37 protein-coding genes, 3 tRNA genes and 1 rRNA gene are annotated in these 42,043 nt (G+C 46.9%); 31 read left to right on the forward strand and 10 right to left on the reverse strand.

Features of this window, described 5'->3' with window-relative positions; translation table 11 throughout:
• Nucleotides 1-30 precede the first annotated feature (30 nt).
• Together rrf and A3750_RS25010 are read left to right on the forward strand one after the other, a co-directional pair.
• A 5S ribosomal RNA gene (gene rrf / locus A3750_RS14345) occupies nt 31-145 on the forward strand.
• Between the two features lie 261 nt (nt 146-406).
• Nucleotides 407-598, forward strand: a complete 192-nt coding sequence (locus tag A3750_RS25010; protein ID WP_156492343.1) for a DUF3185 family protein — start codon at nt 407-409, stop codon at nt 596-598.
• Here the strand turns inward: A3750_RS25010 and A3750_RS14350 are convergent.
• Nucleotides 591-1,088: an RDD family protein gene (locus A3750_RS14350; RefSeq protein WP_068454481.1), complete on the reverse strand. Its 498-nt coding sequence runs from the start codon at nt 1,086-1,088 to the stop codon at nt 591-593. The two genes, A3750_RS25010 and A3750_RS14350, sit on opposite strands and share 8 nt — an antisense overlap.
• A 201-nt stretch (nt 1,089-1,289) precedes the next feature.
• Here A3750_RS14350 and alaS point away from each other — a divergent pair, with 201 nt between their 5' ends.
• The 14 genes from alaS to A3750_RS14420 all read left to right on the forward strand — a co-directional run bounded on the left by alaS (nt 1,290) and on the right by A3750_RS14420 (nt 14,787).
• A complete protein-coding gene (alaS, locus tag A3750_RS14355; protein ID WP_068548396.1) occupies nt 1,290-3,887 on the forward strand; it encodes an alanine--tRNA ligase in 2,598 nt (865 codons plus the stop codon).
• Nucleotides 3,888-3,940: 53 nt separating this feature from the next.
• Nucleotides 3,941-5,164 (forward strand): aspartate kinase, encoded by a 1,224-nt coding sequence (locus tag A3750_RS14360; RefSeq protein WP_068454487.1) that lies wholly within the window; start codon nt 3,941-3,943, stop codon nt 5,162-5,164.
• Nucleotides 5,165-5,345: 181 nt separating this feature from the next.
• Nucleotides 5,346-5,537 (forward strand): carbon storage regulator CsrA, encoded by a 192-nt coding sequence (gene csrA, locus A3750_RS14365; RefSeq protein ID WP_068548397.1) that lies wholly within the window; start codon nt 5,346-5,348, stop codon nt 5,535-5,537.
• A gap of 104 nt (nt 5,538-5,641) precedes the next feature.
• Nucleotides 5,642-5,731: transfer RNA gene (locus A3750_RS14370), tRNA-Ser, on the forward strand.
• Nucleotides 5,732-5,748: 17 nt separating this feature from the next.
• Nucleotides 5,749-5,825 (forward strand) — tRNA-Arg (locus A3750_RS14375).
• 45 nt (nt 5,826-5,870) lie between these two features.
• Nucleotides 5,871-5,947: transfer RNA gene (locus tag A3750_RS14380), tRNA-Arg, on the forward strand.
• Between the two features lie 280 nt (nt 5,948-6,227).
• Entirely contained in the window at nt 6,228-6,458 is a 231-nt protein-coding gene (locus tag A3750_RS14385; RefSeq protein ID WP_231871832.1) for an OadG family protein, read from the forward strand.
• A 40-nt stretch (nt 6,459-6,498) separates the two neighbouring features.
• Complete coding sequence (oadA, locus tag A3750_RS14390; protein ID WP_068454493.1) at nt 6,499-8,274, forward strand: sodium-extruding oxaloacetate decarboxylase subunit alpha; 1,776 nt, start codon at nt 6,499-6,501, stop codon at nt 8,272-8,274.
• 15 nt (nt 8,275-8,289) lie between these two features.
• Entirely contained in the window at nt 8,290-9,615 is a 1,326-nt protein-coding gene (locus A3750_RS14395) for a sodium ion-translocating decarboxylase subunit beta (protein ID WP_068454496.1), read from the forward strand.
• A gap of 66 nt (nt 9,616-9,681) precedes the next feature.
• Entirely contained in the window at nt 9,682-10,719 is a 1,038-nt protein-coding gene (locus A3750_RS14400; RefSeq protein ID WP_068454499.1) for an NADP(H)-dependent aldo-keto reductase, read from the forward strand.
• Nucleotides 10,720-10,737: 18 nt separating this feature from the next.
• Nucleotides 10,738-11,871 (forward strand): alpha/beta fold hydrolase, encoded by a 1,134-nt coding sequence (locus tag A3750_RS14405; protein ID WP_068454502.1) that lies wholly within the window; start codon nt 10,738-10,740, stop codon nt 11,869-11,871.
• Nucleotides 11,872-11,873: 2 nt separating this feature from the next.
• Nucleotides 11,874-12,290, forward strand: a complete 417-nt coding sequence (locus A3750_RS14410) for a peptidylprolyl isomerase (protein ID WP_068454505.1) — start codon at nt 11,874-11,876, stop codon at nt 12,288-12,290.
• Between the two features lie 154 nt (nt 12,291-12,444).
• Nucleotides 12,445-13,191: a response regulator gene (locus tag A3750_RS14415; protein ID WP_068454508.1), complete on the forward strand. Its 747-nt coding sequence runs from the start codon at nt 12,445-12,447 to the stop codon at nt 13,189-13,191.
• A gap of 39 nt (nt 13,192-13,230) precedes the next feature.
• The gene (locus A3750_RS14420) at nt 13,231-14,787 is read left to right on the forward strand and encodes an ATP-binding protein (RefSeq protein ID WP_068454511.1); all 1,557 of its coding nucleotides are present in this window, start codon (nt 13,231-13,233) and stop codon (nt 14,785-14,787) included.
• 23 nt (nt 14,788-14,810) lie between these two features.
• On the opposite strand, the gene glpD is transcribed toward A3750_RS14420, so the two are convergent.
• A complete protein-coding gene (glpD, locus tag A3750_RS14425) occupies nt 14,811-16,352 on the reverse strand; it encodes a glycerol-3-phosphate dehydrogenase (protein ID WP_068463725.1) in 1,542 nt (513 codons plus the stop codon).
• 181 nt (nt 16,353-16,533) lie between these two features.
• On the opposite strand from glpD, the gene glpK reads away from it, so the two are divergent.
• Complete coding sequence (gene glpK, locus A3750_RS14430) at nt 16,534-18,027, forward strand: glycerol kinase GlpK (protein ID WP_068451946.1); 1,494 nt, start codon at nt 16,534-16,536, stop codon at nt 18,025-18,027.
• A 38-nt stretch (nt 18,028-18,065) separates the two neighbouring features.
• Here the strand turns inward: glpK and A3750_RS14435 are convergent, their stop codons facing one another.
• From A3750_RS14435 to A3750_RS14445, 3 genes are all read right to left on the reverse strand, one after another.
• On the reverse strand, nt 18,066-19,106 hold the full coding sequence (locus A3750_RS14435; RefSeq protein ID WP_068520232.1) for an ABC transporter ATP-binding protein: 1,041 nt from the start codon (nt 19,104-19,106) through the stop codon (nt 18,066-18,068).
• Nucleotides 19,107-19,121: 15 nt separating this feature from the next.
• Nucleotides 19,122-20,030, reverse strand: a complete 909-nt coding sequence (argF, locus tag A3750_RS14440) for an ornithine carbamoyltransferase (RefSeq protein WP_068451960.1) — start codon at nt 20,028-20,030, stop codon at nt 19,122-19,124.
• 73 nt (nt 20,031-20,103) lie between these two features.
• Complete coding sequence (locus A3750_RS14445) at nt 20,104-21,306, reverse strand: aspartate aminotransferase family protein (protein WP_068451950.1); 1,203 nt, start codon at nt 21,304-21,306, stop codon at nt 20,104-20,106.
• A gap of 134 nt (nt 21,307-21,440) precedes the next feature.
• Here A3750_RS14445 and A3750_RS14450 point away from each other — a divergent pair, with 134 nt between their 5' ends.
• From A3750_RS14450 to sbcB, 4 genes are all read left to right on the forward strand, one after another.
• The gene (locus A3750_RS14450; RefSeq protein ID WP_068451952.1) at nt 21,441-23,006 is read left to right on the forward strand and encodes a hydantoinase B/oxoprolinase family protein; all 1,566 of its coding nucleotides are present in this window, start codon (nt 21,441-21,443) and stop codon (nt 23,004-23,006) included.
• Nucleotides 23,007-23,051: 45 nt separating this feature from the next.
• Nucleotides 23,052-23,366, forward strand: a complete 315-nt coding sequence (grxD, locus tag A3750_RS14455) for a Grx4 family monothiol glutaredoxin (protein ID WP_068451955.1) — start codon at nt 23,052-23,054, stop codon at nt 23,364-23,366.
• A 364-nt stretch (nt 23,367-23,730) separates the two neighbouring features.
• The gene (locus tag A3750_RS14460; protein ID WP_082863218.1) at nt 23,731-24,636 is read left to right on the forward strand and encodes a DUF6160 family protein; all 906 of its coding nucleotides are present in this window, start codon (nt 23,731-23,733) and stop codon (nt 24,634-24,636) included.
• Between the two features lie 55 nt (nt 24,637-24,691).
• Nucleotides 24,692-26,143: an exodeoxyribonuclease I gene (sbcB, locus tag A3750_RS14465; protein WP_068520233.1), complete on the forward strand. Its 1,452-nt coding sequence runs from the start codon at nt 24,692-24,694 to the stop codon at nt 26,141-26,143.
• Here the strand turns inward: sbcB and A3750_RS14470 are convergent, their stop codons facing one another.
• The 4 genes from A3750_RS14470 to A3750_RS14485 all read right to left on the reverse strand — a co-directional run bounded on the left by A3750_RS14470 (nt 26,144) and on the right by A3750_RS14485 (nt 31,211).
• The gene (locus tag A3750_RS14470; protein ID WP_068559519.1) at nt 26,144-26,764 is read right to left on the reverse strand and encodes a hypothetical protein; all 621 of its coding nucleotides are present in this window, start codon (nt 26,762-26,764) and stop codon (nt 26,144-26,146) included.
• 143 nt (nt 26,765-26,907) lie between these two features.
• Nucleotides 26,908-28,905, reverse strand: a complete 1,998-nt coding sequence (locus A3750_RS14475; protein ID WP_068520235.1) for a DUF1631 family protein — start codon at nt 28,903-28,905, stop codon at nt 26,908-26,910.
• 227 nt (nt 28,906-29,132) lie between these two features.
• Nucleotides 29,133-30,389, reverse strand: coding sequence for an HlyC/CorC family transporter (locus A3750_RS14480; RefSeq protein WP_068456271.1), 1,257 nt, complete (start codon nt 30,387-30,389; stop codon nt 29,133-29,135).
• A gap of 30 nt (nt 30,390-30,419) precedes the next feature.
• Nucleotides 30,420-31,211 (reverse strand): inner membrane protein YpjD, encoded by a 792-nt coding sequence (locus A3750_RS14485; protein WP_068456268.1) that lies wholly within the window; start codon nt 31,209-31,211, stop codon nt 30,420-30,422.
• 100 nt (nt 31,212-31,311) lie between these two features.
• Here A3750_RS14485 and ffh point away from each other — a divergent pair, with 100 nt between their 5' ends.
• The 10 genes from ffh (at nt 31,312) to recJ (ending at nt 41,299) form a co-directional block, all read left to right on the forward strand.
• Entirely contained in the window at nt 31,312-32,694 is a 1,383-nt protein-coding gene (gene ffh / locus A3750_RS14490; protein ID WP_068456265.1) for a signal recognition particle protein, read from the forward strand.
• 165 nt (nt 32,695-32,859) lie between these two features.
• Nucleotides 32,860-33,108: a 30S ribosomal protein S16 gene (gene rpsP / locus A3750_RS14495; protein ID WP_068456262.1), complete on the forward strand. Its 249-nt coding sequence runs from the start codon at nt 32,860-32,862 to the stop codon at nt 33,106-33,108.
• Between the two features lie 17 nt (nt 33,109-33,125).
• Nucleotides 33,126-33,650, forward strand: a complete 525-nt coding sequence (gene rimM / locus A3750_RS14500) for a ribosome maturation factor RimM (protein ID WP_231871833.1) — start codon at nt 33,126-33,128, stop codon at nt 33,648-33,650.
• A 4-nt stretch (nt 33,651-33,654) separates the two neighbouring features.
• Nucleotides 33,655-34,407: a tRNA (guanosine(37)-N1)-methyltransferase TrmD gene (trmD, locus tag A3750_RS14505; RefSeq protein WP_068456259.1), complete on the forward strand. Its 753-nt coding sequence runs from the start codon at nt 33,655-33,657 to the stop codon at nt 34,405-34,407.
• Nucleotides 34,408-34,451: 44 nt separating this feature from the next.
• A complete protein-coding gene (rplS, locus tag A3750_RS14510; RefSeq protein WP_068456256.1) occupies nt 34,452-34,808 on the forward strand; it encodes a 50S ribosomal protein L19 in 357 nt (118 codons plus the stop codon).
• A gap of 111 nt (nt 34,809-34,919) precedes the next feature.
• Nucleotides 34,920-35,822, forward strand: coding sequence for a site-specific tyrosine recombinase XerD (gene xerD / locus A3750_RS14515; protein ID WP_082863216.1), 903 nt, complete (start codon nt 34,920-34,922; stop codon nt 35,820-35,822).
• Between the two features lie 59 nt (nt 35,823-35,881).
• A complete protein-coding gene (locus A3750_RS14520; RefSeq protein ID WP_068456250.1) occupies nt 35,882-36,604 on the forward strand; it encodes a DsbC family protein in 723 nt (240 codons plus the stop codon).
• Nucleotides 36,605-36,782: 178 nt separating this feature from the next.
• Nucleotides 36,783-38,084, forward strand: a complete 1,302-nt coding sequence (locus A3750_RS14525) for a homoserine dehydrogenase (protein WP_068456288.1) — start codon at nt 36,783-36,785, stop codon at nt 38,082-38,084.
• Between the two features lie 23 nt (nt 38,085-38,107).
• A complete protein-coding gene (gene thrC / locus A3750_RS14530) occupies nt 38,108-39,502 on the forward strand; it encodes a threonine synthase (protein WP_068520236.1) in 1,395 nt (464 codons plus the stop codon).
• Between the two features lie 63 nt (nt 39,503-39,565).
• A complete protein-coding gene (recJ, locus tag A3750_RS14535; protein WP_068464328.1) occupies nt 39,566-41,299 on the forward strand; it encodes a single-stranded-DNA-specific exonuclease RecJ in 1,734 nt (577 codons plus the stop codon).
• An 18-nt stretch (nt 41,300-41,317) separates the two neighbouring features.
• Here recJ and A3750_RS14540 read toward each other — a convergent pair whose 3' ends face one another.
• Nucleotides 41,318-42,025, reverse strand: coding sequence for an endonuclease (locus tag A3750_RS14540; RefSeq protein ID WP_068451945.1), 708 nt, complete (start codon nt 42,023-42,025; stop codon nt 41,318-41,320).
• Between the last annotated feature and the right edge of the window lie 18 nt (nt 42,026-42,043).

Genomic DNA, 42,043 nt, shown 5'->3' on the forward strand with positions numbered 1-42,043 from the left:
GATCAGTGATGGTCTTCAACCAGAGTTTTGCCTGACGACCATAGAGAACTGGAACCACCTGATCCCATCCCGAACTCAGAAGTGAAACGGTTCATCGCCGATGGTAGTGTGGGAGGTCCCATGTGAGAGTAGGTCATCGTCAGGCTTTAATCAGAAACCCCAGCAGACATCCTGCTGGGGTTTTTTTATGTCTGGAGCGTGCTGTTCTCATAGCCAAGTGCTATCGCCCAGCCGCCTTGCTGTTACGAAACAGCCTTTAGCCGGACAAGACTTGATTCCAGCTTTTCTGCTATCCTGTCTTGAATTTATTGTGCTTTATGTCTGGTTGAGGTGAGCGTAGTACGCGTTTTTTATAGACAGATGTTGTTTCATTGTCTTAACTCAGAGTTTGCATAGGAGAACGGATTTGGCGACTCAAAGATTGGTTGGTATGGCCTTGCTTTTGGCGGGTACACTTTTGATTGCGTGGGGTTACAACACGAGTAACTCGGTTAGTGGTCAGCTAGGTCAGGCATTTGGTGCTATGGACTGGAAGGTGGTTGCCGCATACGTTTTTGGTGTTGTGCTTTCCGTTGCAGGTGTGCGGAAGCTTAAGTAGCGTCTGTTTTCGTTCTTTTTGGTATTCGCACAATTTCAGTGTTCGAGAGAATACACTGAAGTGATCGCCCATTCTTGTCGACCAGTACCCATAAGTAGCCCAGCCCAAAAACCGAGGCCGAGATAACTGCGCTGAGGACACGGGTAAAAGCTTGGCGCCAAGTGATTGGTTGGCCATCTTTGGTTTGAACTCTAATATGCCAGACTTGCATGCCAAGGGTTTGTCCGGTCCGAGTCCAAAAATAGCCATAGAATAAAACCAGAGTAGATAGCAGTACGACTGACAGCAATGGGTCGCCAATGGTTGATCCTGACTCGTTCATTTGTTTGTAGGCCTCGGTCCCGACAACCCTCTTCGAGATCATCATATAAATGCCGGTCATTACCATCAATAGTGCAATGTTGAGCAAGGAGTCATAAAACATCGCGGCCAGTCGCCGAGTTAAGCTCGCCTTGGAGAGCTCAAGGTTTTTTTCCTTAAATTCGCGCATGATTCACCCTACGATTTCTATCCGCGCATCTTATCGTAATTGAGACCTCAAGTTTAGAAAATATTACCTTTCAACTACGTTTTCTCGCTGATATTCAGTGGTTTAGGATTTCCGAAAAAGTAAATTATGATAGAGTTGTCAGCTCTTTGATTTCTGTAATCATTACATCCTAAAAAATACAAATAGTTGTGAGTCGATACGATGAAGACTGCTGTTATCCGTGAAAAATTTCTTGATTTTTTTGCTCAAAATGGGCATCAAAAAGTAGCAAGTAGTTCGCTTGTTCCGGCGGACGATCCCACCTTATTGTTTACCAATGCTGGTATGAATCAGTTCAAAGACACTTTTTTGGGGGCAGAGCAAAGGGCGTATAACAGAGCGACGACTTCTCAGAAGTGCGTACGAGCCGGTGGTAAGCATAATGATCTCGAGAATGTCGGTTATACGGCGAGACACCATACCTTTTTTGAGATGTTGGGCAACTTTAGTTTTGGTGACTACTTCAAGGCTGAGGCAATTGAGTTTGCATGGAAGTTTTTGACCGAAGAGCTTTCAATCCCTGCGGAAAAGCTTTGGGTGACGGTATATAAAGATGACAAAGAAGCCGAAGATATTTGGTTTAAGCATATCGGAATTGATCAGAGTCGGTTTTCACGCTTAGGAGAAAAAGATAATTTTTGGTCTATGGGTGATACAGGGCCGTGCGGTCCTTGTACTGAAATTTTCTATGATCACGGTGCTGATGTTGTTGGAGACCCTCCTGGTGGCCCGAATGATGATGGTGATCGATACATAGAAATCTGGAATCTTGTTTTTATGCAGTTCAATCGAACTGCTGATGGTGTCATGCACCCACTGCCTAAACCTTCCGTAGATACCGGAATGGGCTTGGAGCGCATTGCCGCGGTTATGCAGAATGTTCATAGTAACTACGAGATTGATTTGTTCGATGATCTCTTGGGTGATGTCTCTAAGTTGCTAGGAGGTGTCTCGAAGGAGGAAAAATCCCTCCGGGTTATTGCTGACCATATCCGTTCAAGTGCTTTCCTAATAGCGGATGGTGTCATGCCTTCGAACGAGAGTAGAGGCTATACGCTTCGCCGGATCATTCGCCGGGCGATCCGTCATGGAAACAAGCTGGGTGCGCAGGGTTCTTTTTTTCATAAGTTAGTGGCTAGCTTGGTTCGGATTATGGGCGATGCTTACCCTGAGCTGAAGAGCGGCCAAGTTCAAATAGAGAAGATACTGCTTCAGGAAGAGCAGCAGTTTGCTAAAACGTTAGATAAAGGTATGCGTTTGTTGGAGCAAGATATGGCGGAACTTGTTGGATCGGTGATTTCTGGCAACACGGTGTTTACCCTTTATGACACGTTTGGTTTTCCCGTAGATTTGACCAATGATATTGCCCGGGAACGCGGTTTGACGCTCGATTATGATGGTTTTGAGAAGTCTATGGAGGCTCAGCGAGCACGAGCACGATCTGCTAGTAAGTTTGGAGTAGACTACAACGATAGCGCTGTGATTGAGGGTGAGACTGAGTTTGTTGGCTATGAGCAGTTGCAGGGTGAAAGCAAAGTCATCGTGACCTTAATTGAAGGGCAGTCTGAGTCACTTAGCGTGGGTCAGCAAGGTGCGTTAGTGCTTGATGTTACGCCATTTTATGCTGAGTCAGGTGGGCAGGCTGGCGACACAGGCCTAATTACATGTGGTGATTCTCAGTTTCGCGTAGAAGATACGCAAAAGCAGGGTAAGCAGTTTCTGCACATTGGTCGCGTTGTCGCAGGTTCTTTCGATCAAGGAGATTCGGTGTCGTGCATTGTAGACAAAGCTGTTCGCGATGCGACAGCCCTCAATCATTCGGCAACGCACCTCTTACATGCGGCTTTACGGAAGGTCTTGGGAGAGCATGTTGTTCAAAAGGGATCTTTGGTAAACGATGAACGATTGCGCTTTGATTTTGCCCATTATGAAGCAGTTTCCAAGGATCAAATTACTGAATTAGAACGGATTGTGAACCATGAGATCCGAATGAATACGCCTGTCCTTACGACGTTGACAGACATGGAAAGTGCGAGAGACATGGGGGCTATGGCGTTGTTCGGTGAGAAATACGGAGATGAGGTTCGTGTGCTATCGATGGGTCAAAAGTCGTTTTCTGTTGAATTGTGCGGAGGAACCCATGTTCAAAGGACAGGAGATATCGGTCAATTTATTATCCTCTCGGAGGGAGGAATCTCGTCGGGCGTTCGCAGAATAGAGGCGGTTACAGGGCTTGGTGCTGAAGAGTATGTGAGGTCAAATCTTGAGAGTGTTTCTGCAATCGCTTCTCAGCTGAAATGTTCCAAAGAGGATGTTTTGGATAAGGCGCAACAGCAGCTCGATAAAGTTAAGCTGCTAGAGAAAGAATTGGAAAAATTAAAGTCCAAGCTCGCAGCTGATGCTGGAAGTGAGATCGCCGGATCAGCTATCGAGATAAGCGGTGTCAAGGTATTAGCCAAGAAAGTCGACGGTATGGACCGAAAAGGATTAATGGATGCTGTTGATAAGTTAAAGAATGAGCTTGGTGAGGCGGTCGTGATGTTGGCCTCGGTTGAGGATGACAAGGTGACTCTGATAAGTGGTGTTTCCAAGTCAATATCGAAACGGTTTCCAGCGGGAGATTTGATGCGAGAGATTGCTGCAAAGGTTGATGGAAAAGGTGGTGGTCGTCCTGATATGGCGCAAGGCGGGGGCACGAATATCGACAAACTAGATGCCGCATTATCTGGGGTTCAAGAATGGGTCGCAAGTAAGGTATAATCGCGCGCTTTTTGATTTATAGCCTTGTTCGGGCAGTATAGGAATAGTTAGCAATGGCCTTGTTGGTTCAAAAGTTCGGTGGTACTTCTGTAGGCTCGGTTGAGCGTATCGAAGCGGTTGCTGATAAAGTTAAAGCGTTTCGTGAAAAAGGCGATGACATTGTTGTGGTCGTTTCGGCGATGAGTGGAGAGACGAACCGTTTGATCGGTTTAGCGGCAGATATAATGGAAGAGCCGACTCCTCGTGAAATGGATGTGCTCGTGTCTACGGGCGAACAGGTTACCATAGCCTTGCTTAGTATGGCCTTAAATAAAAGAGGCTGTGAAGCTAGGTCTTACACCGGTGCTCAGGTTCGAATCAAGACGGATAGTACGCATACGAAAGCGCGTATTATGGATATTGACGAACACAAGATGCGCAAAGATCTGGATGCTGGGCGAGTTATCGTTGTTGCAGGCTTTCAGGGTGTTGATGACAATGGCAACATTACGACATTGGGTCGTGGTGGTTCCGACACTACTGCCGTTGCATTGGCTGCAGCGTTAAAAGCGGATGAGTGTCAAATTTATACGGATGTAGATGGCGTCTACACTACGGATCCGCGAGTCGTAGAGGGTGCTCGTCGTATGGAAAAGATCACTTTTGAAGAAATGATCGAAATGGCGAGCCTTGGATCCAAGGTGCTGCAAATCCGTTCCGTCGAGTTTGCAGGTAAATACAATGTACCGTTGCGTGTTCTTTCGAGTTTCAAAGAGGGTACGGGCACTTTAATTACAACTGATGATGAGGGAAATATGGAACAGCCTCTCGTGTCTGGTATCGCGTTTAATCGTGACGAGGCAAAGCTAACACTGGTCGGAGTTCCCGATATTCCTGGAATAGCCAGCAAAATCCTTAAGCCTGTTAGTGATCAAAATATCGAAGTCGATATGATTGTGCAGAATATTGGCGTTGATAATTGTACTGACTTTACGTTTACAGTTCATAGAAATGATTTTAAAAAGGCCTTGTCTATTTTAGAGCAGGTCTGCGAAGCTCTTGGAGCAAAGCGCGTTGTCGGGGATGATGGTATTGCCAAGGTCTCTATTGTAGGTGTTGGGATGCGCTCTCATGCGGGTGTTGCCAGCACTATGTTCGACGCACTGTCTCAGGAGGGAATCAATATACAAATGATTTCAACGTCCGAAATAAAAATTTCAGTCGTCATTGATGAAAAATATATGGAGCTTGCCGTGCGTACGCTCCATAGTGCATTCGATTTAGGTGAGGAAGCGTAATAAGTTGGCGCCTTATGTCTAGGCGTCTTAAATAGCTTGAATGGGCAGTAACCTGACTCAACTTTTAAAAGTTTTTCGTTAAACCTTTATTTTTGGGAAATCTGGACGATACTCGGGTAGTAAAATTGGAGGGCCTGCAAGTCAACATTGGATTAGTGGTAGGAATAGAAGGAGCAAGCGAATGCTTATATTGACTCGGCGTGTCGGCGAAACGCTTATGGTGGGTGATGATGTAACAGTCACTGTTCTTGGCGTTAAAGGGAATCAGGTTCGAATCGGTGTGAATGCGCCTAAGGATGTATCGGTTCATCGCGAAGAAATTTATCAGCGAATTCAGAAAGAAAAGGCAGAATCTGGACAATCTGACGATTAGTTGACCAATCTTTTTTGGGTTTTTCTAAGTCGGCTTAAAAAAGTCGAAATAAACAGAATTGGCGCTTGGCATTTAATATTATTTTGGTATTATACGCCGCGTCTGGAGAGATGGCCGAGTGGCTGAAGGCGCACCCCTGCTAAGGGTGTATGGGTTTACGCCCATCGAGGGTTCGAATCCCTCTCTCTCCGCCACGAAAGTTTGAAGATACGCGGCTGTAGCTCAGCTGGATAGAGTACCTGGCTACGAACCAGGCGGTCGGAGGTTCGAATCCTCCCAGCCGCGCCACTTCAAACCCATCTCGAAGTTTTAGCAGTATCGACATCGTATTTTGCGGCTGTAGCTCAGCTGGATAGAGTATCTGGCTTCGAACCAGGTGGTCGCAGGTTCGAATCCTGCCAGCCGCGCCATTTCAATTTTTAATCCTTAAGAGTTTCCGAGCTCCAAGCATTGTGTCATTTGAATTGTTCTCAGATCATTTCGCTTGAGCTATCGTAACGCTTGTTATATTTGTTTTTCTTTTCCGCTTGATTTAAAGCATCAGTTTTACTTATAGGCTGAATAGCCGATTCAAATTTGCCACTCCAATTGAATGGGAGTAAATTAGCCAAGCTTTTAAAGAGGCGGGTTGGAATGTGTCTGCCCGCTGACTTTGCACATATAAAGGGTTATCACACTATGAGTGACTTAATGACCGAAGCTCTCAGCTTGATGGCTGTGGGCATGGGCTTCGTATTCGTATTTTTGACAATATTGGTTGGTGTCACCACTTTGATGTCGAAGATGGTGAATAAGTACGCCCCAGCTCCTGAGCCCGCTAAACCTGCTGCGCCTGCAATGGCCTCGGCACCGGTTGATGCAAAAATGCTCGCTGTTTTGCAAGAAGCTGTAAATACGTACCGCGCTGATAAAAAACGTTAATCTGATATAAAACGAACCTTGAATAGAAGGCCTTTACATAATGACTGATGCAACCAAAAAACTCGGAATTACCGATGTAGTTCTTCGAGATGCTCATCAATCTTTACTTGCGACACGCATGCGCATTGACGACATGCTTCCAATTGCTGAAAAACTAGATCAAGTTGGTTATTGGTCCCTGGAGTCATGGGGCGGCGCTACGTTTGATTCTTGTATTCGTTTCATTGGTGAGGATCCTTGGGATCGTATCCGAGAGTTGAAAAAAGTAATGCCAAAAACAAAGCAGCAAATGCTTTTGCGAGGGCAGAACTTGCTTGGATATCGTCACTATGCTGACGACGTGGTAGACAAGTTTGTTGAGCGCGCAGTTAAGAACGGTGTTGAAGTTTTCCGTGTATTTGACGCGATGAACGATCCACGAAATCTTGAGCGAGCTTTGAAGGCTGTTAAGGCAAACGGCGGTCACGCTCAAGGCACACTCTCTTATACGACAAGCCCTGTTCATACTCTGGAGAACTGGGTATCTCTTGCTAAGCAGATTGAGGATCTCGGTGCAGATTCGATTGCTATCAAGGATATGGCAGGCACATTGACTCCCTATGCTGCTACCGAGTTAGTTGGCCGTTTGAAAGCGCAAACTGATCTAGAAGTGCAGCTCCATGCCCATGCAACTTCAGGCCTTTCGGATATGACTATCCTCAAGGCGGTAGAGGCTGGCATCGATCGTGTTGATACTGCGATTTCGTCTATGTCGATGACCTATGGTCATACAGCGACTGAAAGTGTTGTCGCTGCTTTGGCGGGAACGGATCGTGATACAGGTCTTGATATCACATTGCTTGAAGAGATCGCTGCTTACTTCCGTCAGGTTCGTAAGAAGTACGCTAAGTTTGAAGGCTCTTTGCGTGGCACAGATTCTCGAATTCTGATTGCGCAGGTTCCTGGTGGCATGCTTACCAATATGGAAAACCAGTTGAAAGAGCAGGGCGCAGCCGACAAATTTGATGCGGTATTGGAAGAAATCCCTCGTGTCCGTGAAGACCTAGGCTTCATCCCTCTGGTAACGCCAACTTCTCAAATAGTGGGCACACAGGCTGTGCTTAACGTTTTGACTGGTGAGCGTTACAAGTCGATTTCAAAAGAGACGGCTGGAATATTGAAGGGGGAGTATGGGTCAGCGCCAGCGCCTTATAACAAAGAGCTTCAGGAGCGTGTTCTTGATGGTGCGGAAGCAATTACTTGTAGACCAGGGGATTTGCTTGAGCCAGAGATGGACAAGTTGACTGAAGAGGTAAAAGGTCTAGCTAAAGAGAATGGCTTCAAACTTTCTGATGACGTTGTTGATGATGTTCTTACCTATGCTTTGTTCCCTCAGATTGGCCTTAAGTTCCTAGAAAATCGCGACAATGCGGATGCATTTGAGCCAATCCCTAGTGAAGATGATGTGAAAGGTTCAGCTAAAGGTGGCAAAGGGGTTTATACCGTAAATGTTGACGGCCAGTCTTACACCGTTGAAGTGGAAGATGGTGGAGACATCACGGGTGTTGTTCCTGTTGCAGGAGGTTCATCTTCTGCAGCGGCTCCGGCAGCAGCTCCCGCGGGGGGTGGTGAGCCTGTTCCTGCGCCGCTAGCTGGAAATATCTTTAAGATTGTCGCTCAGCCTGGTCAAGCAATTCAGGAAGGTGACTTATTGCTAATACTTGAAGCGATGAAGATGGAGACGGAAGTGCGCGCGCCACGGGCGGGTACAGTCGGAACTATCAGCGTTAAAGTTGGCGATTCTGTCGCTGTCGGCGATACATTGTTAACACTGTAATAGGGTTCATTTGATATGGAGAATATCCTCAATCTTTGGACTGGTAGTGGTGTTTACAATATCACTGGCGGCCAAATTACGATGATCTTGGTTTGTCTCTTCTTGCTGTACTTAGCAATTAAGAAGGGCTTTGAGCCATTACTTTTAGTTCCGATCGGTTTTGGTGGGGTTCTTGCGAACATACCTGAAGCTGGGCTAGCGCTGACTGCAGCGGAAAATGCGATTCACTTCCACAAGCCTGAAGTGATGGTTGCATTAGCTGAGGTGTTAAAAATTCCTTTCGAGGTAGGGCAAGATATAACTGCTGAAACCTTAAAGGCGTTTAAGACAGCTTATGCTGAGGGTAACGCATCAACAGTATTTGCCGCTGATCAGGTCGCGAAAAATGCGGGTTACGCTAATGGTATGTTGGCGAATTTCTATAGCGTTATTATTGGAAGTACGGTTGGTCCCTTGTTGATCTTTATGGGTGTTGGAGCGATGACTGATTTCGGTCCATTGCTTGCAAATCCGCGTACGATTCTGCTTGGCGCTGCGGCCCAGTTCGGCATTTTTGGTACCGTCCTTGGTGCTGCTTTGCTCACCACTTCTGGCATTATGGAATTCTCCATCTATGAAGCGGCGGCAATCGGTATAATTGGTGGGGCGGATGGCCCGACGTCTATCTACGTGGCAAGCGTATTGTCTCCTCACTTACTTGGTGCTATCGCGGTTGCAGCGTATTCGTACATGGCGCTTGTTCCAGTGCTTCAGCCTCCAATCATGAACGCACTAACAACGGCAGAAGAGCGTAAGATCCAAATGGTACAGCTTCGTCCTGTTAACCAGTTGGAGAAGATTCTATTCCCTATTGCTGTGTTGATTCTTGTTGCACTGTTTCTACCTGATGCTGCACCGCTGTTGGGGATGTTCTGCTTGGGTAACTTGATGAAAGAGTGTGGCGTTGTTGACCGTTTATCCGATACCGCTCAGAACGCGCTGATCAACGTTGTGACGATTTTCCTTGGCTTGTCAGTGGGCTCAAAGTTGAGCGCTGATAAGTTTCTCGATCTTCAGACGCTAGGTATCTTGATTCTCGGCATGGTAGCTTTCGGTGTTGGTACTGGTACTGGCGTCCTAATGGCCAAGGCAATGAATGTATTTAGCACCAATAAAATTAACCCGTTGATCGGTTCCGCTGGCGTTTCGGCTGTGCCAATGGCAGCAAGGGTGTCGAACAAAGTTGGTTTGGATAATAATCCGCAGAACTTTTTGTTGATGCATGCAATGGGGCCGAACGTAGCTGGTGTAATCGGCTCTGCGGTTGCTGCAGGTGTTATGATCAAATTCTTAGGCGGCTAGTCAGAGCGCATTCAAAAAGCCCCGGTACGTTGCCGGGGCTTTTTTTTGTCTCAAAGGGGGGGGCGGATGAAGTATTCAGTTCTAGGTGGGTCAGACATTCGGGTTAGTAAGATTTGCCTTGGGTCAATGACTTGGGGCGAGCAAAATTCGGAGTCGGAAGCGCACGAGCAGTTAGACTATGCGCTTGCGCATGGCGTCAACTTTGTAGATGCGGCGGAAATGTATCCGGTGCCTCCCCGAAAAGAAACTCAAGGTTTAACGGAAGCGCACATCGGTTCTTGGCTAAAAAGGCGTGGTCGGCGGGATGATTTAATTCTCGCTACCAAGGTAGCTGGTCCCGGCGATTGGTTGAGACATATACGCGGAGGCTCTAGATTGTCCTCGAAGCACATTTCTCAAGCGTTGCATTCGAGTTTAAAGCGTCTCGGTACAGATTATATTGATCTTTATCAGCTTCATTGGCCTGAGCGTCAAACTAATTACTTTGGTCAGCTTAGTTATAGTCACGATGACGCCGCTGAAGCGATACCTTTAGTTGACACCTTGTCAGCACTGAAAGAGCATCTAGATGCCGGAAAAATAAGGCAATGGGGTTTGTCTAACGAGACCCCCTGGGGGCTAATGACTTCGCTAAGCGTTGCACAGGAGCTAGATATGCCTCCCCCAGTATCGATACAAAATCCCTACAACTTGCTTAACCGAAGTTTTGAAGTCGGCCTTGCCGAATGCTCGATTAGAGAGAATGTTGGACTGTTAGCATATTCGCCTTTGGCATTTGGCGTGCTCTCCGGAAAATACTTGGGCGGACGCAGCCCTGAAGGTGCGCGTTTAACCTTGTTTGATCGGTTCACGCGTTATACTCACGACAGAGCAGAAAAGGCAACACAGGCTTATCGAGAGCTCGCAGTTTCTCAGGGAATGTCTATTACCCAATTGGCTCTGGCGTTTGTTAATCAGCAAATGTTTGTGGTCAGTAATATCATTGGTGCGACAAACATTGATCAGTTAAGTGAAAACATAGCTTCCATTGATGTGGTGTTATCTAACGATGTGTTAGTGGAGCTTGACCGGCTGCATCAAATACATACAATCCCTTGCCCCTGATTGATTAAAGAACCTTATATGTCACAAGAACCCGGATTGATAAAAAAAGCACTGTGGTCTGTACGCCATGGAGTTGAGCAGACATTGTTTTCAGAGAATTTTGTGATTGCTGACCTCAGTCCTTACGATGTCATTCATGCTGATGGCATTATGTCGGTAAGGCATTACCAGGCATTACTCGATGCTGAGATTGAGATAGCAGGCCAGACGGTTACCGTTGAAGAGCCTTCGGACCGAATACCGGTTTTGCTTGTTCCTCCGCTTGCGGCCACATCCATGATCTTCGATTTAATGCCGCATCGAAGTATTGTGCGTTATTTTCTTGCTCGCGGATTTGATGTGTACTTGGTTGATTGGGGGGATGTGACGGCAGATCATTCAAATCTCTCGCTTGAGTCCTATGTAATGGAGTGGATGCCGGATGTCGTGGATTCCGTGCTAGGGCATGCAAGTGTAAAAGAGCTATCGATATTTTCCTATTGCATGGGGGGGCTGTTGTCTCTGATGTATCTCGCTACCTCTGGAGATCAGAGGGTTCGAAACCTAATTACAGTAGCTAGTCCTGTCGATATGCATCAAAGTGGTCTCACAGGAAAGTTTCTTTCGGTGGTATACAAGCCTGCGCAAAGTATTTCCAGTATGTTGAATGTCTCGCTTTTAGATATGCCGGCGAAAATGTTTCATGTGCCAGGATGGGTGTCCTCGGTCGCTTTCAAATTGACCAACCCGATTGGTAGTGTGATCAATTCGTATGAGAAGTTCTTAAATCTCTGGGATCGTGAGTATCTGGAGGAGAGTCTGACCATGAGTAAGTGGTTTGATGACATGGTCGATTACCCTGGCGAGACAATTAAGGACATGGCCGTCCATATGATGATTAATAACCGAATTGCTAGTGGTGCGATGCGCATCGGGCAGGCTAAAGCGCAGTTCAATAAGATTGCGTGTTCTATTTTGGCCTTTGCTGGAGAGAGCGATAATATCGTTAGCGTGAAAGCTGCACACAAGATTCTGGATATTGTGTCATCCACGGATAAAGAATTCTGTATTGCGCCCGGAGGACATGCCGGTGTATTTGCAGGTGCATCTGCTCCCGCGCATACATGGGCTCTCAGTGCAGACTGGTTAGTCGAGCGCTCGGACAAGAGGTAGTTATGAAAACATATACTGTGCATTATTGGCTCAAAGGAAGCGATGGGGAGGTAGTGGATACATCCCAGGGTGGAGAGCCAATGAAGATAAAAATCGGCGCCTCAGATGTCATCGAGGGTTTGCAGAAGGCCGTTGATGGCCGCAGCGCCGGAGATCGAATTGAAGCGACGATTCCCCCGGAGTTAGGTTATGGTCCGCATCGTCCAGAATTTGTTAACGTGGTATCTAGGGAGCTGTTTGATATCGCTGACCTTGAACCCGGGATGAAGTTTCAAACCAATACGGGTGAGCAGACGCAAATAATTCAAGTTGTGGAAGTAAACGAGGGCGGCGTAACCGTTGATGCTAACCATCCTTTGGCAGGTTTGACGCTCGTTTTTGAGCTAGAGATTGTCTCTGTTAGTGATAATAACGATTAAAACCCAATCTGTTATCTCCTGAGGTAACAAAGAATTTATTCTTTTCGGCGGGTAATTTTTGAAACAGCATATATACTAAATGTAACAACGCGTGTTTGGCTGTAATATAAGGGCTCAAGCATCCGATTCACACTTAGTTTAATAAGAAAAGCTGATGGACGTAGAAGATCAAAATGAAGCGTGGCGTATCCTTATTGTAGAGGATGACGAAAGGTTGGCCGATCTCACCAAAGAGTATTTGGAAAGTAATGGTTTAGTCGTTTCTGTTGAAGCAAACGGCTCTCATGCGGTTGACCGCATTATCAATGAGAAGCCTGACTTGGTCGTGTTGGATTTAATGCTGCCTGGCGAAGATGGCTTGTCGATCTGTCGGAAGGTTCGTCCAACGTATAACGGCCCGATTTTGATGCTAACAGCGCGAACGGATGACCTTGATCAGGTCTTGGGTCTTGAGATGGGCGCTGACGATTATATGTCAAAACCTGTTCGGCCTCGTGTACTACTGGCTCGGATCAGAGCTTTGTTGCGCCGTATTAAAGATATAGATAACGCTTCTGATAGCGCCAATCAAGCAGGTCAGGATGGTGAAGGCCCGACGCGCTTAGTATTCAACAATCTAACCATAGACTCATCTATGCGTGAGGCTTGGTTAGATGAGGAAAGTATTGATCTAACCAGCGCAGAGTTTGATTTGCTCTGGTTGCTTTCTAGTAATGCAGGAAATGTTCTGAGCCGAGAGGAGATTTTTACTGCGTTGCGAGGCATAGAGTATGACGGCCAAGATCGATCGATTGACGTTCGAGTGTCACGTATTCGTCCGAAAATCGGCGATGACCCAGTGCATCCGCGTCGTATAAAAACGGTTCGCAGTAAAGGTTATCTCTTCGTTAAAGAAGCTTAGTCGGTTGATCTCTTGAATAGCCCCGCGATTCGAATCTTTATGAGTCTGGCCGGCTTCCTAGCCGGCTTGGTTCTCCTCTCCTTCTTAGTTATCGCAACCTCAAATCATGTTCGACACCAAGCCTACTGGAGTCATCTTGTAGATCCGGTGCTTCGCTACGTGTCAGAGCACCAGTTCATCTTAGCCGATTTAAATATGAACGCTTTGTCTGTGGTTTCCAGTGATCAAGATAATATCGATAATCTGATTCATGCTCGCCTCGACCTTGGGCAGGTCGTATTCACAAGTACTGAGGGATTGTTTCTCAGCTACGTATCTCTTGAACCAACACTGTTATTAGAGCTTGAGTCTGATCAAAGCGGTCGTAGTATTTATGAGCTGTATTTGAAGGTTTTCAGGGGTCTGTTGGAGGCTACCGATAATCAGGAATCCGTAGTGGCAGAGTTGGCAAATGCTTGGGGTATGGCCTTGTATCCTCTAGAACAAGCGAACGCGCTACGCTCACAAAGTGCTTTAGATAGTTTGTCTGAGAAGGGGTTCTATCTGGTTGTCTCTGACAAAAGTGTGTCTGCATTGTTGCGAGCTCCAACAGGTGAAATCTACAGAGTCGTGTTTCCCGAGCCATTTAGTTTGATTTCTTGGCCTGTACTAGGTCTTTTGATATTCGGTCTATTGGCTAGTATCTATGGATTGGTTGCTGTCTTTGTTCAAGGTTATGAGCGCAAGTTGCTCAGTGTTGAAACCGTTGCGGCTCGCATATCTAGAGGCGAATTGGATGCGCGTGTAAAAATTTCTAATGACGGCAATGAGTCGGTGGAGCGTTTAGGGACGGCCTTCAATGCAATGGCTGATCACATTCAGCGCTTGATGCTGGTTCAGAAAGAAATGATTCATGCGGTCTCGCATGAGTTGCGAACTCCTGTGGCGCGTATTCGTTTTGGTGTTCAGATGATTGAAGATTGCTTCGATGACGCGTCTCGACAGAAACAAATCAAGGGGATTGATGGCGATATTCAAGAGCTAGATGAGCTTATAGACGAAATTCTTACCTATGCCCGTCTTGAGCAAGGTGGACCAATACTGAGTTTTCAGCATGCCAATCTTTTCGACATTGTTTATCAAGTGGTAGATGAGCAAAGCGTAGGTAAGCCAGATCTGGAAATTAGCTCTGTCATGGATGCTGAGTCAGATGAGTGGCATGAAACCGAAGTAGAACCACGTTACATTCATCGCTCTATTCAAAATCTTGTTGGTAACGCAACGCGGTATGCGAAGTCGAAGGTACGTGTTACTTGTCATTGTGATCAAGATACGTGTCGGGTCGATGTTGAAGATGATGGCCCTGGTATTCCGGAAGATCAATGGGAGTCAGTGTTCACTGCATTTGCTCGGCTTGATGATAGTCGCACCCGAAGTTCTGGCGGGTATGGATTAGGCTTATCAATAGTGCGGCGCATCCTGCACTGGCACGGTGGTAAAGCATTTCTTGGCAGAAGTGATGCTTTGGGAGGTGCGAAGTTTAGTCTCGTATGGCCAAGAAACCAAAGAAGTAGCGAGATGGCGGATGGTGAAGAGAGCAGGATCGGGCGCGGCTGACGCTTGCCGCACCTGATATGGAGCTATACGGCGCTTTCTAAAAGCGAACTGGGCCTAGCGTCTGGCCTGATTCGTTTTTCAATATACGATTCTAAATTTTCTATCTGTTTATTGTTGAAATGATAACCAACCTTTGTTCTTCTGAATAGCACGTCATCCGCAGTTCGAGCCCACTCGTGGTTAATGAGATAGTTAACTTCTTGCTCGGTCAGCCCGTACCCAAAATCTTGTCCCAGTTCTTCCATAGACTCTTTTTGTGCAAGAAAGCGCTCGCTCAAGTGACCGTAGCTAGACGCATAGCGGCTTATTAGATCTTTGCTCAGCCAAGGGAAACGCGCAGAAAGGCTTTTACTGATTTCGTTTCGTGTTTCCCCAAAAAATGCACAGCCAGGTAGTGGCGTTGATTTAGTCCATTCTCTGGGTAATGTTGGTTCAAATGTGCGAAGCTCCTCCAATACCGCGCTTGCGAGCTTCCTATATGTAGTGATCTTTCCGCCATATATCGATATAAATGCGTTGGCACCGAGTGACTGCGTATCAATGGTATAGTCTCTAGTAATCGCCGAGGGATCATTCGATTCGTCGTCACAAAGCGGTCTTACTCCTGAATAGGTGGCAACTATGTCTGACACCTTTAGTTCGTGTAGGAAGTGCTGATTATGTACCGATATTAAGTACTTTATCTCATCGTCATCAATTTTAATTTCATCTAAAGGGCCCGTGTATTCTTTATCTGTTGTTCCGATAACAGAATAATCATCAAGGTAGGGTAAAACGAACACAATACGCCGATCTTCGTTTTGAAGGATGTAGGCAGAATCACCGTTTGGAACGCGAGGGACGATGAGATGACTGCCTTTGATGAGGCGAATGCCTCTCGAAGCTTTAAGTTGGGGTACCCCTTTGTCGATAACGCGTCGCATCCATGGGCCTGCAGCATTGATAATGTGTTTTGCGTGCACTTTATAAGAATCGCCGTCAGCTAAATTTGTGCAAGAGATAACCCATTGTTGTTTTTCTTTAACGTAATTTGCCGCTTCACACCGAACGCCAGTTTTGATTGTTGCGCCCCGCTCGGCGGCGTCAATGGCGTTGTTTACTACTAGGCGGGCATCGTCCACCCAGCAATCATAGTATTCAAAACCTTTCTGGATGTCTGGCTTTAACCCTGCAGCCATGCCTAGTGGAACGCTCTTTGCGCTCGGGAGGCTATTACGCTTACTCAGGTGGTCATACATAAACAGGCCTGCTCGGATCATCCAGGACGGTCTCAGATGAGGGCGGTGAGGTAAAGTGAACTTCAGAGGGCTGACAAGGTGTGGTGCTTTTGAAAGCAGCACCTCTCTTTCTGCCAGAGCTTCTTTAACCAAGCGGAATTCGTAATGTTCAAGGTAACGCAGACCTCCATGAATGAGCTTGCTACTTGCAGAAGAAGTTCCTGAGGCAAGATCATTTTGCTCGGCTAAATATACGTTTAAGCCTCTGCCGGCTGCGTCGGCTGCAACTCCGCAACCATTGATACCACCACCTATAATAAAAAGGTCATACACCTTCTTTGAATCCATGTGCTTTGTTTGCTCTCTAGTTTTGTGCTGAATAAACCCGCGTAGGATAACGTATTAGACTCAGATAACTTGAACCGAATCAACAATTTCGAACATCGTGCTTAAAGGCGTTGAAAAAAGTTATCAGAACCGTATCTTTGACGCATCGAAACTGCCCACTATCGTAAGGCTAAAAATAACAATGAATCGATTTATTCTATCGCTTGATCAAGGAACCACTAGTTCAAGGGCATTACTTTTTAATGAGCGTGGTGCGCATATAGCGACAGCGCAAGAAGAATTCACTCAGTTTTTTCCTCATAACGGTTGGGTTGAGCATGACCCCGAAGAGATATGGAGCACAACGCTGGATGTGATGCGCAAGGTTGTAGCAGACGCAGGTGTTAATCCGGAGCAGATATCAGGAATAGGTATTACTAATCAACGAGAGACAACCGTTGTTTGGGATCGAAAGACTGGCAAGGCAGTGTATAACGCGATTGTTTGGCAAGATCGAAGAACCGCCAAACAATGCGAGAAGATCCGGTCTCAGTTTGACGAGAAGACGTTAACGAGTAAAACGGGACTTGTGCTGGATCCTTATTTTTCGGCAACGAAAATAGCTTGGATTTTGGATCATGTCGATGGCGCTAGAGTAGCGGCGGAGAACGGCGACTTAGCTTTTGGAACGGTGGATAGCTTCTTACTCTGGCGTTTGACCGGTGGTAAGCAGCATGCAACAGACGCCACCAATGCCTCTCGAACCAATCTGTTTAATATTCATGAGCAGCAGTGGGACGATGAGCTGCTCCAGCTTTTTGATGTGCCAGCCTCATTGCTTCCTGAGGTGAAAGACTGTGCTGCGGACTTCGGGGAGACTGCAAAGGAGTTACTTGGTGTAAATATACCAGTGTGCGCACTTATCGGGGATCAGCAATCTGCTTTAGTTGGCCAGGCATGTTTTAGCGAAGGCATGCTTAAAAGTACATATGGTACGGGTTGCTTCGTTATTCTGAATACAGGCGAGAAGGCTTTGTCATCGGAGAATAAGCTGCTGACAACCGTCGGATATCGAATGGGTGGTATGACCACGTATGCGTTAGAAGGCAGTATTTTCGTGGCTGGTGCGGCAGTTCAATGGTTACGAGATGGCCTGGGCGTGATTAACTCAGCAGGTGAATCGGAATCGATAGCGAGCGAAGTGGGTTACCAAAACAAGTTATATGTGGTTCCTGCTTTTACTGGGTTAGGAGCTCCATATTGGGATCCAGATGCGCGAGGCGCTGTATTGGGCCTGACGCGCGATACGGGCGCGAAAGAGGTCGTGACGGCAGGTTTAGAAGCAGTTGCGCATCAGACGAGAGATCTTTTGTCAGCAATGCAAAAAGATGGTGCAAGTATCGATACTTTGCGCGTGGACGGCGGTATGGTCGTCAACGATTGGTTTTCTCAATGCCTAGCAGATTTATGTGATGTGACTGTCGAGCGTCCACAAATAGTCGAAACAACTGCGTTGGGAGCGGCCTATGTTGCGGCGGTCCAAGCAGGGTTGTTTGCAAGCTTAGAAGAGGTGGCGAGCAAATGGCAGTTGGAGCGTCGATTTGACTCCAAGATATCAAACGATGATCGGTCTCGCTTGGCCTCGGGTTGGCAGATGGCCGTTGGGTGCGTTAGAGCATTCAAGCCAGAAGGCTGAGCGGCGCGCATTAACTTGGCTTAGGGGCTAATGACGAGCTATTTGAAGGCGATTAAATGCTCGGTGTCTAGTTCAAAGCCTATTACATCGCCAATTTTAAAGTCTTGATGGCTTGGGAAAGCGGCTTCAATTTTTGCGCCGCTTTCAAGCGAAAGCATGTAATGTGTCGCTGTTCCTGCAAAGGTTTTAGAGCAGATCGTTGCGGTCGTTTGGGAGTGCTCGGAATACATCACGTCGTCTGGACGTAATAGAATATCTACCGGTGTTCCTTCTGGCCATGCATAGCAGCGATTACCTTCGATGGGTCCTATTTCCGTCGTGAAGCGTTCATGCGTTTCAGAGATTCCCTTTAGAAAGCTACCTCGGCCGATGAACTGCGCGACAAAGCGTGAGCTTGGCTCATGGTATAGATCGTATGGCGTGCCCCATTGTGAAATGCTTCCTTGATTAATCAACCCAATATGGTCTGCCATGGCAAACGCTTCTTGCTGATCGTGTGTTACGAGAATTGCACTAATTTCCAGTGACTTTAAGATTTCCCGAACTTGAATTCCGAGTCGTGTTCGAAGATCAGCGTCGAGATTTGAAAAGGGTTCATCAAGCAGTATTAGTTCGGGTTCAGGAGCGAGTGCTCGTGCGAGAGCGACCCGTTGCTGCTGACCGCCAGATAGCTCGTGAGGGTAGCGTTGATTGAAGCCACTAAGGTCAACGAGTTTTAGCAAGCGGTCAATGCGATCATCACTGCCCATGCGTTGTTTCTTTGATAAGCCGTAAGCAATATTTTGCTGAATGGTGAAATGCGGGAAAAGGGCATAGTCCTGAAACACCATACCGATTCTTCGTTTTTCAGGAGCAATGTTGGTGGTTTTGTCGCTCAGTACTTTTCCGTTTATTGCGATTGAACCTTTCTGCGGAGTCTCAAAGCCCGCGATTGCTCTAAGAAGGGTGCTTTTTCCGCATCCGCTAGGACCAAGTAAGGAAGCAATTTCGCCTTTCCCGAGGTGGAAGCCTAAATCCTTTAATATGATGTTCTCGTCATACTGACACAGCAAGCTATCGACTTCTAAAAAGGTGCTCATTACGGCTCTTAGTTGTTAAACGTTGCAAAGAAGAAACTCAAGCAGGGCTTTTTGTGCATGCAGTCTATTCTCAGCTTGATCCCATGCTACGGAGTAATGGGAGTCCAGAAGGGTTTCGCTTACTTCTTGACCTCTATGAGCGGGAAGGCAATGCATAAAAAGTGTGTCTTTTTTTGCTGCTTGCAGCAGGTGTTCGTTAACCTGATAGCCTTGAAAATCGATAGCGCGTTGCGCTGCTTCATCTTCCTGTCCCATTGAGCACCATGCATCGGTTACTACGAGATCCGCTTCAGAAATAGCCTGCTCGGGCGTTTCTATAAGTCGGCAATGATCCGCATGTTTTGGGTTGGTTGCAAGTGCTGGGGCATATTTTGTCGGGGATGCGATGGTGAGTTTGAAGTCAAGAAGACGCGCGGCTTGCACGAAAGTATTACAGACGTTATTTCCATCACCTACCCATAAAACATTTTTGCCTTTAATCGAGCCGCGATGCTCTTGATAGGTCTGCATATCTGCTAGCAGCTGACAGGGGTGAAATTGATTACTCAGTGCGTTAATCACTGGTACGTTCGAGTGCTCACTGAAGGCTTCCAATTTCTTGTGTTCGTAGGTGCGCACAGCTATTGCATCGACAAGCCGAGAGAGTACTCGAGCGCTATCCCCGATTGTTTCGCCCCTACTTAGTTGACTGTCCTGAGGTGATAGAAATACAGTCGAACCGCCAAACTGGGCCATGGCAGATTCAAAAGAGACACGTGTTCTGGTGGATGAGTTCTCGAAGATAAGAGCAAGCACACGGTTTTTAAGAGGTTCAAAAATGGTGCCAGACTTGTGTTCGGCTTTTAGGTCGATCGAGCGACGAATAATTTGTTTGAGCTCTTTGCTTGATAAGTCATCAAGTGAAAGAAAATGTCTAAGTGCCATGAGCATCCTGATGTTTACTGATGAGAGACAGCCTGTCTATCTTTGAGTATAGGCTGAATGTACCTCTGTTGTGTTAGCTATGTCGAGGCTTAGCGCGATCATCTGCGGCATATAGGCGGATGATTTGGATAACGGCATCAATCAAAAACTCGCATTCTTCATTGCTCATCGTTAGAGGCGGTAGAAGCCGAATCACCTTATCCGCTGTTACGTTCAAAAGTATGCCTTTTTCTTTGGCGATCGGCACTAAAGCGAAGCAAGGGTCAGACATTTCGATGCCGATCATGAGGCCTCGCCCCCGAACATCTGCAACATAATCCGCGCCTAGCAGCGCGTCTCGCAGCTCGTTTAAAATATGCTCTCCGAGAAGCTGCGCGCGCTGGATCAAATCAAGGCTCTGAGTTTGCTCTAGAACCGTCAAGGCGGCTTTGCTCGCTAATGGATTGCCTCCAAAAGTACTTCCATGACTTCCAGGTTTTAATACTTGGCTCGCTGCACCGCGAGCAAGGCAGGCGCCTACGGGAAAGCCATTACCTAAGCCTTTTGCAATTGTTACGATGTCAGGTGTTGCATCGGTATGTTGGTAGCTTAAGAAAGCACCTGTTCGTCCACAGCCTGATTGAATTTCATCGCAAATCATCAGCAAACTGTGCTCATCGCAAAGAGAGCGAATACCCTTCAGATACTCGTCACTTGCTTGAAAAATACCGGCTTCTCCTTGAATGGGCTCGAGCATAATAGCGACAAGGTCATCCCGAGAGCGACAGAGGTCTCTAAGTTGGCTCAAATCATTCAGTTCAACTTGAACGAAGCCTGACAAAAGCGGTTCGTAACCTTTCTGTACCTTAGGGTTGGCAGACGCGGAGATCGTCGCCATTGTTCGACCATGAAAAGCGCGTTTCATGGTTACAATAGTCGGAGTATTGATGTTGCGTTCATTGCCATATTTACGTGCAATTTTGATAGCCGCTTCGTTTGCCTCGGCGCCTGAATTACATAAAAAGGCATTATCCATATTCGTTAGAGAGCAAAGCTTTTCGGCTAGCTCTTGTTGAAGGGGGTTGTGGAACACGTTGGAGCAGTGAATAAGCCGAGACGCCTGATCTTTAATTGCTTTTGCGATCGCCGGATTAGAGTGCCCAAGGCCGCTAACCGCAACGCCTGTAAATGTGTCGAAATATTTGTTGCCGTCGGTATCAAATAACCAGCACCCGTCGCCGCTCTCGAATGAAACCGAAAGCTTTCCGTATGTGTTCATAATGGTTTGTTCAGTCATGCAGTGGGTACCTAGCGTATCTTTGCCGAGCAAGGCGTGATATTCCAAATGATGATAGAGAGTTTAGCAAAAGAGTGAGATTATACGGGCGGTTTTTAAAGTAATTCACCTTGGCGGGTGGTTTAGGACGAATAATGATCGAATCAGAAGCGGTAAGTGGGGTCGAGCTTGCCATTTTTTTGGGTAAACTAAACGCGGTCTGTGATGAAATGGGGTACGTGCTACAAAGAAGCGCATTTTCTCCAAATATAAAGGATCGCCTTGATTTTTCATGCGCAGTATTTGATCGAGAGGGCGCAATTCTTGCCCAGGCGGCACACATTCCGGTTCACTTGGGGAGTATGGCCTATGCCATGAGAAGCCTCGTCGCGCAATTCGATTGGCAACAGGGTGATATGGTCGTGGTGAATGATCCATTTCAAGGCGGGACACACTTGCCTGATGTGACCATGATTGCACCCATGTTTATCCATGGTGAGCTGAGCGGGTTCGTTGTTAATCGAGCCCATCATGCAAATATCGGTGCGAGTGCCCCAGGTTCAATGCCTTTAAGTTCTGCGCTTGAAGAGGAGGGCGTGATACTGCCGCCAAAGAAGCTTCTGGAGTCGGGTCAGCTTAATGAGGAGCTTGCGAGCCAGATACGAGGCATTGATCCCGAGTGTTCCGGTGCACTGCCAGAGGACTTTGTTGCCCAGATAAGCGCGAACAAAACCGGATTGATGCGCTTGGAGGCAATACTCGTTATTCAAGATGAGCCGATCGACTTTTTCGATCGGATGAATGCTGCGCTTCATCAATATGGCGCGCAGTTGATGAAGCGTTTGATTAGCCAAATTCCGGAGGGCGTAGCACATTTTGAAGATGTGCTTGATGGTGATGGTTTTCACGATAATCCGATTCGACTTAAGTTGCAGCTCCAACGGAGTGGAGAAGAGCTTCTATTTGACTTCAAGGGCAGCAGTGCGCAGGTAACGGGAAATCTCAATTGTCCTTTAAGTGTTTCCGCTGCATCAGTCTATTACGTTATTGCTTGCATGCTACCTGAGTATGCCCCTAAGTGTGACGGTGTGTTTCGCCATATAAGAATGAATGCGGTTCAAGGGTCTATTTTAAATGCGAATCCTGGATCAGCTGTCGCTGCCGGCAATGTAGAAACCAGTATGCGTGTGGTCGATTTGGTTCAGGGGGCCTTCGCCAAATTGGGACTTGATATGCCAGCCGCGTCACAAGGCACAATGAATAACATTGCAATGGGAAGTTCCGGTGGTGTGCATCGTCGAAGATGGGATTACTACGAAACACTTGGTGGTGGCATGGGGGCTCACGCTCATGGTGATGGTTTGGATGCAGTGCAATGCCACATGACCAATACGCTTAATACACCTGTCGAAAGTCTCGAACTGCATTATCCGTTGCGCATTGATCAGTATGGATTACGATGTCAATCTGGTGGCGCAGGTGAGAGGCGTGGCGGAGATGGTTTGAAGCGTTCTTACACCTTTTTGGAGCCGACGTCCGTTACTCTTTTAACCGACCGTCGTGTCTCGCGGCCATGGGGGATCAATGCTGCGTCTGGTAAATCAGGCGAAAATTACCTCAATGGCGTTCGTATTTCGTCAAAAAGAGCGCTTGAAGTTTTTGCTGGAGACACCATAACCATAGAAACACCTGGCGGTGGAGGTTGGTCGCCTGTTGAATAACTGGTAACATCCGTTTTAACTTTTCTGTGTAAAAAGGTAGTTTTTATGTCCATTATGGATGCAATAAAAGAGCAAATTGAAGAGAACTCCATCTTGTTGTATATGAAGGGGACTCCGCAGCAGCCGCAGTGCGGTTTTTCTGCTCGAACGGTCCAGGCCCTTATGGCTTGTGGTGAGCGATTCGCTTATATCAACATTCTTGATAACCCAGAGATTCGCGAGAATCTGAAAACATATTCGAATTGGCCTACTTTTCCGCAGCTTTACGTAAAGGGTGAGCTTGTCGGTGGTTGCGATATTGTTAGTGAAATGTATGAGTCTGGTGAATTGAAAGAGCTGGTAAGTTCTGCCGCAGAGTAGACTTATCTCTTAATAAAAAAGCCCGCATTTATTGCGGGTTTTTTTATTGTTTACAGATGAGCGAGCTGAGGTGTGCGGTCGCTCTGTTATCCTGTTCTCTTCTAAATTGTTTTCCGTCTTGATCTATTTATCCCAAGCTTCTTTTTGGGCGTTGTTTTGTAAGTGTGATCAGGTTCTTGTTTGTGAATAAAGCACGGTGTTTTGGGAGGTGTTCACGATCTCTCTGTGTCCGTGATCACATAAGCCTGTCTGCCCTTCAGTTAAGGTTACGCTCTGAAACAAAAGAACAATTATTAAAACAATAAGACTTGAAGACTGATCATGGACTGCCGAACGCGAAGAGATTTAAAAGGTATTTATCATCGTGAAATTTTTGGAAATTCGCACGCTCAAGTTACTGTTTGCTGCAGCTGTTTGTCTGCCAGCGACAGTGTTGGCTGAATTACAGCCAATATCTGACGAAGAGCTTAGCGAATTCTCTGGTCAGGCGGCAGTCGCTTTTGATGTTGAACAGCTTGGTTCAACGAGTTACACGCGCGTGACCCTTGGCATGGAAGCAGATGTTCAGATGAACATCGACACGCTAGAAGCTGGTCGATACGATAAAGCGGGCGAGGCATTGGCGGCAGATATCGATATTACCAATCTTGGTCTTGGTTCGATTTCTACGGACGCGTCTAAAATACAGCTTGATGGCAACACCTATGCCGTCAACGACATTATTCCCTTTGAGTTAAATGACCCTTACTTTGAACTAGCGCGAGATGATCAGGATGAGCTGATTGGATTTCGGATCGGTTTCGGTGAAGCGCGTGGTCAGTTATCTGGCGATTTCAACAGCCTGTCTGGAAACGTCGAAATGGAAATCGTCGATTATTTCGGTACGCAGTACGAATCCTCTATGCTGAATGCCAATGGTGATCTCGATAATTCGCGATCGACTTACATTGGCGTCGATAAAGCTTATACGGGTGGTACGACGGATTGCAGTATTGCTTGGTACTGCTATGACTTAGGGTCGTTCAAGACTTTGGATATTGGTCAAAGAAACAAGACGACAGGAGCCGTTGATTATACAGAAGATTTCTTTATCGGTTTTCAGAAGCAAGCGACGGAATGGATGACGTCAGATGGCTCTCTAAATGCTGATTTAGGTGCCTTTATTAATCTTCCCACAGCAATGCAAATCGACATGAATTCTGGTTTGAATACGGCCGGTAATGAGCGTGTTCGTTTGGAATACATTGATCGCGGTAACGGCTTGTTCTAGCCTCTTAATCTAGAGCCGAGTATCATGCCGCTTTTGGATATTTTGGCTCGACTTTATGCAGACCATCTTCTGGCACGATTACGAGACTTTCGGTGCTGACCCTCAACGAGATCGCCCCTGCCAGTTCGCTGGAATTCGAACAGATCTAGAACTCAATGTTATTGATGACCCGGTTACTTTCTACGCTAAGCCTACCGAAGACTATCTGCCGGCTGTTCAAGCGTGTTTGGTGACCGGCATAACTCCGCAGGAGGCTGCGCAGAAGGGCTGTTCTGAGGCAGAGTTCGCGGCGAGAATTCAGGCTCAGTTTACCGAGCCGGGGACGTGCGTTGCCGGCTACAATAGTGTTCGGTTTGACGACGAGGTCAGCCGCAATCTTTTTTATAGAAACTTCTTTGATCCCTACGAGCGCGAGTGGAAGAACGGCAATTCGCGATGGGATATTATCGACGTTGTGCGTCTCACATATGCGTTGCGCCCAGAGGGTATTGAGTGGCCGGTTGGGGATGACGGTAAGGTCTCTTTTCGTTTGGAGAAACTGACGGAGATGAATGGCATTGCGCATGAGGCGGCTCATGACGCGATGTCGGACGTGTATGCCACTATCGCGTTGGCGAAATTGATTAAAGATAAGCAGCCTAAACTTTATAAACATACTTTTGATTTGCGAACCAAGGCTGCTGTGAAATCGTTTTTCGAGCAAAATGGCGAGCAACCTTTTATTCATGTTTCTTCAAAGATACCTGTTGCGAAAGGCTGCTGTGCCATGATGTACCCTCTTATGCCGCACCCAACGAATCAAAATGCCATTATTTGTTTTGATCTTCGGCAGCATCCGAGCGTGCTGATGAATCATTCGGCAGACCAGTTGCGAGAGATGATTTATGCCAAGACTCAATTTGATGAGCTCGGCAGAGTATTGGCTGAGCGTCCGGCGATTAAGCTTGTTCATCTCAACAAGTGCCCTATGGTTGCTCCTGCAGCTATGATTAAGGTTATTCCAGAAGATCGATTGAAGGATTGGGACTTGGATCTCGAGGTGATGCGAGAGCACCTTAAACTGCTTCGCTCGTCAAAAGAGTCGGTGATGCACGTAAAAGAGGTGTTCGAGAGTGATCATGATTTTGCGACAATCACAGATCCAGACCTGATGATTTATAGTGGAGGTTTTTTTTCGCCAAAAGATAAGACAGAGTTGTCGCGTGTTCAGCGCCTCGATGCAAATGGTTTGGCGGACTATGCTACGTCCTTTGAGGATGCGCGATTGGACGAGATGTTGTTTCGATATAAGGCCAGAAGCTTTCCCGATTCACTAAGCTCGGACGAGCGCGAGAAGTGGCTTGCATACTGCCAAGCTCGATTGCTTGGTGCAGACCATGACTGTCGAAATTTTTCAGAATTTTCGAAAGAGCTCAAAGCTGCCGCTGCGCAGACGGAGCCTGGATCAAGAGCGTCACAAATTCTGGAGGAGTTACAACTCTATGCGGAGTCGATCTATCCATACTGATTAATGCAATCCTGTTTCGTTGTAGCTCATTGAGATGTAGTAAGTGAAGTCCTTATGAAAATCTTCTTCGGGAGGTCTGGGGTAAGGGCTAGCGTTATAAGCGGCGGTGATAGCTAGGGGTTCAATCTCAAGAGGGGTGCTTTTTTGAATAATCTTTGCAGACTTAATTGCGCCATTCTCGAACAGTCTAACCCGCAGTCGAAAATCAATTTGGGTTTCACCCTTTCTTTCCATAAAGCTATGAAACTGATCGTAAAGAGCGCCACTGAGTAGGTGGTTAAGTAGTGCCACTTCGTAGTCGCTCATGATCTGGCTTTCTTGTGTTGTTACCGCCTGAATTTGTTGCTGTTCTTTTAGGTCGCTTGAAAAGAGCTGCCTAACGGAAGATGTCTGCGCACGACTCCTAGTTGACTGTGCGTTGACCCTCGATTGGGTACGCTCACTTGCTAATCGATTTTCTGAAGTCTTAGCCTGATTTTTATCGGCTTTATTCGAGTTTTTTGCGGCGAAATTGCTATCGCTAACTGTTGTTAGATTCTTTGTTTTATGCGATTGCTCATGGGTTCTGGATTCTTTGCTTGCATTGCTTGGTTGGCTATCTGGAGCTACTACGAGTGTCACCGGAATGCTCTTCTTGACGGGATCTGGTGTTGGGGCGGGCCACAAGTTTAGGAGAGCGTACAAGACAATATGGGAGCAAATGGCGATGGAAAGCGCTAGAACTAAAGCGTGGTGATTCATGTCGGGTGAGCAGGTACTCTCAGTTAATGGCGTTTGATGTTTGCCATGACATGGCTCAGAGCTCGATCAACGAGTGCTCCTTTTTCTAAAAGTGTAATGCGTTTTTGCGTAAACGCGCGAACAAGCTCGTTACGGGGGAGCTCTAACGCGTGGAGGCCTAGACGGTCGACGAATACATAGGTGTCTGCCTCAGAAATTTGGCTGACTAGCTTATACCGCTTTTTTCCTTCCCAGGAGCCTTCAAGCTCTACCCATGACCCCGGGACAAGGCTAGATATCTGGAGATCGGCCACTGTTGAAGATGAGTTGCTTCTTGTCGGAGCTTCGCGAACAGCGCCTTTTGGAGCGGTCTTGGTTCGCTTAAAGCTCGCGGATTTTGGTGTTTGGTTGCTCAGGGAACTTTCTCGGAACAGTGTTGCTAGAGCTTTCCTGATTTGTTCAAGCAAGGTGTTCGACTTGCTTTGATCATAGGAAATTGTTTCTAAGCCTGCTCCTATCTGCTTTAGGAGTTTGGGGACGATGGAAACCCATTTTTGGCGATCAGCATCGCTATGGTGATTCTCTGCGCACCAGATAAGCTCTTCCGCGATACGGCGAGTGTTTTCCCAGTTGTGCTCGCTTGCATCTCGGAGAAACGCGAGGAACATGACCCGTCGCCAAGGGCCATTAAGTAGCTCCAGTATGCTTGGGGGAATCGCCTTGGTAGATGTTATATCGCTCAAGGTAGAGTCTATGAACTCTTGAGCGACTCTGCTTTTTATTCGGCCTTCTTCGGTCAGTTTTGTGCGCTGCTCAAGAAGGTGTCGCTTCTTCTCTTCGCGGTCGCACAAAAAGCGTAATTCATCATCGGCTTTCGCGAATAGCGCGCTGTTTTGCTCGTCAGAGCTACTGACCGTCAATACGATTTTTTTAATCGCTGCATATAGCGGCTGTTTTGTTGATTCTCCAGAGGGCGTCCAACCGATCGCTGCTTTAGCGAGGCGATCGAGGAAGGTTCGGGTAGGGTGCTGATGGTCGTAAAAAAAGTTTGGATCCTGCAAAACCGCTTTCAGAACAGGGATTTGAAGACGTCCAATCAGCGCCTGCATTTCAGGGGCAAGGTTTCTATCATCCAAAATGAATTCGAACAACATCGCCACGAGGTTGATGATATCAAGATCTTCTTCAGATACAGACTTCGATTTTGAGTGTTCTAAGGTGCTAGAAATGTTTTTCAAGAGCTCTGAAGAAGCCAGGGGCTTCATTTGATTGGCTGCTTCTAGCTGGCTTAATTGGGATGCTATTGTGTCTAGCGCGCTTAAAATTTCGCTTCTAGATGCTGATGGCCAAACCCCGTTTTCGCCATGACTCGCGCTATCAAGCTGAAAACCTGTTTTTGCTTTCGTTTGATGGTTTTGGCTTGGCTCTGAGGTGGTGCTTGATGAGCTTTGATTTGCGCGAATCGTTCTGTGATCAAGATCAGGCAGAATGTCCTGCTTTTGCAGGCACTCGTTCACGTCGCTCAGGGCGTTTGCTAAGCCTGAAAATACGTGTTTGTCGATGTACTTATAAACCAGTAGAAGCTCGGTTAGCTGGATATCAAGGGATTTGCAACTTTGGTGGATGATATCTGCCAGAGTGCTAGGGCTTAGAGGGTTTTGTTCTGGGCTCAGTGGAGAGCCAAGTATCGCTTCAAGTCTTGGGCCGAGCGTCAGCATCACATGTTGGGCGCTTTTCTGTGCCTTATTGCTCATCGTTTCAAGAGCAAGGCTCTCCTCGAGCGTGTTTGGGTCGACGAGCGCTAAGGTATCGCTTTGCTTATGCAAGCTTGAGCTTGCGGTGAGCGGCTTTTGGCTGAGTATTGCTCTTGACAGTTCGTCAATAATGTTCTGTTCAATCGATTTACGGCGAAGTCTTAGTTCTCGCATCGATTCAAAATATCGATTTTGCTCATTGTTGTTGCGAGCATTGTTCGCAAGGTCAAAAAATGCATCATCGATCGCATCAAAAGAGAGTCGCAAGCCTTCCTTCAGCGCGCCCAAGTAGGGTTTGGTAGCCGAATCAAAGTTGAAGGTTTTAGCCTCTGATAAAAGAGACTTGTTGCGATGTTCAGAAATGTTTGTTCCGCCTTATTAACCGGTATAAGGTGCCTTTACACTTCGCAAAGGAGTGTCACATAACGATACAACGAAGAATTTACGCTCATTGGGTGCTTTTGGCAACAAATGAAGGCCTCGAGATGGCTTTTGCTCGGTGAAATGGGGACTTGTTAACCTTTGTTTGCACGAACAGTCTTTATGAGACTCTCTTTTACTTGGCGTACTTCCAAGTGGTAACCGTTAATGCTGAGGCTTAGCGGCAGTTCGGGGATAAATTCGAGCTCCTCGATTATGAGGCCGTTAAGTGTTTTTGGGCCATCTGTTGGAAGACTCCAATTCAAAGTCTTGTTTATGGAGCGGATGGTTGTGGACCCGTCGATTAGATAGCTCCCATCTTCTTGTTTAGTAATGTCTGAGCCGCTTGAGGTTGAGTAATCGGTTGTGAATTCGCCAACAATTTCTTCGAGGATGTCTTCCATCGTTGCTAAGCCTAGAACGTCACCATACTCATCTACCACAATCCCAATACGCCGCTTTTCTTTTTGGAATTGCAGAAGTTGCTGGTTTAGGGGGGTGCTCTCGGGAATAAAATACGGCTCTCTGCAAACCTGCAAAAGGAGTGCCTTATTTGCTTCTTGAGCGGATATTACTCTTGTCATGTTTCTAAGGTGTAGGACACCGATGATGTTGTTTATATTGCCTTTATAAACAGGGACTCGTGTGTGTTGAGAGTCTTTTACTTGGTCTATGAGGTCATCCATGCTGTCGTCGATATTTAGTCCAATAATTTCACTCTTTGGTACCATGATGTCATTAACAGTCACCTTCTCAAGGTCTAGTATGCTGATAAGCATATCTTGGTGGGTGCGCGGAATCATGCCTTTTGCCTCGTGCACAAGTGTCTTTAGTTCCTCTCGACTAATGTGGCTTTCGCTTTGTTTGCTTGTATCAATTCCCAGCGCTTTTAATAGTCTGCTAGTAATCAAGTTCATGGACCACACCGCGGGATAAAGTAACTTGAGCAAAGGCGTGAGTACGTGAGAAGCGGCGAAAGCAATTCTTTCTGGGTGGTAGGCCGCGTATGTTTTTGGCGTTATTTCCGCAAATATAAGAATCACTAAAGTAAGCAGCGCTGTCGCAATGGCTATTCCTGCATCGCCCCAGAGGCGAATTGCGATAACAGTAGCAATCGATGATGCCAGTATATTAACGAAGTTGTTGCCAATTAGTATGACGCTGATCAATTGGTCAGTGCGTGCGAGCAGTTCGCTTGCTTTGCGAGCGCCTTGGTGTCCTTGCTTTCGCAAGTGCTTTAGCCGGTATTTGTTGAGCGAAAGCATTCCGGTTTCGGAGCTGGAGAAGAATCCCGACAATACGATAAGAAATGCTAACGAGCCAAAAAGCCAAGTAAGAGAGGTGTCGTCCACTTTAAATTGCGTCCTAGGGGGTTGGATAAACTAAAGAATCGTTTCTAGAACGAATTTGGTGCCAAAGAAGCCAAGCATTAGTGATGCTGTGGCCCAGAGAGTGAGAGAGGCTGCAAGGGCGCCTCTCCAGCCATATTTTCTTCTCCCGATCAAAAGTGCTGTGTAAAGGCTGAGCGCAACTAGTGAGAAAAATGTCTTGTGTGCTAAGTGTTGTGCGAACAGGTTATCTATGAACAAGAAACCTGCAAAAATTGCGGCTGCGAGCAGGATTGTTCCGGACTTTAAAAGATCGAATAGGATGCTTTCCATTACGAGCAGGGGGGGTAACTTGTCTACCCAGCTTTTTCGTTGATGTAATTTGAGCTGTTTGTTGCGATAGACCACCAGAATCGCTTGAATGGCAGCCAGCGATAATATGCAGTAGGCGAGAATGGACAGGGTGATATGGACAAGGATGCCAGAGTTAAATCGGGTGTCCGTGTAGGTCGGATCGGAAATTAAAAATGCTAGGGTGCTCGCGATTGCTGCCGGATAAACAAATAGCAGCATGCTTTGTACTGGGTATCGAAGAGAAATTAATAGGAGTAGAGATACGCCGATAGCGGTTACGAGTAAGGCGCTATTCACCAAAGTGAAGTAATCAATAGACTGTGTCTGCAGGTTGGTGGTCAGCAGCAAAACTTGAAGGCATGCGGCGACTAGGCCGCTTAACAGTGGAAGGGCGTTTTGCGTTCTATTGGCTTTCAGGCGAGTTGTAGCTTCGTAAACGGTGCCCAGTCCATACAGTCCGATGGAGATAAAGGCCAGTAAGGTTGCGTTCATTTAACCCTTTCGGTGAAACACTTTCGATTTAATTAATTGTGATAGGCGTTATAATGCGCTGTTTGCAACTACTTGGCAATAATCTTCAGAGCAATACGACATGTTTGAGAATCTTAGCGATAGGCTATCCGAAAGCCTCAAAAAAGTTACCGGTCAGGCAAAGCTGACTGAAGACAATATCAAAGGCACTCTGCGTGAGGTGCGAATGGCACTGCTTGAAGCAGATGTAGCGCTCCCCGTTGTAAAAGACTTTATAGAGCAAGTAAAGACGAGAGCTCTGGGTCAAGAGGTGATGAGGAGTCTCTCTCCCGGTCAAGAGTTTATTCGGATCGTCAATGATGAATTGACGGCCGTAATGGGTGCTCAGTCTGAAGGATTGATTCTTAATGCCCAGCCTCCCGCAGTGGTATTGATGGCGGGTTTACAGGGTGCGGGTAAAACCACCTCGGTAGCAAAGCTTTCTCGATATCTGTCCGAGCGTGAAAAGAAAAAGGTGATGGTCGTTAGCGCTGACGTATACCGTCCAGCTGCGATCAAGCAGCTTGAGACTCTTGCCGGGGAGGTGGGCGCGTCTTTTTTTCCGAGCTCCACCGATCAGAAGCCGATAGATATTGCGCAGGCGGCCATTGCTGAAGCAAAGCTCAAATTCATGGATGTCTTGATTATTGATACTGCAGGTCGTCTTGCAATTGATCAGGAGATGATGGGTGAGATTTCCGAGTTGCATCGCGCTGTTAATCCTGTTGAGACTCTGTTTGTCGTTGATTCGATGACTGGTCAAGATGCTGCCAATACAGCCAAGGCTTTTAACGATGCCTTGCCTTTGACCGGCGTGGTGCTCACCAAGGCTGATGGTGATGCTCGGGGTGGTGCGGCACTTTCTGTTCGTGCGATTACGGGTAAGCCAATCAAATTTATGGGTGTCGGCGAGAAAGTCGATGCGCTAGAGCCGTTCTATCCAGATAGGCTGGCTTCAAGAATTCTGGGAATGGGTGATGTTCTCAGTCTCATTGAGGATGCTGAGCGAAAGCTTGATAAGCAAAAGGCCGACAAGCTTACTAGGAAGATTAAAAAGGGTAAGTCGTTTGATCTTGAGGACTTTAGAGACCAGTTGCAGCAAATGAAAAACATGGGTGGGGTCGCAGGCCTACTAGATAAGCTGCCAGGTATGGGGCAGATGGCGCAGGCCGCGCAGTCCCAAGTTAATGATAAATCTTTGGGTCAGCTGGAAGCTATCATAAGCTCGATGACTGCAAAAGAGAGGCGTTATCCTGATGTTATTAATAATAGCCGCAAACGCCGCATCGCTACTGGCTCTGGTACGCAGATTCAGGATGTGAATCGTCTGCTTAAACAGCACAAGCAGATGGCTAAGATGATGAAAAAATTCTCCAAGAAAGGTGGCATGATGAATATGATGCGAGGCATGCAAGGAATGATGCCGCCGGGCGGCGGCGGTGGCGGTCCGTTTGGGCGTTTTTAGAGTTTGGGCATCGCTCAAAGTGAAAATCTAGGTAAAAAAGCATTTTAGTGTTTTCAATTTTAGGGAATTGCTTTAGAATACGCGCCCTTTCGAGTGCCCGTTGTTTTGTTTGGCGAAACATCGGGTGCTAATTAGTAAACTGTTTATCAGGATGTATTAGCAAACATGGTTAAAATCCGTTTATCACGTGGCGGCTCTAAGAAGCGCCCATTTTATCATTTGACAGTGGCTGACAGTCGTTCTTCTCGCGACGGTCGTTTTATTGAGCGTGTAGGTTTCTTTAACCCCATTGCTCGCGGCCAGGAAGAGCGCTTGCGTGTTGATTCTGATCGTATTGAATATTGGGTAGGTCAGGGCGCACAGATTTCAGATCGCGTTAAAAGCTTAATCAAAGACGCTTCAAAAGCTGCTTAATTGATTGAGGCCCTAAGGTGAGTGCATCAGCTGAAACCGTTATGGGCAAGGTGACATCTGTTTATGGTGTCAAAGGATGGGTTAAGGTTTTTTCTTACACTCAGCCTAAAGAGAATCTTTTAAAATACAAAACCTGGTCGCTGCGGAAAAATGGCAAAGATCAGGCGGTCAAGGTTCTCTCGTGCAAAGTGCACGGCAACGGTTTGGTGGCTCAGATTGATGGTTACAACGATAGGGATAAGGCAAAAAGTCTTACCGAGTCGTTTATAACGATTAGTGTTGATGAGTTGCCTGACTTGGATGGCGATGACTATTACTGGCATCAGTTGGAAGGCTTGAAAGTATTAACTGCTGCTGGTGAGTTGTTGGGGGTGGTGCATCATTTGATGGAAACCGGCTCTAACGATGTGCTCGTTGTTCGGAAATGTCCGGGAAGCTTGGATAGTAAAGAAAGGTTAATTCCCTATTTGCCAGACCAAGTAGTAACATCCGTCGACCTTGAAAAGCAAGAAATTCTGGTCGATTGGGATCCCGAGTTTTAGGTATATGTGGTTTGGGCTAGTTAGTCTATTTCCTGAAATGTTTGAACAATTCACTTCTGTGGGAGTGTTTGGGCGGGCAGTGAGCTCTGGTCTGGTAGAGGTTTCTGTGACAAACCCTAGAGACTTTGCGTTCGATAAGCATCGTGTTGTCGATGATCGCCCTTACGGCGGTGGGCCTGGAATGCTTATGAAGGTACAACCTCTTCGTGACGCCATCGAGTCTGCCAAGAGGGAGTTGAGAGACAGCAGAGGCATAGAGGGAAAAGTGATTTATCTCTCTCCACAGGGCCGTAAGTTAGATGATGCGCTTAGTCGCGATCTATCTCAGGAACAGGGCTTGATCTGTGTTTCGGGGCGTTATGAAGGAATTGATGAGCGAGTTATTGAGTCGCACATCGATTTAGAGGTGTCCATTGGGGATTATGTTCTCAGTGGTGGCGAAATAGCATCGATGGTTTTGATGGATGCTGTTGCGAGGCATGTGAAAGGTGTTTTGGGGCATTCCTCATCGGCAAACGAAGATTCGTTTGCGGACGGTTTGTTGGATTGTCCACACTATACTCGACCGGAGGTGTTAGATGGCCAGAAAGTGCCTGATGTGCTGCTCTCTGGTGATCATGAAAGAATTCGAAAGTGGCGCGTTAAGCAGTCACTTTGCAGAACGTACGAGCGACGACCAGACTTGCTCGACAAAAAAGATCTAACGCGAGAGCAAAAACAGCTTTTGGATGAGTTTTTAAAAGACGTGAATCGGTAAGTAAGGTTGCGATAACCTGACTTACTCTATTTTTGGAGTATAAAATGAGCAGCAAAAACAACATCATCAGCGCATTAGAAGCTGAGCAAATGACAGCGGATATTCCTGAGTTTGGCCCAGGCGATACCGTTGTAGTACAAGTGAAGGTTAAAGAGGGCAACCGCGAGCGTTTGCAGGCTTTTGAGGGTGTCGTGATTGCGAAGCGTAACCGTGGTCTTAACTCTTCGTTCACCGTTCGTAAGATTTCTTACGGAGTTGGTGTTGAGCGTACCTTCCAGACATTCAGTCAGCTTGTCGATAGCATTGCGGTCAAGCGACGTGGCGATGTTCGTCAGGCGAAGCTTTACTACTTGCGTGAGCTCAGTGGCAAGGCTGCGCGTATCAAAGAGAAGCTAGGTTAATCGCCCATTGATTAAAAAACCTCGACATTGTCGGGGTTTTTTTGTTTCAGGCTTCGCTTTACGATGACGCTAGGGTGTATTACTTACGGATTTGATTTTTGTGAGGCTTAATTGGTTACCGATTCTTCGATATTGATAAATCGTTTCGTTGGTATGCTGTGGCTAGAGCATGGTCTTAGCGAAAATACCCAGCAGGCCTATAGAAAAGATGTTGAGTTATTTGCAGGGTGGCTTGATACATCAGAAAGTAGTCATTTGCTTAGTGTGACGCCATCTACAGTTCAGTCTTATCTTGCCTATCGCATGCGCCAAGGGGCTAAGGCGACGTCGAGTGCCAGAACGCTTTCTAGTATCAAGCGATTCTATCGTTTTGCCAAGCGAGAGGGTTTGATTGAGTTAGATCCTAGTTCAAACATCGAAAGCCCAAGGCTTGGCCGTAAGCTCCCGCTAACGCTTACCGAGAGTGAGGTCGATTCATTGCTTCATGCACCTGATATGACGACCTCTATCGGGCAACGAGATTTTGCAATGATCGATTTGATGTATAGTTCTGGGCTTCGAGTCTCTGAATTAGTTACGCTTCGGACGTTTCAGTACGATGCTGATAAAGGTTTTGTGCGGGTAATAGGTAAAGGTTCTAAGGAGCGCCTCGTCCCAGTTGCGCTTGCGACATGCGCAACACTAGAGCGCTATTTGTTAGAGACGAGGCCGATTTTGTTGGTCGGAAATCAGGCCGAGGATATTATGTTCCCAAGCTCTCGAGCGAAAGCGATGACCCGACAAACTTTTTGGCACCGAATCAAGGTGTATGCAAAACAGCTTGGAATAAGCGCTAAATTAAGTCCTCACACGCTCAGACATGCTTTTGCAACACACTTGGTAAATAATGGTGCGGATTTAAGAGTTGTTCAGATGTTGCTTGGTCATAGCAGCTTGTCAACAACACAAATTTACACGTATGTGGCACAAGAGCGCATGCAATCATTACATGCGGCATATCATCCGAGGGCTTAGCGGAACTTTGATGACGAATTGGCGTCATAAAACTATATTCATTTAGAGAAGGGTTTTTGATGAGGTTTTTCAGCATTATATCGGTAGTGGGGTTGTTCTTGTGGTCGGCGCTGTCTTCTGCAGAGCAAGCTAATATTGAAAAAGCGCTCGCGGCCGCTGTTCCGCAACTGAGCGTATCGGCTGTGAGTGAGAGCGAGATACCGGGCTTGTACCGTGTTACAGATCAGCGTGGGCAGGTTATATTTGCCAGTGCTGACGGTGCATATTTTATAACTGGTGAGTTGTATAGCACTGTCGGTGGAGCTTTAGTTAATTTAAGTGAGAAGGAGCGTCAAGGGCAACGTTTGGATGAATTGGCCAGCCTGAAAGATGGTGACAAAATAACCTTTCCTGCCAAAGGCGAAGAAAAGGCTCACGTAACAGTATTCACTGATATCGACTGCGGTTATTGTCGTAAGCTGCATGGAGAAGTGCCGCGTATGAATGAGCTTGGTATTTCAGTCAGTTATTTGGCATTTCCGCGTGCTGGAGTGGGTAGCCCTTCATACGATAAGCTCGTAAATGTTTGGTGTTCCGATGATCGTCTTGACGCGATGACACAGGCCAAAGCTGGCAAAGTTGTTCCTAAGAAGAGCTGTGAGAACCCAGTAGCTGCTGAGTATAGCCTTGGCAATAAGCTTGGCGTTACGGGTACGCCCGCAATAGTCTTAAGCGATGGAGCCTTAGTGCCAGGGTATGTTCCCGCTGAGCAGCTTGCGCAGGGTTTAGGCCTTGTTAACTAGTTGCTAAGTGGGCTGCATTTTTTGGCAGCTCAAGAGCTTTACTGGTTCAAACTCTGATGAATTTCCGGTCTTCAAGTTCGTGACTTGATTCTTTTTGTTGGCGTTAGCCGTTATACTGTCGCCCCTTTTTTATGGGCTGTTCTGTATAGCGGTTGACGCTTTTTGCGAGGTGTGTATTTTGAAAACTCTTAGGTTGGGCATTTGCGGTCTTGGTACTGTTGCGAGTGGTGTTGTTAATGTTCTAAACCGAAATCGAGATCTTATTACATCTCGCGCAGGCTGTTCCATTGAGATCGTGCAGATTGCATCACGCCGAAAAAAGGATAATTGCGATTTAACCGGAATCGACTTTACGACCGACCTTGATGCGGTAGTAAATAATCCTGATATTGATGTTGTGCTTGAGCTAATTGGCGGCTACGAGACAGCAAGAACTGTGGTCGAGAGCGCTCTAAAAGCCGGTAAACACGTAGTGACTGCTAATAAAGCGCTGATTGCAGAGCATGGTAATGAGTTGTTTGCTCTTGCTCGAGAGAACGGTGTCTCTATTGGTTACGAAGCCGGTGTTGCCGGAGGTATCCCCGTTATAAAGGCTCTACGGGAAGGTTTAACCGCAAACGCTATCACTAGTCTGGCCGGTATTATTAATGGTACGGGTAACTTCATTCTTACCGAGATGAAAGACAAAGGTCGCGCGTTTGAAGACGTTTTAGCTGAGGCGCAAGCGCTTGGATACGCTGAGGCCGACCCTACATTTGATGTTGAAGGTATTGATGCGGCGCATAAACTTACTATTTTGGCTTCGTGTGCCTTTGGCATGCCTTTGCAGTTTGATAAAACGTTTACTGAAGGGATAAGTAATCTTTCAACTTTTGATGTTAAGCATGCAGCGGAACTTGGCTATGTGATAAAGCATTTGGGCATTGCTTGTAAGCGAGAGAATGGTGTCGAGGTGCGAGTCCATCCTACCTTGGTTGCGGATGATGAGTTAATTGCTCGCGTTGATGGAGTAATGAATGCAGTGCTCGTTAATGGCGATGCAGTAGGTAAAACTCTTTATTACGGAGCGGGTGCAGGTTCTGAAGCAACTGCATCGGCAGTGCTTGCTGATGTTATTGATATTGCCCGGGAGTATGCCAGCGGTGTTGCCGGGGTTGTTCCTTCTCTGGCGTTTACTGATGAGCTTTTAAATGACCTGCCAGTGCTTCCTATCGACGAAGCGGTGTGTCCGTTTTACTTACGGATTATGGTTGATGACTCACCAGGCACTCTCGCGAAAATTTCTTCCGTAATGAGTGAGCATGGTATCAATATTGAGTCCGTTGCTCAGAACGAAGCCGAGCAGGTCGGTGATGTGATTCCTTTAATTATAATGACTCATGAGGTTAGTGAATCGCTTATGAATAAGGCTATTTCGGCCATTGAGGCGTTGGAATCCACACAAGGCAGCATCGTAAAAATCCGTGTCGCACAGTTTTAAAACTCAAGGTTTAGGTAACGAACGTGAAATATATTAGTACCCGCGGTAACGCACCCGCACTCGAATTTGAAGATGTTTTGCTAGCAGGTTTGGCGTCTGACGGAGGGCTTTATGTTCCAGAAACGCTACCAAGGTTTACTCAAGAGCAAATCGCTTCTTGGCGCGGACTGCCGTATACCGATTTGGCGTTTAATGTTATGTATCCTTTTGTTGAGGGCGCAATCCCCGAAGATGACTTTAAAACGATGGTCGATGAAACCTATAAGGTATTCGAGCATCCTGCTATTGCACCTCTTGTTCAAATCGACACCAACGAATGGGTTATGGAGCTTTTTCGTGGCCCGACTCTCGCATTTAAGGACTTTGCGCTTCAGTTACTAGGGCGATTACTTGATTACGTACTAAAGCGTCGTAACGAGCGCGTTGTCATTATGGGGGCGACATCAGGGGATACGGGCTCTGCTGCAATAGAGGGTTGCAGGCACTGCGATAACGTAGATATCTTTATATTGCACCCATTTGAGCGTGTTTCAGACGTTCAGCGTAAGCAAATGACAACCGTTTTTGCAGACAATGTTTTCAATATTGCCGTAGAGGGTAATTTTGATGATTGTCAAAATATGGTTAAGCAGAGTTTTGCTGACCAATCCTTCCTGGAAGGTACTCGCCTTGTTGCGGTGAACTCAATCAACTGGGCTCGAATCATGGCTCAGATCGTTTATTACTTCAGTGCTTCTTTGGCTCTCGGTGGTCCATCTCGCAGTATTTCTTTTTCGGTTCCTACTGGCAACTTTGGAGATATATTTGCTGGTTATCTGGCAAGAAACATGGGATTGCCCATCAATCAGCTTGTCGTGGCAACGAACCGCAATGATATTCTGCATCGTTGTATTAGCAAGAATCGCTATGAGCTGGAACCTCTTCATAAAACGTTGTCGCCGAGTATGGATATTATGGTCTCGAGTAACTTTGAGCGCCTGTTGTTCGATTTGTACGGCCGAGACGGTAAAGCGATCTCTGAACTGATGGAAAAATGGAAGGCTGAGTCTGGTTCTATTGAGGATAGTCGTTGGAAGACTGCTCGTGATTTATTTGATAGTTGGGCGTCTGATGATGAGCAAACGTGTGCGACTATTAAAGATGTGTACGAGACGACGGAGTATTTGCTTGATCCTCATACGGCGATCGGCGTTGATGCGGCCTGCAATACGCGAAGAGATCCCTCGATACCCATGGTTACGCTTGGCACGGCGCATCCTGTGAAGTTTCCAGAGGCTGTTGAGCGAGCGGACGTCGGAGTTTCTCCAGCGTTGCCGCATCATATGGCGGACCTATTTGATAGAGACGAGCGCTACGAGGTGCTCGCGAATGATCTGGAGACGGTTCAAGCGCATGTCGCAGCCCATAGACGTAAGTAAATTCTTCTTGCGGCTGTTGTCTTAAAGGCTCAGTCGCTTCGCTTTTGGTAAGGGTCTGGCATCATGGCTAAAAAGATACTCTCGAGACCTATCCCAGAGGATATTCCCCATTTTACTGGTCTTCCGGCGTTTTTGTCGCGTATTTATGCCTCCCGTGGTGTTAAGTCAGAGAATGAGCTACAACTTAACTTGTCACGTCTCGCAGATTTAACAAGTCTTAAGGGGCTTGATTCCGCTGTAAACCTACTCGTAACAGCCCTAACATCTGGTCAAAAAATTACGATTATTGGTGATTTCGACGCTGATGGTGCAACCAGTAGCACGCTTGCGGTAGAGGCGTTAACTGCGATGGGGGCAAAGGACTGCGGTTACCTTGTACCCGATCGTTTTAAATTCGGTTATGGGCTAACGCCTGAGATCGTTGAGCTGGCGGGCCAGAATAGTCCCGATATTCTCCTTACTGTTGATAATGGTATTTCGAGTTTCGAGGGGGTGGCCCGTGCGCACGAATTAGGGATGAAAGTGATTGTCACGGATCATCACCTTCCAGGGGATTCGCTCCCCGATGCGGACGCCATCGTCAATCCTGCTCAGCCAGAATGTGAGTTTCCAAGTAAAGCCTTGGCCGGCGTAGGTGTTATTTTTTATGTGATGTCTGCATTACGTGCGCGCCTTCGTGAGTCGGAATGGTTCTCAAAACAGTCGATTAAAGAGCCTAACATGGCTGATTACCTTGATTTGGTTGCTCTCGGTACAGTCGCTGACTTGGTCCCACTAGATTTTAACAATCGGATTTTGGTTGAGCAGGGTATTCGACGAATGCGAGCAGGGCGCGCGCGCCCGGGCATCTCTGCCTTATTTGAGGTGGCCGGTAGAGAGATTAAAAACGCTGTTGCGAGCGATTTAGGCTTTGCCATTGGGCCTCGGTTGAACGCAGCGGGTCGCTTGGATGACATGGCTACTGGGATTGAATGTTTGCGTTCGAGAGATCTCCTTGATGCAAGACAGCGCGCGCAGAGCCTAAACGCCCTCAACCAAGAACGTAAACATATTGAAGATGAAATGCGACGCGATGCTGAGGCGGCGTTGTCGGAAATCGAGCAGTCAGAAGAGCATTCTACGAGCATGTCCGTAGTGTTGTATGAGCCTCATTGGCATCAAGGCGTGATTGGCATACTCGCATCTCGAATTAAAGAGCGGTTAAACCGCCCAGCCATCGCCTTTGCGCCAGAATCGGATGACCCAGAGAATATTCATATATTGAAAGGATCTGCGCGTTCGATTTCCGGTTTGCATATGCGTGATGCGCTAGACCTAGTTGCCAAACGACACCCGAAGATCCTAAAGAAGTTTGGCGGGCACGCAATGGCGGCGGGAATGAGTTTGGAGCGCGATATGCTTGATGCGTTCAAAGCTGCTTTTAATCAAGTAGTGAGTGAATTGCTGAAGCCCGAAGACTTAGAGGCGATCGCATTCTCTGATGGCTATCTGCAGAGCGAAGAATTAAGCCTGCCAATGGTGGAGTTGCTCGAACGAGCAGGCCCTTGGGGCCAAAAGTTCCCAGAGCCGAGATTTGATGCGGAAGTCCGGATCGTTCAAAGTCGCGTTTTAAAGGAGAGGCACCTTAAGTTGGTTGTTGAAATGCCGGACAAGCAGCTAATGGATGCCATCGAGTTTTCTAGTCCACATTGCGGTGGGACTCTGGATAAAGCAAAAATCCTTTTCCGACCAGCCATTAATGATTATCGTGGTCGTCGCTCAGTCCAGTTGCTTGTCGATCAAATAGAGCCGTTATAGCCCCCGCGATTTATCGGGTTAATTAACGTTTATCGCGTTATCGTTCATTGATGAATGCGAGGCGACGTTTGAAACAGAGAGCAACGGGTTCGCGTTGCCTTGCAATTCATATATCTGTTTACTGCGCGCAATCTCATCAGCACTCGGTGGGTCTATCTTATTCCACGCTTCAAGTACGGCAGGGCTGCCGATAACGGGCAGGTTGTAGGTTTGATGCATATAGAAAATAACGCGAGCAATATCCCCGCGCACGGCTGCAGGAGGCTCAATAATGTGCATCATGCGTTTTATGCCGCAGTCGTTTGCTTCAATATCTGAATCAAGAGCACCAAAGACAGTGTTTGTGCGCTTCATTTCAAAGTAAGAGTCGGCAGGTACCACATTGTGAAGATCTGAGGCGATTCGGTTGTATTCAGCACTGTCTCTAAGGCATTGGCGTTTGGTGCCGCAACCTAGGTGTTGCCTTATGCTTCCTTGTGGGTAAATGTAGCTGGCTGCAATTAAGGGGTTTTTTTTACTGAATGACTTCTTGCAGTAAAACGTTTGGCCCCCTTTTTTATAAAGATTTCCCCAAAATTGGTTAGATATCGCATCCTTGGCAGAAGGAGGGGTAGCGCATGCGGTCGAAGAGATAAACGCGCCCAAGAATAAAGCCCAAAGAAGCTTTGGTCGACTGGATACTCGTTCCCTGAGCAGCGAACTCCTAATGGAAATTGCTATGCTCATATTTGCACCTTATAAATT

The sequence above is a fragment of the Oleiphilus sp. HI0079 genome (assembly GCF_001635105.1).

Coding starts and splice junctions, on each gene's coding strand:
- A3750_RS14350 (WP_068454481.1), bottom strand. CDS start 1,088: ATGCGCGAATTTAAGGAAAAAAACCTTGAGCTCTCCAAGGCGAGCTTA.
- alaS (WP_068548396.1), top strand. CDS start 1,290: ATGAAGACTGCTGTTATCCGTGAAAAATTTCTTGATTTTTTTGCTCAA.
- A3750_RS14360 (WP_068454487.1), top strand. CDS start 3,941: ATGGCCTTGTTGGTTCAAAAGTTCGGTGGTACTTCTGTAGGCTCGGTT.
- csrA (WP_068548397.1), top strand. CDS start 5,346: ATGCTTATATTGACTCGGCGTGTCGGCGAAACGCTTATGGTGGGTGAT.
- A3750_RS14385 (WP_231871832.1), top strand. CDS start 6,228: ATGACCGAAGCTCTCAGCTTGATGGCTGTGGGCATGGGCTTCGTATTC.
- oadA (WP_068454493.1), top strand. CDS start 6,499: ATGACTGATGCAACCAAAAAACTCGGAATTACCGATGTAGTTCTTCGA.
- A3750_RS14395 (WP_068454496.1), top strand. CDS start 8,290: ATGGAGAATATCCTCAATCTTTGGACTGGTAGTGGTGTTTACAATATC.
- A3750_RS14400 (WP_068454499.1), top strand. CDS start 9,682: ATGAAGTATTCAGTTCTAGGTGGGTCAGACATTCGGGTTAGTAAGATT.
- A3750_RS14405 (WP_068454502.1), top strand. CDS start 10,738: ATGTCACAAGAACCCGGATTGATAAAAAAAGCACTGTGGTCTGTACGC.
- A3750_RS14410 (WP_068454505.1), top strand. CDS start 11,874: ATGAAAACATATACTGTGCATTATTGGCTCAAAGGAAGCGATGGGGAG.
- A3750_RS14415 (WP_068454508.1), top strand. CDS start 12,445: ATGGACGTAGAAGATCAAAATGAAGCGTGGCGTATCCTTATTGTAGAG.
- A3750_RS14420 (WP_068454511.1), top strand. CDS start 13,231: ATGAGTCTGGCCGGCTTCCTAGCCGGCTTGGTTCTCCTCTCCTTCTTA.
- glpD (WP_068463725.1), bottom strand. CDS start 16,352: ATGGATTCAAAGAAGGTGTATGACCTTTTTATTATAGGTGGTGGTATC.
- glpK (WP_068451946.1), top strand. CDS start 16,534: ATGAATCGATTTATTCTATCGCTTGATCAAGGAACCACTAGTTCAAGG.
- A3750_RS14435 (WP_068520232.1), bottom strand. CDS start 19,106: ATGAGCACCTTTTTAGAAGTCGATAGCTTGCTGTGTCAGTATGACGAG.
- argF (WP_068451960.1), bottom strand. CDS start 20,030: ATGGCACTTAGACATTTTCTTTCACTTGATGACTTATCAAGCAAAGAG.
- A3750_RS14445 (WP_068451950.1), bottom strand. CDS start 21,306: ATGACTGAACAAACCATTATGAACACATACGGAAAGCTTTCGGTTTCA.
- A3750_RS14450 (WP_068451952.1), top strand. CDS start 21,441: ATGATCGAATCAGAAGCGGTAAGTGGGGTCGAGCTTGCCATTTTTTTG.
- grxD (WP_068451955.1), top strand. CDS start 23,052: ATGTCCATTATGGATGCAATAAAAGAGCAAATTGAAGAGAACTCCATC.
- sbcB (WP_068520233.1), top strand. CDS start 24,692: ATGCAGACCATCTTCTGGCACGATTACGAGACTTTCGGTGCTGACCCT.
- A3750_RS14485 (WP_068456268.1), bottom strand. CDS start 31,211: ATGAACGCAACCTTACTGGCCTTTATCTCCATCGGACTGTATGGACTG.
- ffh (WP_068456265.1), top strand. CDS start 31,312: ATGTTTGAGAATCTTAGCGATAGGCTATCCGAAAGCCTCAAAAAAGTT.
- rpsP (WP_068456262.1), top strand. CDS start 32,860: ATGGTTAAAATCCGTTTATCACGTGGCGGCTCTAAGAAGCGCCCATTT.
- trmD (WP_068456259.1), top strand. CDS start 33,655: ATGTGGTTTGGGCTAGTTAGTCTATTTCCTGAAATGTTTGAACAATTC.
- rplS (WP_068456256.1), top strand. CDS start 34,452: ATGAGCAGCAAAAACAACATCATCAGCGCATTAGAAGCTGAGCAAATG.
- A3750_RS14520 (WP_068456250.1), top strand. CDS start 35,882: ATGAGGTTTTTCAGCATTATATCGGTAGTGGGGTTGTTCTTGTGGTCG.
- recJ (WP_068464328.1), top strand. CDS start 39,566: ATGGCTAAAAAGATACTCTCGAGACCTATCCCAGAGGATATTCCCCAT.
- A3750_RS14540 (WP_068451945.1), bottom strand. CDS start 42,025: ATGAGCATAGCAATTTCCATTAGGAGTTCGCTGCTCAGGGAACGAGTA.